Source organism: Pigmentiphaga sp. GD03639 (assembly GCF_029845405.1).
GTDB lineage: Bacteria > Pseudomonadota > Gammaproteobacteria > Burkholderiales > Burkholderiaceae_B > Pigmentiphaga > Pigmentiphaga daeguensis.
This window is the reverse complement of record NZ_JAOCLR010000026.1, coordinates 1-55,084: the sequence shown is the minus strand read 5'-3', so window position 1 is coordinate 55,084 and position 55,084 is coordinate 1. Positions and strand designations below refer to the sequence as shown.

The following is a 55,084-nucleotide window of genomic DNA, read 5'->3' as shown; positions in this document are numbered from 1 at the left end:
ATTACGCTCGCGGATCAACTGCAGGAAATGCCGCCAGAGCAGGCGCAGCAGGCCGCCATGCAAATGGGTTTGCAGCCCAATGATCCACGGCTCCAACAGGTGGTTGATGTCGAGAACGAGATCTCCGGCCTGAACGCCGATATCGTGATCGAGGAAGGCCCGGATCTCGCGACGCTGCAATCCGAGCAGTTCCAGATGCTCGTGGACCTGGCGCGCGCCGGCATGCCGATACCGCCGGACGTGATCATTCAAGCGTCGAGCCTGCGCAACAAGGATGCGCTGCTGGAGCGGATGGAGAAAGCCCAGCAGCAACAGGCGCAGGCACAGGAGCAGGCCGCCCAGGCGGCCGCTGAGAAGGCGCAGGCCGACGTGCGCAAGACCCATGCCGATGCCGCGAAATCCGAGGCCGGTGCAGCCAAGACCGTCGCCGAGACGGAGCGGACGGCGGTGGACACGCAATTGACCGTGCAGCAGGCGATGGCGCCCGTTGCCGCATACCTGTAGGTGACTCATGGCGGATGAATCTCTGGCGCTGCCGTTCCCTGGCGGCCGATTGAAGTTGGTGGACAACGGGGACGGTACCTATTCGCTGTCCGTAACCCCCTCCGGCGGAGGCGTTCCCGCAGGAGCTGCGACCGAGGCCAAGCAGGACGCGATCATTGCGCTGCTGACCACGGCCGTGGGGCTGCTGGAGGACATCAAGGCCAACACGACGCCAACGCCGCCGTAAGGCGACCGCAACCAAGTAACCGAGCCGCCATGTTTCACGACATGGCGGCTTTTTTATGCCGCCGCCGGGCTTCTCGGGCGTGATTTGCCGCCGCCGGGCAGTGATCGGGCGTATGGAGAGCAGCGTGGATCTGGAAAATGTTCTGAGCGGTAACGCCGATGGCTTTCTTGACGAACAGGCCGAGCAACACCAGCAGGAGCGCACCCCCCCCGCCGGGGATGGCGACCGGCAGGCCGAGCAACGCGATGGCAACGGGAAGGCAATCGGAGAACCGACGGGCGAGGAAGGCAAACCGGAAGCCAAGCCGGATGATGCCGCCAAGGATGCGCCGCCGGCATCCCAGGATGAACCCCATGTCCCGCGCAAGGCTCTCGAAGACGAGCGCCGCAAGCGCCAGCAGCTCGAACAGGAGCTGACTCATCTGCGCCAATCGCAACAAGCCGCGCCCCCGCAGGATGGCCAACAGCAGCAAGTGCCGCCCGAGATCATTCTGCAGCGACAGATCATCAACGAACGTCTGAATATGTCGGAAATGATGTTGCGACAGCAACATGACGACGTGGATGTGGTGATCCAACGGTTCGAGCAGGAGGTGCAGAAGAACCCAGCCCTGCAGGCCGAGGTATTCAGGCAGACCCACCCCTGGAAGTGGGCCTATGACTACGCCAAGCGCCTGTCGTTGATGGATGAGATCGGCAGCGATCCCGACGCGTACAAGACCCGCGTACGGGAACAACTGCTGAGCGAACTCCAGCAGCAGCAATCGCAGCAGCCGGAACACGCGTCGCCCGCGGCTGAAAAGCCGAACCTCCCCAAGTCACTGGCCGGCGCACGCTCGGCAGGCGCGCGGTCTGCGCCCGCCTGGACTGGCCCGACCCCCCTCGATTCGATCATCAAATGAGGTAAACCATGGCCGAGACTATCGCCACCCCCGGGTTGACTCCCCAGCAGTGGGACGACCAGTTTTTCCGCGAGTACGTGCGTTCCAACCGGTTCCGCCGGTACATGGGGACAACGGAAAACTCTATCATCCACGTCAAAGAAGATCTGACCCGCAAGAAAGGCGACAAGATCACTTTTGCCAACGTGCGCAAGCTGCGCGGGCCCGGCGTCACCGGTCGTACCGTGCTGGAGGGCAACGAAGAAGAGCTCGATACACGCTCGATGGTGGTGCAAGTCGATACGCTGCGCAATGCGGTGGTGGTGACCGATCACGACGAGCAGTTGTCCGCCATCGGCCTGCGCGATGCCGCCAAAGGTGCCCTGAAGGACTGGGCGCTGGACAAGATGCGCAACGACATCATCGCCGCCCTGCGCTCGATCAACGGCGTCAACTACGAGTCGGCATCCGAAGGCCAGAAGGACGCGTGGCTGGCCGACAATGCCGACCGCGTACTGTTTGGCAATGCCCGCAGCAACAACGCCGGCAACGACCATTCCGCGTCCCTGGCAAACATTGCCAGCCCGAGCGGCAAGATGACCGCCGCCACGGTGTCGCTGGCCAAGCGCATGGCGCAGACCGCCAACCCCGCCATTCGTCCCGTTCGGCTGAACGAGGATGAAGAATGGTTCGTGATGTTCGCCCAACCGCTGGCCTTCCGCGACCTATCCCAGGACTCGGCCATGCAGCAGGCCAATCGGGATGCTCGTCCGCGTGCGGTGATGGACAACCCGATCTTCACCGGTGGCTCGCTGGTGTGGGACGGCGTGATCATCCGCGAGATCCCGGAAATCCCGGTCATCCCCGGCGTCGGTGCCAGCAACATCGACATCGCCACCTCGTTCCTGTGCGGCGCGCAGGCCGTCGGTGTGGGCTGGGCTCGCCGCCTGCGCTCGACCACGGACGTGCGCGACTATGGATTCCGCCGCGGCGTGGGCGTGCAGGAGATGCGTGGTATCGAGAAACTGCTGTTCGGCAAGGGCGCCGACGACCTGGACGATCTCGTGCAACACGGCGTCGTCACGGTCTACACCGCCGGCGTTGCCGACGCCTGACGTGAAAAGGAGAGAATCAAATGGCTACGACGTATAAAGCAGCCCGCGCTCACGGGCCGGCTGTTCCGCCGGGCGTGGGCGACGGCCAAGCGCTCAAGGCGGCATCGGTGGTGTTCGATCTGGGCGCCGCCCTGGTCGTCAACGATGTCATCGAGGGACCCACGCTGCAACGCGGCTCCACGGTGCTCGATGTCATCCTGGTTGCCACGGATCTGGATACGGGCGGATCACCGGCCATCGCGCTGGATGTGGGCCCCACTTCCAATCCCGACGCATTCATCGACGGCAGCACAGTGGGGCAGGCGGGTGGCGTCGCCCGCGGCGCCTCGGCACCCGTGACGCTGACCGGCAACGAGCCGATCAATGTCACGGTGGCCACGGGACCCGCTACCGGTGCCACCACGGGCAAGATCAGTTTAACGGTGCTGTTCCTGCCGCCCAACAGCTAAGGGAGGACGGGGCGGCCGCGATGCCGCCTCGCTCATCAACATGGCACAAGAAATTCTTTTCACGGGCGATCCGGCATCGCCGAAGGACCGGCTATCTATTCGCATCGATGGTATCGAGTTTGCCCTGGGCGTGCCGACGCTGTGTTCGGACGCCCTGGCCGCTCGCCTGAGTGGGCATTCGCATTTCGAGGTGGCAAACAATGAAACTGCTGGAACTGAGCAATCGGGTGCTGGAGAAACTCGGAGTGCTGTCGCCCGGGGAGACGGCGTCGAGCGAGGACACGGAAAAAGCGAAGACAGCCCTGCGGGCGGCACACCAAAGCGTCGTGGTCGCAAGGCTCGCCCGCTGGACGTCGAATAGCCTTCCGTCGGCCTGCGAGGAGCCATACGTCACGCTGGCCGCGGCTCTGGTGGCGAGCGATTTCAATCGCGCCGCCGATCCGTCCTGGTGGAAGTGGGGCATGAACCAGATAGCGGCCGCAGCGGCAACGCCGGTATCTCAAGGCCCCGTCTGTGCCGAGTACTTCTGATGATCGAAATCACCATCGAGCCAGGGCAGTACCTACGGCGCGACCTCTGCGTATTCTCGGGGACAGACGACGGCCTAGCACTATCGCTATTCGTTGAAGCCGATGATGACACTGAATCGATCCCTGGAGATTTGAGCCTGATCATCTGGCGTGGCGCCTATGACCATCGTACGATCTCCGCGTCCGGCAACAACCCGGCCATATTTGCCATCGCAGCCGGAGATACGCGCAACCTAATCGGTCGGTGGTATTGGCGCATCGAGCAAACGATGGATGACAAGCTGGCCCGTTTGTGCGGCGGGGTGCTTGACATCCGCAATCCGGATGGGGGCCTGTAATGCCCCTCAAACCCATCCCCATCGTCGGCCCGGCCTACCGGACCCGCTCGCTCAACCAATCCGCCCAGCGCCTGGTGAACTGGCGCCTGGTCCTGACCGAGAAAGGCGGCAAGAGCCGCGGCGCGCTGTATCCGACCGCCGGCATGCGTCGGCTATCGACCGTCGGTGACGGCCCGATCCGCGGATTCAAGACGACCGGCGGCCGGCTGTATGTCGTCTCCGGCGCAGAGTTGTACGAACTCGATACGGCGTTCAACGCCAAACTGCTCGGCACGCTGGCGACCAGCACCGGCCGCGTCGGCATGGCCGCGAGCGAGTCGCAACTACTGATCGTCGACGGCACGGGCGGCTACCTGGTGGAGATCTCCACCGGCACATTCTCGGTCATCGACGACGAGGACTTCCCTCGCGGCGTCCAGCAGGCGGTTTACATGAACGGCCTGTTCATCGTCGGCGTGGACGGCACGACAGGGCGCATCTACTGGTCTGCCCTGCTGGATGGCTCGAGCTGGAACGGCCTCGATTTCGCCACGGCCGAAGGAGACCCCGACATCCTGGTTGCAATGATCGTCGACCACGGCGAACTCTGGCTGTATGGCACCGTCACGGCGGAGATCTGGATGTTCACCGGAGATTCTGACCAGCCGGTTGAGCGCCAGGGTAATGCTGCGCTGGAACAGGGCTGCGCGGCCACCTGGGCGGTCACCAAAGCGGACAACTCCACGTTCTGGATTGGACGCAACAACGAAGGGGAAGGCATGGCTTTCCGCGCCAATGGCTACCAGCCGGTGCGCATCTCCGACCACGGCGTGGAATATGCCTGGGCCCAGTACGAACGGCTGGACGATGCCCAGGCCTACGCCTACCAGCAGGAAGGGCACTCTTTCGTGGTGTTCATTTTCCCGTCGGCCGATGCAACCTGGGTCTACGACGTCGCGGCCAACGAGTGGTTCGAGTGGCTCTCGTTCGACGCCAAGACCGGCGAGTTCCATCGACATCGGTCGGCCTGCTATGCCCACTTCGCCCGCACCGAGATCGTCGGCGACTACGAGAACGGTCGCCTGTACGCGCTGGACCTGGGCGCCATGACCAACGATGGCAAAACGATCAAACGGGTGCGCGCCACGTTCTGCACCAACGATTCGCCCGTTCGCGCCTTCTATGGCCTCTTTCAGGTCGACGTCGAGGCCGGCGTGGGGCTGAATCTTGGCCAGGGCGCCGATCCGCAGATGATGATGCGGTTCTCCAACGACGGCGGCCACACCTGGAGCAACGTGCGCACGCGATCGCTGGGCAAGATGGGTGAGTATCGGCGCCGCGCGCGTTGGGAAAGGAATGGCTCGGCTTGGAACCGAGTCTGGGAGATCTCGATCACGGATCCCGTACCCGCCGTGGTGTTGGGCGCCTGGGTGGACCAATCATGAGCGACGACCAGCCCCTCATTCCTAACCCGCCGCGGGTCGCGTTCGTTGACTCACGGACCGGGATGATCACCCCCGAGTGGTACCGCTGGATTCTGCGCTTGACCATCCGCGTGGGTGGCGCGCACTCCCCTTCCCTCGACGAGCTCGCGCGACACCTGCAGGAGCTTGAGAACGAAGTTCGGGTAGCCCCCCCCGACGTTCCGCCCACGGCTGACGACGATGCATTGCTCGGCCCGGCAATGGCCGTCCCCGATCCCCGGGCTGCTGATGCCGCGCTGCTGGCTGTACTGGCCCCAGCAGCGTTCCTCCAGCTGTATTCAGAGCTGCTGCATGTGCGTGCCGAGATGGCCGAGATGCAGCGCCGCATGGATGACCTCATGAAAGGACCTTCGCCATGGCAGTAGCAGCCCGCGTCCTGGTTGACGCCAAATACGCCGAGAACGCCCTCACCACGCAGTACACTGCCGTGAATGTCACGGCGTTGATTGACAAATTCACAGGCACGAACGGCACGGGTGCGGCGGTCACGCTCGACGTGCATATCGTGCCAGCCGGCGGCACGGCCGACGCCACCAATCTGGTGGTCAAGGCCAAATCCATCGCTGCCGGCGATGCCTACACCTTCCCGGAGGTCGTGGGGCAGATTCTGAAGCCCGGCGATTCCATCGCGACATTGGCCAGCGCGGCCAGTGCGATCGTGCTGCGCGCTGCGGGACGGGAGTCGAGCTGATGGTGCACCGCACCTTCGACGCGGCCTTCGTCAACCGGGTCATGAACGATCCGGTGGTGCGGCCGTTCATCGGACCCGGCCCCGATATCCTGGAGATGGGTCCCTTTGTGGCGGACCGGCGCAATGTCGTGCTGGCCACCGAACACGGCTGCTTCCTGTTCCACTGGTACGCGCCAGGCGTCTACGAGGTGCACACGCAGTTCCTCCCTGCAGGCCGCGGCCGCCATGCGCTGGATGCAGCTGTCGCCGCGGCGCATTGGATGTTCGTGCGCACGGACTGCATGGAAATGCTCACCAAGGTGGCGCATTCGAACCGTTCCGCCGCGTGGCTGGCCGAGCGCGTCGGCTTCCGGCCTGCGTTCGAACGCGAATGCGAAGGTTACGGTCAGACGACCTATTACCACTTCCTCTACCAGGACTGGGCCGCTCGCGCGCCGGGTGTACATGAGCGCGGCGAGTGGTTCCATGACCGCCTGCAGGATCTGCGCGGCACGCCGGCCGATCATGGCCAGGATGCGGCCCACGATCGGTACGTCGGCATTGCAACCGAGATGATCCTGGCCGGCAACGTGGCCAAGGGAGTGGTGCTCTACAACCGATGGGCCCGCTTTGCGGGCTACCACCCTATCAGCGTGGCGCAGGAAAGCCCGCTGGTACTGGATATCGGCGACGGCCTCATCCGCGTCACCGACAACGATTTTTTGATTCAGGAGTAGATCATGCCAGGTGCAGCTCTCAGCGCTGGCGCGTCGATCGTCGGCGGCTTGATGGGGTCCGATGCTGCCGAGAGCGCCGCTGACACACAAGCCGCAGCCGCCGACCGTGCGTCGCAAGTCCAATGGGACATGTTCCAGCAGAACCGCGAGGACCTTGCGCCGTGGCGTCAGGCCGGAGGCGCTGCGGTCAACCGTCTGGCACAATTGCTCGGCATTGGCGGCAATGCCGCCGCCAGCGACTACGGCAACCTCCTGCGGTCCTTCACGATGGCGGACTATGAGGCCGACCCGGGTTACCAGTTTCGCCTGGACGAGGGGCGCCGCGGTCTGGAGATGTCGGCGGCCGCGCGAGGCGGTTTGCTGTCGGGCCGCGCCCTGAAGGACTTGACGGCATATGGTCAGGGCATGGCCTCTCAGGAATACCAGGGCGCCTACAACCGCTTCAATAACGACCAGTCGACCATCTTCAACCGGCTGTCTGCCCTGGCCGGTACCGGGCAGCAGGCCGGCAATACGCTGGCGCAGCTCGGGCAGAACACGGCCAATCAGGTGGGGAGCAACATCATCGGCGCCGGTAACGCAGCTGCGGCCGGTCAGGTTGGCTCCGCCAACGCCATCAACAACGCCATCGGCCAGGGCATGAGTTTCTACCAGAGCAATCGGCTGCTTGGGCTGCTGGGCGGCGGGGGCGGAGGTCAGGGTTATAGCTCGTTCGTCGGCAATGCATACCAGAATGGATTTGGGCCGGCATTCACTCAATCTGGAATCTACGGCTGATCATCATGGCAACTATCGATGCACGCATTCCCCTGGGCGTTCAGCCTGTCCAGATCGAGAACCCTCTCGCCCAATTCGCCCAGGCAGCGCAAATTCAGGGCATCCAGCAACGCAACCGGCTGTACGACCTGCAGATGCAGGAGGCCGAGCGCGAGGCGGCCTCCCGGAACGCGCTCAACGAAGCATGGCGGACCAATATCGGCCCGGATGGCTCGGTCAATCGCACGGGGCTGGTCGGAGCCTTGGCGCAGATCGGTCAAGGGGCGCAGATTCCCGGTCTGCAAAAGCAGTTCGCCGACATGGACGCATCCCAGCGGCAGGCAGCTAAGTCACAGCTTGAGCTCGCTGGACAAAAATTGGCGTTGGGCGCTCAATTGCTCGGCGGTGTCACGGATCAGGCTTCCTATGATGAGGCCAGACAAGTCGCGCAAGCCAGCGGACTGGACGTTAGCCAGTTTCCGCCTCAATACAGCCCGCAGATTATCCAGATGGCCCAGCAGCGGGCGTTGACCGCCCAGCAACGCCTCGAGCAGCAGTGGAAGGCATTAGGATTCGACCTCGAGCAGCAGCGGTTTGCCGAGGCGCAGCGGCACAATCGCACGCAGGAAGGGATCTCGGCTGGAACACTCGGTGTCGCGCAACAGCGTTTGGCTCTGGAGCAGGCCGCCCCGCGCGGACAGGTCGTCACGACGGCGGATGGTGGCGTAGTGTTGGTCGACCCGCGCACAGGTACGGCTCAGCCCGTCACCGGACAAGACGGTCAGCAAATACGAGGTCGGACACCTGGACAACTCACTGGAGCGCAACTCGAGAACGCCAGGGCCAAACTTCAGACTGTTGCAGTCCTTCGGCAGCAGATCGAGAACCTCAAGAGCCAGCGCGAAAACCTGGGTATCGCCAGCGAGGGGCTGGTGGCGGGCCGGAACCCGCTAAGCGAGGCGGGACGCAACTATGATGCAGCGCTTTCCGCGCTGCAAACTACCGTCCGGCAGCTCACCCGGACGCCCGGCGAAGGTGCCATGTCTGATTATGAATCGCGCCTCGCCATGGCGCAGCTGCCGAGCCGGGCCGACTTTGCCAGCGCCCGAGATCTCAAAATCCAGCAGCTCGAAGACCTGGCCGACACCATCGAGCGGGGGTACTCAGGGCTCGTCGGTTCGTCCGGCGGGAGTAGGGCGGCCGCGGCAGCGCCGGCACAGCCATCCAGGCAACCGCCGCTCGTGAGTTCGGACGCCGAGTACAACGCCCTGCCATCCGGCGCCGTCTTCATCGACCCGAACGGTCAGCAGCGGAGGAAGCCGTAATGGCTGCATGGGAGCAAGCGCCGCTTGTTGAGGCCACGGGAAGCGGCCGGCCAGCGTGGGAGGCTGCGCCACTGGTTGAGGCGCCGTCGGGCAGCAGCGAGATGCGCTCGCCAGACGGCACGCTAGTGCTCAGCATGGCGCAGCAGGATCCAGCTGAACCGACGCTAGCGCAGCAGGTGCAGGCCAGCCTGCCGGGGCGCATCGTGCAAGGCGTGCGCGATCCGCTGGATGCCGTCGCGCAGATGGCCGTCCGCGCAGTGCCGGCCGGCGTGCGCAACGCAGTGAACGACGCCGCGCAGTTCGTCAACGACCTTCCCGTCATCGGTCCCGCCACCCGCGCGCTGGGCATGACGCCGGCCACACCCGAACAACTCGACCAGCAGATCCGCCAAAACGAAGCGCAGTACCAAGGCGCACGCTCAGCGACCGACCACAGCGGCTTGGACATCGCGCGCCTGGGAGGGAACGTGCTGGCCACCTTGGCTCTTGGGCCCGCCAGTGCGCCGGCGGTTGGCGCTGGACTGGCTGCCAGGATGGGCCTTGGCGCGGCCTCTGGCGCGGCCTTTGGCGGTCTGCAGCCTGTCCTGCAGGGCGACTTTGCGGACGAAAAGTTGCAGCAGATGGGCGTCGGCGCGCTTACCGGCGGCGCCGGCGGCATGGTCGGCAATGCGCTGGCTCGCCTGGTCAGCCCACGTGCATCGACCAACCCTCAGGTGCAGACGCTACTTGCCGAAGGCGTCACGCCCACGCCAGGGCAAATGCTGGGCGGCACGGCTAGAACGGTCGAAGATAAGGCCATCAGCGTGCCGATCCTGGGCGACGCGATCCGCGGCGCACGGCAACGCGGCATTCAGGAATTGAACACGGCCGCCTTGAACCGCGTCACGGCCCCGCTTGGCCAGCGCGTGACGGCCACCGGCCGGGAAGGCATGCAGCAGGCCAATCGGATCGTCTCGGACGCCTACGACACCATCGTGCCGCGGCTCACATTCCGCGCTGACCAGCAGTTCGCTCAGGAGCTCGGACGCATCCAGCAGATGGCTCAGGCACTGCCGCCTGATCGCGTCACCCAGTTCCAGCGCATCCTCGACGACAAGGTGATCGGCAGGCTCACGCCGCAGGGAGCGGCGACTGGCCAGAATTTCCGTGAGATCGAGAGCGAGCTGGGGCGCCTTGCACGTAACTACGTCAGTAGTCCGGATGCAGATCAGCGCACTCTCGGTGCCGCGCTATTGGAGATCCAGACGTCGCTGCGCGATGCGCTGGCTCGAGCAAATCCACAGGCGGCCGGGGAACTGGGACGGATCAATGAAGCCTACGCCCTGCTCACCCGCGTGCAGCGTGCAGCGGCGTCTTCCGGAGCCGACAGTGGTCTGTTCACGCCGTCGCAACTCTCAGCCGCGGTGCGCGCGAGCGACTCGACCATTCGCAAGAATCGGTTCGCTCGCGGCGAGGCGTTGATGCAAGACCTTTCCGATGCGGGGCGAAGCGTACTGAACAGTACCATCCCGAATTCAGGCACAGCGGACCGGCTTTTCCTGAACGCCGGAGCCCTCGGGACGGGTCTGTATAGCCCGCTCATTCCAATGGGGTTGGGAGCGGCATCGATACCGTACTTGTCGCCTGTGAACCGCCTCGCAGCCCTAGCGATCGCGCGCCGTCCTGATGCGGCCCCACAAGTGGCCGAGCAAATAGGACGGATTGCACCTGCCCTCGGGATCCTGGCCAGTCCAGCGGCGTACCAGGGAGCGAGTAATTGACTTTGCGTACGGCAGAAAGCCGATCAGCACGCCGCCGATAACGACCCGCCACAACTGCTCTTCGTTCATCAGAACCACTCGTGTTTGATAACCGCCGCGACCAGGATAGCCACCCCATAGAAGATCCACCGAAGATTAACCTCGATGCTGCGAAGTGTCTCGTGCATGGCGTACAGCTTTTGCTCAATCCGCTCGGTTGTCGGCGTCGGCAGGTGATCATCATCGAACACGATCAATCCTTCTTGGCGCGGCCCCAACTCGCAAAATTCTGCGCCCGAAGCCTGAATAAATAGCCGCATAGCGGCACAGAGACGAAAGCCCCGCGCTGCGACCAACAGCCGGGGCTTTCTTGTTTCCACCCCCTTGCGCAGGAAGGGAGAAGAACCTTCGTGAATATTACCAAGGAAACGGTGAAAGCGATGGAGCTTTTTGTCAAGCACCGCGCGACCCGGATTGCCTACTACGCGGGCGTCGGCGCGGCATACATGTTCGCAGCAGCAGCCATTTTGAAGGCCATCCGCTGGTGGTAAGCGCCCTACATCTCGATTTCATCGGTTGCCCCGCCCAGTGCGGGGCTTTCTATTTTTGAGGCATTCATGGCCGCAGTCAACTTCACCGATGGCCTATTCCAGGCCCAGGACGACAACGGGCGCCCGCTGATCGGCGGCCGGCTGTACACGTACCAGAATGGCACAACCACACCGGCGGTCACGTACACCGATCAGGCCGGCACGCAGCCGAACACCAACCCGGTAATCCTGGATGCGCGTGGGGAGGCTACCGTTTTCCTCCTACCGGATCAGCTCTACACCTTCGTCCTGAAGGATCGAAACGATGCGCTGATCTGGTCGATGGATGGCGTGTCGGGGATTACCTCTTCGGTGGAGTTCGGCCAATTCAAAACCGATCTTGCCGGCCCGGATGGCGGCAACTTGGTAGGGCTCCAGCGGCCCGGCCCGGGATCCGTGACGCGGGACGCAAAATCCTATTTTCTGAGCCAGTCTCCTCAGCCGCAGGACAAAGGCGGCAAACCCGAGGCGGGATTCGACAATACCGCGGCGCTGGATGCCCTCTATGCGGGAATGCCTGACGCAGTGGACTATCCCGCAGGCACCTACGAGGTGACGGGAAATTTTCCCCGCTTGAACATTCCCCATACAGGCCCCGGCGCCTGGAAAATCATCGACGGCGTGGACAGCCAGACGGTGTATGTCGACTCGAACGAGACCCATGGTCCCGCGACGGTGTACGTCGACCCGGTCAATGGCAGCGACACCGATAATCACGGTCTGTCGCGCTCGTACCCGTTCAAGACGCTGCAGCGCGCGTTCGATAGCCTGCCGCTGAATATCAATCACCAGCAGACCATTGTGCAGATGGGAGGCGTCTGCAACACCTCGAGCCGCGCAGCCGCTTCAATGCCGCGACCGGCCATCCTCTATACGCAGGGCAAAAACATCTCACCGCGCACGGACTCGAGCGGCGGCAATGTCAGGGGGATGGTGGTGTTCAAGGGCGAATCCAGCGCCATTCTGGAAACCAACCCGGTCGCCGGCTATCCCTATGGCATCTACGGCGCCACCCGGGAAATCGGGGTGCAGGACTTGGAAATTCGGCCAGCGGCCAGCGGCATCACGCAGGCCCTGGTGACCGCTAACCGCAATGCCTATTTCTTCCTCCAGGGCGTCAATGTCAATTCGGCCGCGGGGGCGGCTGCGGCGCTGGGAGTTGTCTGCGAATCCGGCGGCTTTGCCGAGATCATCAACAGCACGCTGGCTGGCGCGACGGGCTATGACCTGGTGGTGTACGCCGGCAGCGGCGCCTCGGTTGCACGCCCGGGCGGTGTGGGTACGCTGGGTAAGGCGCTCGTCTCTGGCGACTGCGATATCGCCGTGGGAGGGCGCCTGACGGGCAATAGCCTGGTCGGCGCCGGCGGGCGCCTCAGTCTGACCGGCAAGACGTCGGCCCGGGTGCTGGTGTCGGGCGACATCAACGTCGACCCGGGCGGCGTCATCAGCGGTGTCTACGCCGATATCACCGGGAACATCGTGGGCCGCGGCACGGACATGCGCCTGTCGTCCTGCGGCTGGTCCAAAACCATCACTGCCCTGGGCGGCACTCTCCGGCTGGACGCATCGAAATCCTATGTCGCGCCGGCGACGATGTCCGAGGTCGCTTCGCCGCTGGTGGTGCGCGATGGCGCCGAGGTCGTGCCCGACCCGTCCACCGAGATTCGCAACAACGCGAACGTGCTGGTGAGCCAGGACTACGGCCGCCAGGTCGTAGCGCCCAATGCCAATGGCTACGTCATCCCGATCACGCTGGAGGAGAAGGTCACGACGATGACCCTCAATGCCGCGGGCGCGAACCGCACCGGCTGCACGCTGGGCGCCGTCCAGGGCATTTTCCCCGGCTCGCGCGCTCCCGACGGCGCCGTGCTCATTGTCGGCTGCGCCGCGGGCGGTTCGTTCTCAACCCAGATCATCGAGGGATCCACGGCCATCATCCCCGGCGGCGGCATCACGATCGGCGTGTCGTCCACCAACTACTCGGGCGCGACATTCCAGTACGCCAGCGACGTCGACCGCTGGCGCCTGGTGGGTGTCGGCCTGCAATTCCCGTGAGGACGCGATGGAACAGATAGAACAGCAGGACGTCGAGCGCCGTATCGAGGGCCATCCCGAAGTGGTGCAGAAGACCATCGCATGCAGCATGGTCGGCCACAGCCGCATCAAGCTCCCCCTGCCTGGACGACTGGCCTGCGCACGATGCGAGTTCGAGTCGGCCTCTTCACCCGGAGACGTCATCGTCGGCGACTACAGCGTTGAGAACATGCAGCGCGCCGAGGCGCTGACGTGGCAGGACACGATGCTGACGCCCAATCCGCTGCCGGCACTCTGACTCGCGGGATATAGCGAAAATGGATAAGACAGAAGTTTCGTGGCCGGTGGCTAAGGCCATCAGCCTGTGGGCCGCCATCGGCGTCACGTCCTGGGCCGAAGCTGCGTCGTTCGCAGCATTCGTCTACTCGATGATCCTGATCGGGGAATGGGCCTGGAAGAAGTTCAAGGCGGCGCGCCAGCGTGAGGCATCATGACGCCGGCCCAGACTCGTGCCGCAGCGGCCGCCCTGGCAGTCGCTATCGCCGCCCCCGCCGAGGGCCTGCGTAATTGGGCCTACCGCGATCCGGTGGGTATCCCGACCATCTGCTTCGGCTACACGCGTGGCGTGCAGATGGGCGACTACAAGGGCACGGCCGAATGCCGGGGGCTGCTGACGTCGGAGATGCTGGCGGCGGTGGACCAGGTGGAGCGATGCGTGCCCGGCCTGCCGGTCGAGGTCCTGGCCGCGTTCTCCGATGCGGTCTACAACCTCGGGCCCACCATCGCGTGCAACCCAGGACAGTCCACCGCGGCGCGCATGCTCCGGGCCGGCGACCTGGCCGCTGCCTGCAATCAGCTCCCGCGCTGGAACAAGGCGCGGGTGGCTGGCGTGCTCGTGCCGCTGCCGGGGCTGACGAATCGGCGGGCGGACGAGAGGGTGCTATGCCTCCAGGGCGTCGCATGATCCCCGCCTGGCTGCGATACGGGACCGCTACGGCCCTCGGCGGCGTGCTGGTGTGGTTCGCCGTGGCCCAGCCGCAGATTGCAGCCCTGGAGCGGGATCTGGCGCGGCAGCAAGCCGACGTATCTCGGCAGCAGGCCAAGGAATCCGCCGCCGCCCTGAGCGACCTGGAAACCATGATCCGAAACATCCGGGCCGCCGCCGACGGCTACCAGGCCCAGCAGGCCATTCTCGCGCCGCGCATCGATGCGCTGGCCAGGGAGATCAAGAATGCCCCGAAACCTCTGCCTGTTGATTGCCGCCCTGATGATTTCCGGGTGCGCAACCTCCGAGCCGCCGTTGATGCTGCCAACGAGGCCGGCAGCGCGCCCGCCGCTGGACAGCCGTCTGGCCGAGCCGTGCCCGCCGGTCCCGTACCCTGACGCCGACGACTACGACGCCTGGCAGGCCTGGGCGGTAGGACTGGTGGGACTGTATGCGGACTGCCGGGCGAGGCACGTCGCGACGGTTCGGGCCTACGACTCGCTGGCGCCCTGATCTAGTCAAAAAATCCCCCACCACCCCAACAAAAAAGGCCGCCGAAGCGACCTTTCAGGAATGACGTAAGTCATTGATTTGACTGGCGGAGAGGGTGGGATTCGAACCCACGGTACGGGGTTACCGTACGCCTGATTTCGAGTCAGGTACATTCGACCACTCTGCCACCTCTCCGTGCACCTTTCAGTGCTTGCCTGGCCCGTGGCCGGGAACCAGACAACAGCCCGCAAATATAGCACAGAAATTCGCGCTGTGTCTTGCCGCCGCTAATCCGTGATTTTCTTGTACACCGTGAGCCCCAGCACCAGGAAGATCACGAACAGGATCAGGAACAGGAAGAACAGGAACTTGGCGATGGCGGCCGCGCCGGCGGCGATGCCGGTGAATCCGAACAGCGCGGCGATGATCGAGACCACGAAAAAGATCAGTGCCCACTTCAACATGGCTGGCTCCTCCGGGATGTAGGTTTTTCAACCCTAACGCACCCCGGAGGAGAAAGCGGGCAAGGAATGTTACGGAGTGAGTCGCTCCACCCCGCCCATGTAGGGCCGCAGGGCCTCGGGCACGACGATGCTGCCGTCGGCCTGCTGGTAGTTCTCCAAAACCGCGACCAGCGCCCGTCCCACGGCCAGTCCGGAACCGTTGAGCGTATGCAGCAGTTCGGGCTTGCCCTGGGCGTTGCGGAAGCGCGCCTGCAGGCGGCGGGCCTGGAACGCTTCACAGTTGGACACGGAAGAAATCTCGCGATACGCGCCCTGGGCCGGCAGCCAGACTTCCAGGTCGTAGGTCTTGGCGGCGCCGAAGCCCATGTCGCCGGTGCAGAGCAGGACGACGCGGTACGGCAGGCCGAGCTTGCGCAGCACGGCTTCGGCGTGGCCGACCATATCCTCGAGCGCGTCGTAGGAGCGTTCGGGATGGACGATCTGCACCATCTCGACCTTGTCGAACTGGTGCTGGCGGATCATGCCGCGGGTGTCGCGGCCGGCGCTGCCCGCCTCGGAGCGGAAGCACGGGGTGTGGGCGGTCAGCTTGATGGGCAGCGATTCGGCGTTGACGATCTCGCCGCGCACGGTGTTGGTCAGGGTGATCTCGGAGGTGGAGATCAGGTAGAGGTCTTCGCGCGGCACGGCGTTGCCGTTCTCGTCGACCGATTCGCCGCCCTTGGTGACCCAGAACATGTCGTCCTTGAACTTGGGCAGCTGGCCGGTGCCGATCAGGGTGGCGGTGTTGACGATGTAGGGCGTGTAGCACTCGGTGTAGCCGTGCTCGCCGGTCTGGACGTCCAGCATGAACTGCGCCAGGGCGCGGTGCAGGCGGGCGATGGGGCCGCGCATCAGGGTGAAGCGCGAGCCGGACAGTTTGACGGCGGTCTCGAAGTCCAGGCCCAGCGGTTCGCCCAGGGCGACGTGGTCCCTGGCCTCGAAGGGCAGCGGCGCGGGGTCGTTGCCGTCGCGGCTCCAGCGGCGCACCTCGACGTTGTCGTCGCTGGAGGCGCCGTTGGGGACGCTGGCGTGCGGCAGGTTGGGCACGGCCAGCAGCATGTCCTGCAGGTCGCGCTGGATGCCGGCCAGGTCTTCCTCGAGCGCCTTCAGGCGGGCCGGGATGGCCTGGGATTCGGCCAGCACGGCGGAGGCATCCTCGCCCTTGGCCTTGAGCATGCCGATCTGCTTGGCCAGCGCGTTGCGGCGGGCCTGCAGGGTTTCGGTCTCCGTCTGCACCGACTTGCGCCGCGACTCGAGCGAGTTGAAGCCGTCGAGGTCTAGCGTGTAGCCCCGGTCCTTGAGCCGGGCGGCCACCGCCTGGGTGTCTTTGCGCAGCAGAGCGATATCGAGCATGGGAAAAAGCCGTGTTGGGAGGAGGAAAAAAGGTCGCCCCGGCGGGCGGCGCGCGAGGCGGCCCGGCCGGGGTATTCCGATTTTAGCCTCCCCGGCCGGCCTTCACCCCACGGGGGCCTCTTGTCCGGGCAGGCTTGCTGCCGCCCGGGTGTCCGGCTCCAGGGTCAGCAGGCGCCGGAGGGTGTCGCGCAGCGCCGGCCCGGCGGCGCCCCCGGCCTGCGCCGGCAGGCGGCGCGCGACGAATCCGTCGGGCCGCACCAGCACGGCGCCGCCGTCCGCCACCGGATACAGCCGGCCGAACTTGGGTTCGTCGGCCCGGTAGTGGCCCTCGGGGCCGATATGCACGACGCGCAGGGCCACGCCCAATTCCCGGCCCACGGCGCGGGCGGCCTGGGTCCAGGCCTGGACATCGCGCTGCACGACCAGCGAGAAGGCGGTGCCCCACAGGTCGACGGTGGACAGCCGCCGGCCGGCGGAGTCGTACAGCCAGACGTGGGGGGCGCGCACGCCGGGCACGGTGCTTTCCTCGTAGTGCTCCAGGGTGGCGCGCGGCGGCTGGTCGCCGTCGCGGATCACGGCGGCGGAATCGTAGACCGTGCCGAGCTGGAAGCCGGTATGCAGCACGCTGTTGTCGCCGTGCGGCGCGACGCATTCGCGCAGGAAGGCGACGGCTTGCGGGCTGAAGGTCCCGTGCAGGCTGACGCCGGGCTCGCCCACGGCGATGGCCGCCGCGATGGCCTGGAAGTTGAGCGAGTTGTAGGTGGCCGCCTTGACGGTAAGCAGGGCCTTGCCCTTGCGCTCGACCTCGTAGGTGTCGAGCAGCGTGTCGGGCGCGGCGCCGCGCAGCACCAGGCCCAGCTTCCAGGCAAGGTTGTTGGCGTCCTGCACGCCGGTGTTGGCGCCGAAGCCGCCCCAGGGCGAATGCCAATGGGCCGCGTCGCCCGCGAACAGGACATTGCCTTCGCGCCACTTGCGCAGCAGGCCCGTGGTGTAGTCGAAGCGGTAGACGCGGACGATCTCGACGGGCAGCTCGGGCATGCCCAGCGCGCCGCGTATCCGTTCGAGCAGGGCTTCTGTATCGGGCAGCGGATCCTCGTCGTGGCGAAAGCTGTAGCGCCACAGCCCGGTATCCGGGTGCTTGCTGCCGAACCAGCCGGCATAGCGCGGATCCAGCACGAAGGAATGGAAGTAGCCGTCGCGCCCCAGGGTATCGTCCAGGTCGGCGCGAAACTCGGCCAGCACCTGGTTGCCGAAGGTGGGCCCATGGTCCTCGCCCCGGCCGATGCGGTTGCGCACGAAGCTGCGGGCGCCGTCGCAGGCCACGAGATAGCGCGCGCCGACCTCGCGCAGCAGGCCCGATTCGAGTTCCTTCACCGACAGCCGCACGCCGCGGCCCAGGTCCTCGACGTCCACCACCTGGGTGCCGAAGTGCAGCGCGACGCTTTGCCAGGCGGCCGCCTGGTGGCGCAGCGCGGCCTCGTAGTCGGAGGCCGGGACCTTGCGCGGATAGACGGGCGCGAGCTGCGCCCACTTGTGTTCGTATTCCGCGTCGGTGCCCAGCGAGGAGCGGACGTCGGCCACCGGGCCCTGGGCGATGCGCACGTAGAAGCCCTGGCCGTTGGAGCGGGGAATGGACCACCCCTTGCCTTCCAGCAGTTCCCAGACGCCCCATTGCCGGTAGAGCTCGGCGGTGGAGGCATGGACGTACTGGCCCTTGGGCAGCACGGTGGTGCTGGGGCGTTTCTCGAACAGCGCGACGCGCAGCCCTTCCCGGCCCAGCAGATAGGCCAGCGCGAGGCCGACGGGGCCGCCGCCGCAGATGGCGACGTCGACCTGGACCGTTGCCCCGTTCATGCCCGCTCTCCCACCGCGCTGCGGCGCATGCGTTCCGGGTCCTTGTTCCACTCGGACCACGATCCGACGTACAGCCGGGGCCGGATGCCGGCGTCGGCCATGGCCATGGCGACCAGGGCGGACAGGACGCCGCCGCCGCAGTACACCACGGCCTCGTCGCCGGGCTCGAGGCCGGCCTGCGCCAGCAGGCGGGCCCGTTCGCCGGCGGGCCGCAGCCGGCCCGATGGGGTCCAGAACTCGGAGGCGGCCAGATGCCGGGCGCCGGGAATATGCCCGGCCAGGTAGGATGCCTCGTCCCGCGCATCGACCAGCACGGCGCCGTCCGGCAGCCGCTCGACCTCGTCCACCTCGATCTGCGGCAGATGTCCTCCGGCCAGGGACAGGACTTCGGGCAACCGGCGCCGATGGGGTTCGTCGCCGCGCGCCAGCGCGCCGCCGGCGGCGATCCAGGCCTTCAGTCCGCCATCGAGCAGGAACACCCTGGCGAGTCCGGCCCAGCGCAGTACCCACCAGCCGCGGGCGGCCAGCGCCGGGGTCGGGCCGTAGACGACGATCTCGGTGTCCCGGCCGACGCCCCAGTTCCTCAGGGTGTCGGCCAGTTGCCCAAGGCCGGGCAGCGGCAGGTTGCCGCTTGCCGGGGTGGGTTCCGCCGCGAATGCATCGCGGATCTGGCCATGGACGGCACCGAAGATGTGGCCGTCGCGGTACGCGCGGTATTCGATCTCCGGGTCGCCCAGGCGGACATCGACGAACAGCCTGTCGTCGTTCGGGCGGGCCAGCAGGTCCTCGGCCTGCACGAAGGCCGGCTCGAATGCGTGTCCGCCGCGAACCGATACGTGAGTCATATCCATAGTTGGAAAAGTCATTGGCATGTTGTTGGAAACGGCCCGAGCATTGTTGGCGAGCGCCCGGCCCGGGGCGTTACCGCCCGCTGAACAGCGGGACCGGACACGAATGGGGGTAAATGCTGCCCACCTGTTCAGTCCAGGGTAAGCCCGCCGCGGCGGCCGCTCCTAGAATGAAACCGCCCCATACGGCCCCCGCCCGACCAATCTCCAGGAGACAACGACAAGTGGTGCCGCTCCGCCTTCTCCAGACCCGCCCTCACGCCTGGGTGGCCGCCGCCCTGCTTGCGCTATGGCTGCCCCAGCCGGCCACCGCCCAGCCCTACCCCAACCGCCCCATCAAGGTGGTGATGGCCTGGAGCGACGGCTTTCCCGCCAACTCCACGCGCCTGTTCGCCAAGGAGTTGTCGGAACGCTTGAAACAGCCCGTCGTGGTCGAGATCCAGCAGGGCGCGGGCGGCGAAGTGGCGGCCCGGCACGTGAAGAACGCCGCCCACGACGGCTACACGCTGCTGGCCACGGGCACCTCGGTCACGACCTCGTGGGCGCTGCGCCCGGGCAACGTCGATCCGGGAGTCGACCTGCAGCCCATCGCGCAACTGGTCGCCACGCCGTACGTCATCGTCTCGCGCGCGGGCGCCTACGCCGATTTCGACAAGTTCCTGGAAAGCGCCCGCAACAGCCGGAAGAAACTCAACTACGCGTCGCCCGGCGTGGGCTCGGGCATGCACTTCCTGGGCGAGATGATCAAGACCTCGGCCGGCATCGACATGGTCCACATTCCCTACGCCTCGGGCGCGCGCCAGTTGCAGGCCCTGCTGGCGGGCGACGTGGACATCGCCATCATTTCGCTGGTGACGGCGCTGCCGCAGATCAAGATCGGCAAGCTGGACGCGCTGGCGGTCAGCACCGCGGCGCGCAGCCCGGAGCTGCCGGCGGTACCGACGCTGACCGAGAAGAAGCTGCGCGGCGTGCCCGCCATCTCTTCCTGGATCGCGCTGTTCGGCCCGGCCGGCCTGCCCGCCGATATACTGGATGCGCTGTCCTCGCAGATCACCGCCGCGGCGGGCAACGACGACGTGCGCAAGCTCGTCGCCTCGTGGGGCGCCGAAGTCCCGGACACGCGGCGGACCAGCCTCGAACACGTCGTGCAGACCGAGAAGGCCCTGTGGTCGAAGGTGGCGAAGGAGAAGAATATTGTCGATCCCAACTGACGCCCACGAGTCGCCCCACCTTTGCTATTGCGGCGGGGACTACGGCCGGGTCTCGGTCATGGCGTCGGGCGTCGAGCTGGCGGACCACGCCCGCGACTGCGTGCAGGTATTGGTGAACATGCACCAGGAACCGCTGCCGGTCCGCCTGAACGGCGGCCTGCACCGCCTGGACCAGTTCCGCGCGCTGGTCATCCATCCCCGGCAGACCTATGCCATCCCGCCCGCGCCGGGACGCGCGCGGCATCCGGGACAGGTCGGATCCATCCTGATCAAGGCCTCGCCGCTGTTGAACGACAGCGCCGGGCCCGTCGGCCATGCCGGGGACGACGATCCGGTCGACATGATCACCCTGCCCGGCCCGCTGCGCGCCGACGCCATGCAACTGGTGGCGGAACTGTTCCGCGCCGGCCCGGACCCCCGGGCGGTGTCGCAGGGCGTCCGAACCCTGTACCAGGCGGCCGTGGTCCGTTCGCTGGAAAACCGGACGCCCCACCCCGCCCCCGACACGTCAGCCCAGGCCAACAGCCTGGAGGAACGCGTGGGCCGCGATGCCCGCGCCGGCCAGTTGCGCGACCTGGAAGATTTCGCCGCGTTCCGGCGCGGCGCGGGCGCCTATGGCGTGTCCGAGCGCTACTTCTACACCCTGTTCCGGCGGGCGACGCGGATGACGCCCCGGGCCTACTACAACATGCGGCGCCTGGACGCCGCCTTCGCGCTGCTGGCCGGCGAAGCGAAGAGCATCTTCGAGATCACCTACGATCTGGGCTTCAGCGCCCCGCCCCACTTCACGCGCTTCATGAAAAGCAACACGGGCTGGACGCCGTCGGAGTACCGGCGCCGGGTGCGGGGGATGCCGCCATCGCTACGGCCGCATTTCGCCTGCGGCGGCGCGGCCGCCTAACCCTTCTTCGCTTCCTTGTCGAGCTCGCGCAGGAAGGCGAGCTTCTGGCCGATCTTGGCTTCCAGCCCGCGGTCGGTGGGCTGGTAGAACTTCGCGCGCAGGCCGTCCGGGAAGTAATCGACGCCGGCCGCGTAGGCGTGCGGTTCGTCGTGCGCGTAGCGGTACTGCTTGCCGTGCCCCAGTTGCTTGAGCAGCTTGGTGGGCGCGTTGCGCAGGTGCATGGGCACGGGCGCGCTGCCGTTGTCGGCGGCGAAGCGCCTGGCCATGTTGTAGGCGTTGTAGACGGCGTTGGACTTGGCGGCGCAGGCCAGGTAGACCACGGCCTGGGCCAGCGCCAGTTCGCCCTCGGGCGACCCCAGGCGTTCGTACACGTCGGCGCCCGCCGTGGCGATGTCCAGCGCGCGCGGGTCGGCCAGGCCGATGTCCTCGACCGCCATGCGGATGATGCGGCGCGAGAGATAGCGCGGATCCGCGCCCCCATCCAGCATGCGGCAGAACCAGTACAAGGACGCATCCGGATCCGAGCCGCGCACGGCCTTGTGCAGGGCGCTGATCTGGTCGTAGAAGGCGTCGCCGCCCTTGTCGAAGCGGCGCAGGTTCTGCGACAGCGCGGTCTCCAGCCATTCGGCGTCGACCTGCGTGCGCCCCGCCCCGCGCGCCGAATCGGCCACCACCTCGACCGCGTTGATGACGCGGCGGGCATCGCCGTCGGCCCAGGCCGCCAGTTGCTCCTGCGAGGCCTCGTCGAACTCGATGTCGCCCAGCATGGCGATGGCCTTGGCGATCAGTTGCCGCAGTTCGTCGGCGCTGAGCGATTGCAGCACGTAGACCCGCGCCCGCGACAACAGGGCCGAGTTGACCTCGAAGGACGGGTTCTCGGTGGTGGCGCCGATGAAGGTGAACAGGCCGCTTTCCACATAGGGCAGGAAGGCGTCCTGCTGGGCCTTGTTGAAGCGGTGCACTTCATCGACGAAGAGGATGGTGCGGCGCCCCTTCAATTGCGCCGCCTGGGCGGCCACCACCGCGTCGCGGATGTCCTTGACCCCGCCCAGCACGGCCGAGATGGCGATGAACTGGGCATCGAAGGAGTTGGCCATCAGGCGCGCCAGCGTGGTCTTGCCCACGCCCGGCGGCCCCCAGAAGATCATCGAATGCGGCCGCCCCGACTGGAAGGCTACGCGCAGCGGCTTGCCCGGGCCCAGCAGATGGCTCTGCCCGACGACCTCGTCCAGCGTGCGCGGCCGCAGCCGCTCGGCCAGCGGCGCGGCGGCGTCGGGCACCTTGGCGGCCGCGGGCGTGTCGTCGGGAAACAGATCGGACATGGGTGGAAAGACGTGGATCAGCGGCCGCCGGCCGGCGCCTGTCCGCCCATGCGCACGACGTCCACGCCGGCGGGCGCCGTGAAGCGGAAGCTGTCCTGCGGCAGCTGCGGATTGCGGGCGATGCCGCTGAAGGTGATGGCCGTGGTCTGGCCGAAGGCGTCCAGCAGTTCCAGGCGGGCCGGCAGGCCGTCCTTGAAGGCGATGTCCACGCGCGAGAAACCGGCGTCCGGCGTCTTGGGCGTGGCCCGCAGCCACTGCAGGCCGTCGCGCTCGGGCTGCTCGGCCACGTTGAAGGATTGCTCCAGCGATCCCGATCCGAACAGGATCTGCGCCGGCGAGGACCCGATGGCCTGCCCCACGTCCCGCACGGTGACCTGGCTCAGGTCGGGGTCGTACTGATACAACTGCTTGCCATCCGAGACAATCAGTTGTTCGTAGGGCTTGGCCACTTCCCAGCGAAAGCGCCCGGGGCGCTGGAACGAGAAGCTGCCGGACTGAGCCGGCGCCGCCTGCCCCGACGCCCCGCGCGTGACTTGCGAGAAACTGCCGCGCGCGGACTGGGTGTTGCTGGCGAAGGCGTGCAACTGGTCGATGGCGCCCGCCAGCGCGGCGCCCGGCAGGGCCAGGGCCGCGGCCAGCCCGGCGCCGGCGGCGGCGCGGGCCAGGAAGGCGGTGGTCTTGGAAACGAACGTCATAGGGGACTCTCCGTAGCGCAGCGCGGCAGGACCGGTCATTCGTCCTGGCTGGCGGGGGCGAGGATTTCCCGGTTGCCGTTGGACTGCATGGCGGAAACCATACCCGAACGCTCCATCTGTTCGAGTAAGCGGGCGGCACGGTTGTAACCGATGCGCAGGTGGCGCTGCACCAGCGATATCGAGGCGCGGCGGTGCTTGAGCACCACTTCCACGGCCTGGTCGTACATGGGGTCGGACTCCGCGTCGCCCATGCCGGTCACGCTGCTCAAGCCATCGCCGGTCTCGCCCTCGATGGAGCCTTCCAGGATGCCTTCCTCGTAGTTGGGCTCGCCCTGCGCCTTCAACTGCTCGACCACCCGATGCACTTCGTCGTCGGTGACGAAGGCGCCGTGGACGCGGGTGGGCAGGCCCGAGCCCGGCGGCATGTACAGCATGTCGCCCTGGCCCAGCAGGGCTTCCGCGCCCATCTGGTCGAGGATGGTGCGCGAATCGACCTTGGACGAGACCTGGAACGAGATCCGGGTCGGGATGTTGGCCTTGATCAGGCCGGTGATCACGTCCACGCTGGGCCGCTGGGTGGCCAGGATCAGGTGGATGCCGGCGGCGCGGGCCTTCTGCGCCAGGCGGGCGATCAGTTCCTCGATCTTCTTGCCCACCACCATCATCAGGTCGGCCAGCTCGTCGATCACCACCACCACCATGGGCAGCGGCTGGAGCGGCTCGGGCGAATCGGGCGTGAGCGAGAACGGGTTGGGGATGGGTTCCTCGCGCTTGATGGCGTCGTGGATCTTGGTGTTGTAGCCGGCCAGGTTGCGCACGCCCATCTTGCTCATCAGCCGGTAGCGCTTGTCCATCTCGGCCACGCACCAGTTCAGCGCGTTGGCGGCCTGGCGCATGTCGGTCACGACCGGCGCCAGAAGGTGCGGGATGCCCTCGTAGACGCTCATTTCGAGCATCTTCGGATCGATCAGGATCAGGCGCACCTGGCTGGGATCGGCCTTGTACAGCAACGACAGGATCATGGCGTTGATCCCCACCGACTTGCCCGACCCGGTCGTGCCCGCCACCAGCAGGTGGGGCATCTTGGCCAGGTCGGCCACCACCGGCTTGCCGGCGATGTCCTTGCCCAGCGCCATGGTCAGCACCGACGAGCTGCCGTGGTAGGTCTGCGAGCCCAGGATCTCGGACAGCTTGACGGTCTGGCGCCGCAGGTTGGGCAGCTCCAGGCCCATCAGGTTCTTGCCGGGTATGGTCTCGACCACCCGGATGCTGACCAGGCTCAGCGCCCGCGCCAGGTCCTTGGCCAGGTTGACGATCTGGCTGCCCTTGACGCCCACCGCGGGCTCGATCTCGTAGCGGGTGATGACCGGCCCGGGCTGGGCGGTGACCACGGAGACCTGGACGCCGAAATCGGCCAGCTTCTTCTCGATCAGGCGCGAGGTGAACTCCAGGGTCTCGGTGGAGACGGTTTCCTGGGTCGGCGGCGGCGGATCGAGCAGGCTGAGGGGCGGCAACTGGCTGTCGGTGATCTCGGCGAACAAGGCCTGCTGCTTTTCCTTCTCGACCCGCTCGGACTTGGGGACGACCGTAACCGCCGGCTCGATGCGCACGGGTTGCTCGTGGACCAGCTTTTCCTGCTTGGCCACCACGACCTCGGCGCGGGCCTGCACGGCCACCTCGCCCACCTTGCGGTCCTCGCGGGCCTGCCAGGAATTCCTGGCCCCGCGCAGCCCCAGCTCCAGCCAGGAACCGATCTTCTCGGCCACCACCAGCCACGAAAAACCGAAGAACAGGCTGGCGCCGATGGCGAACAGGACCAGCAGCAGCAGGGTCGCGCCGGTGTAGCCGAACGAGGACGAGGCGTACTTGGCGATGCTCTCGCCTATCATGCCGCCGCTGCCGTGCGGCAGGGATTCGCCGAAGGACCGCAGGCGCAGCGCCTCGAGGCCGACCGAACCGATCATCAGGGCGCAAAAGCCCAGGCCCTGCTCCCAGCGCACCCGCTGGGGCACGTCGGCGTCGGAGCCGCCGCGCAGGAACTGGTGGGCCAGGCGCAGGTAGCTGGCGTAGACGCGCTGCAACAACAGCACCACGAACCACCAGGCCGAGGCGCCGATCAGGAACAGGATGAGGTCCGCCAGCCAGGCGCCGAAACGGCCCCCGCTGTTGTGGACGTGGTCGATCTGCACGGCATGCGACCACCCCGGGTCGCCCGAGTTGTAGGTGGCCAGCACCAGGGTCAGATAGACGGCCAGGGCGGCGAACAGGATCCAGCGCGCCTCGCGGAACAGGCGGGACAGGCGGCCGGGCAAGGCACCGGACGAATTGCCGGTGTTCTGCGAATTGCGGGTATTTCCCGCGGTAGCGGTACGTGCCATGGGCTGATTATAAGTGGGCGGCGCCCGGTCAAGCTCCCCCGGGGCTATCGCAGCCATAGAAATATACAATTCCGTTCTCCCGCCCCCCGGCAGGCTCCAGGGTTGAAAACGCGACGGGGCGGGATCACCTATGATGACGGTTGCAAATCGGGCGCACGACGCCAGGAAATTGTTGAGATCATGAGCCAAGACAAACACGCCAAAGTCCTCGTCCTCGGGTCGGGGCCGGCCGGGTATACCGCCGCCGTCTACGCCGCCCGGGCCAACCTGTCGCCCATGCTGATCACCGGCGTCGAGCAGGGCGGCCAGTTGATGACGACGACCGAGGTGGACAACTGGCCCGCCGACGTCAACGGCGTGCAGGGACCGGAGCTGATGCAGCGCTTCCAGCAGCATGCCGAGCGTTTCAATACCGACATCGTCTTCGACCACATCCATACCGCGCACCTGGACCAGCGGCCGTTCAAGCTGGTCGGAGACTCGGGCACCTACACCTGCGACGCGCTGATCATCGCCACTGGCGCCTCGGCCAAGTACCTGGGCCTGCCATCGGAAGAAAACTACAAGGGCCGCGGCGTCTCGGGCTGCGCGACCTGCGACGGGTTCTTCTACAAGAACCAGGACGTCGCCGTGGTCGGCGGCGGCAACACGGCCGTGGAAGAAGCGCTGTACCTGGCCAACATCTGCCGCACCGTCACCCTGATCCATCGCCGCGACAAGTTCCGCGCCGAACCCATCATGGTGGACAAGCTCAACGAGAAGGTCCAGGAAGGACGCGTGATCCTGAAACTCTTCAACGAGCTGCAGGAAGTGCTGGGCGACGACTCGGGCGTAACCGGGGCGCGGCTGCGCAACAACCAGACCGGCCAGACCGAGGACATCGCCGTCACCGGGGTCTTCATCGCCATCGGCCACCAGCCCAATACCGGCATCTTCAAGGGCCAGGTGGAGATGAAGGACGACTACATCATCACGCGCAGCGGCCTGAACGGGCTGGCCACGATGACCTCGGTCCCCGGCGTGTTCGCCGCCGGCGACGTGCAGGACCACGTGTATCGCCAGGCCATCACCAGCGCCGGCACGGGCTGCATGGCGGCGCTGGACGCCCAGCGCTGGCTGGACGGCGAAATGGTGTAGCCCCAAGAGAAGCCCACCCCCTACGCCCTTTGGGCGCCCCCTCAAGGGGGCGGCACTGGCGGACCGGCAAAGCCGGATCCGCGGCGCCCTGGATCAAGGCAGACAAGTGGTGTCTCGTACCAAGAAGATCGACACAGACCCAGGATGCGGTGGATCCGGCTCCGCCGGTCCACCCGCATCGCCCCCTGGGGGGCGCGCGAAGCGCGTAGGGGGGGGCCTGTCCAGTCTAAAGGTGTTGCAACGGGAGTTGCAGGAGCAGCGGCTGGCGGCAGAAGCGGCTGAGCGGGAAGCGCGGCAGCGGGCGGAGGAAGCCCGGCGGGCGGCGGTCGAGTTTCGGGCGCTGGTGGGCGGGGTGGTGCCGCTGAAGGACACGGGCAGGATCGATCCCTCGCCGGTCGCGCCTGCTCCCCTGCCCTACAAGCGCTGGGAAGACGAATCCGAGGTGCTGCGGGAATCCATTTCCGACGACTATGGCGCCGACTGGCTGATCGATACCGACGACACGCTGTCCTACCGTCGCACCGGCCTGGGACAGGACATCGTGCGCAAGCTGCGGCGCGGCCAGTGGACGGTGCAGGCCCAGCTCGACCTGCACGGCCACCGGGTGGAAGAGGCCCGCGAGGCGCTGGGGGAATTCCTGCGCGCCTGCGTGCGGCAGGAGATGCGCTGCGTGCGCATCATCCACGGCAAGGGACTGGGATCGAAGAACCGCACGCCTATCCTGAAGGAAAAGGTGCGGCGCTGGCTCGTGCAGAAGGAAGAAGTGCTGGCCTTCGTCGAGGCCCGGGCCAACGACGGCGGCTCGGGCGTGGTGCTGGTGCTGCTGCGAGGGCCGGACCGGCCGGCCTGACCCGGACGGTTTTCAGCGCTTGGTCATCGCCTCGGGCGAGAAATGCGCCGGCGTGTCGTCGCGCCGCTTCTGGCGCCACTCCATGATGGTCTTGAGCAGCAGCGTCAGCATGGCCATGCAGGCCAGCAGCGCCGCGGCCGTGAAGGCGGCGGCGGTCTTGTAGTCGTTGTTGAGCTGTTCGACCAGCAAAGGCAGCGTCAGGGTCTGGTTCATGATGGTGCCGGACACCACCGACACCGCGCCGAACTCGCCCACCGCCCGGGCATTGGTAATGACGATGCCGTAGAGCAGCGCCCACTTGATGTTGGGCAAGGTCACGCGCCGGAAGATCTGCCAGCCGGAGGCGCCCAGCGACAGCGCCGCGATTTCCTCGTCGGCGCCCTGGGCCTGCATCAGCGGGATCAGGATGCGGGCCACGTAGGGCGAGGTCACGAACACCGTCACCATGATGATGCCGGGCCAGGCGAACATCAGCTGGATGTCATGGCTGTACAGCCACTTGCCCAGCGTGCTTTCCAGCCCGTAGACGACCAGATAGCACAGGCCCGCCACCACGGGCGAGGTCGCGTAGGGGATGTCGACCAGGGTGGTCAGCAGCCGCCGGCCGAAGAAATCGTAGTGGGTCACGCACCAGGCCAGCAGGATGCCGAACACCAGGTTGATCGGCACCGTCGCCAGCGTGGTCAGCACGGTCAGGCCGATCGCGTGCTTCATGAAGTCTTCATCCAGGTTCTGGGCCAGCAGGCTCCAGCCGCCCGACAGCGCCTGCGAGAAGATCAGCGCCAGCGGCACGACCAGGATCAGCACCGTCAGCACGATGCCCAGCGCGATTAGCAACCATTGATGGACGAGAGTGGGCCGTTTGTTGGTCATGGGCAGTCGTGTCAGTTATCCATAAGGCCAGAAGGCCCCGCCCGACCCAGGACGCCGCGGATCCGGCTCCGCCGGTCCGCCAGCGTCGCCCCCTTGAGGGGGCGCGCGAAGCGCGTAGGGGGTGGGCTCATCATCGGCGTAGCAGTCGTCCCTGGACGACTTGCAGCAGGAACAGCAGCAGCAGCGAGGCGATCAGCACTACCGAGGCGATGGCGGCGGCGGCGGGATAGTCGAACTCCTGCAGGCGCACGAAGATCATCAGCGACGTGATCTCGGTCTGGAACGGGATGTTGCCGGCGATCATGATGACCGCGCCGAATTCGCCCAGGCTGCGGATGAAGGCCTGCGAAGCGCCGGAGATCAGCGCCGGCACCAGGCTGGGCAGCAGCACGCGCCAGAAGGTCTGCCAGCGCGTGGCGCCCAGCGTGGACGCGGCCTCCTCGAATTCGGGCTCGAGGTCTTCCAGCACGGGCTGGAGCGAGCGCACGATGAACGGCAGGCTGGTGAAGATCATGGCCACCACCAGCCCGGGGTAGGCGTACGAGATCTTGATGCCCAGGGGCTCGAACCAGCGCCCGAGCCAGCCGGTGGGCACGAACAGGGCCGACAGCGTGATGCCGGCCACCGCCGTGGGCAGCGCGAACGGCAGGTCGACCAGCGCATCGATCAGCCGCCGGCCGGGAAAATCGTAGCGGGACACGATCCAGGCCAGCACGAAGCCCACGCCGGTGACGATGACGGTCGAGTAGAACGCCCCCGACACCGTGATCTTGTAGCTCTGCACCACGCGGGGATCGGAGATCGCCCGCCAGTACTGCGCCCAGGTCATGTCGCCGACGTACAGCAGCAGGGCCGACAAGGGCACCAGGATGACCAGGCTGAGGAACAGCACCGAAAAGCCGAAGCTCGGTACGAAACCGGGCAGGACCGGCGGACGACGGAAGAAACGGAAGGACGGATTCACGGCGTAGGCGGCGGGATCGGGGCGGAAGCGAAGAAGCGCGGCCCACCTGCGGGGTGGCCGCGCCTTGCCGGGAAGGATTGTACGGCACCGGCACCGGCCCCGGGACCGGCGCCGCCACGATCAGCGCTTGGCCAGCAACTGGTCCAACACGCCGTTGGAACCGAAGTGATTCTTGGTGATGTCATCCCAGGAACCCAGCACCTTGGTCGGGTCGATCAGGCGCACCTTGGGATAACGGTCGGCCACGACCTTGGCGACGTCGGGATGGTTGACCCGGTAGTTGAAGGTGGTCAGCAGCAGCTGGATCTCGCGGGTGTACTGGTAGTTCAGGTATTCGGTGGCGAGCTGGCGGGTGCCCTTCTCGTCCACGACCTTGTCGACCACGGCCACGGGGAACTCGGCCAGTACGGACACCGGCGGCACCACGACCTCATAGCCGCCCGCCTTGAATTCCTCGCCCTTGGCGATGTTGATCACTTCCGACTCGAAGGTCAGCAGCACGTCGCCCTGCCCGTTCTGCGCGAACGCCACGGTCGCGCCGCGCCCGCCGGTGGGGAAGTTGACGACGTTGTGCAGGACCTTGCCGACGAACTGCTTGATTTTCTCCTGGTCGCCGCCGAACTTCTCGTTGGCGTACAGCCACGCGCCCAGGTAGGTATAGCGCGCGTTGCCCGAGGTCTTGGGGTTCGGGAACACCAGCTTGACGTCGTCGCGCGCCAGGTCGTCCCAGTTCTTGACGTTCTTGGGGTTGCCCTTGCGCACCAGGAAGGCGATGGTGCTGTAGTACGGCGAACTGTTGTTCGGGAAGGCCTTCTGCCAGTCCTTGCGCAGCAATCCGCGCTGGGCCAGGATGTCGACGTCGGGCACCTGGTTGAAGGTCACGACGTCGACCTTCTTGCCCTGGATGATGTCCTGCGCCTGGCGCGAAGTGCCGGCGAACGACTGGTCGATCTTGATGTCGTGGCCGGTCTTGGTCTTCCAGTACGCCTGGAACTTGGGATTGACCGCGGCGAACACCTCGCGCGCAACGTCGTACGAGGCGTTCAGCAGCGGCTTGTCCTGGGCTTGCGCCGTCCCCGTCACTGCCGTGAGCAGCGCGGCCGACGTGGCCGCGAGCACGATGATCTTCTTGAACATGAAACGGCGTCCTTCTTCTGACTATGTGGATGCGAGAGACGTAAACGTAACAAATCCACATATGTCATCAAACCATATATTCATCATTTCTTTATTCTTGTGAGAAATATATGGCGGACGCCGGGGGCGGCAATGGCCGCCCGGACGTCAGACCGCGGCTTCGCCGGTCTCGCCGGTGCGGATGCGGATGACCTGCTCGACGGGCGTCACGAAGATCTTGCCGTCGCCGATCTTGCCCGTGCGCGCCACGCGGATGATGGCCTCCACGGCCTGGTCGACCAGTTCGTCGGCGATCACCAGCTCGATGCGGATCTTGGGCAGGAAGTCGACCACGTATTCGGCGCCGCGATAGAGCTCGGTATGTCCCTTCTGGCGGCCGAAGCCCTTGACCTCCGTCACGGTCAGACCATTGACGCCGACCTGGGCCAGTGCTTCGCGGACCTCGTCGAGCTTGAACGGTTTGATGATGGCGGTGACTTGCTTCATGGCTGGACCTTTGTCGAGATGCTGGCGGGAATGGCGAAGATGCGATGACTGGGATTGTAGCCGGCCGGGCGCCGGCCTTCAGGCGTCCGGCGGAGTATCGGGAACGTTCGCAAGGTCGGCCTTCCAGACGATCTCTTCGGAATCGCTGGGGGCGCGCCAGTCGCCGCGCGGCGACAGCGAACCGCCCGAGCCGACCTTGGGCGCGTTGGGCACGCACGAACGCTTGAACTGGCTGGTCTTGAAGAACCGGTGCACGAAGATGCCCAGGTTGCGCTTGATGGCGGCCAGTTCGTACTGGTTGCGCGGCACGTGCGCTTCCTCGGGCCAGTCGCCGCGCTCGCGGTCGTGCCAGGCGGCCAGCGCCAGGAAGGCGACCTTCGACGGCGCGAAGCCATAGCGCAGGATGTAGTACAGGTTGAAGTCCTGCAGCTCGTAGGGCCCGATGAACTGTTCGGTCCGCTGCGCGGGCGCGCCGTCGGTCTTGCCCGGCACCAGCTCGGGACTGATCTCGGTGCCCAGGATGTCCAGCAGCACCTGGCTGCCGTCACCCACCTTGCCCGTCTCGGCCACCCACCGCACCAGGTGGGTGATCAGGGTCTTGGGCACGCTGGCGTTGACGTTGTAGTGCGACATGTGGTCGCCCACGCCATAGGTGCACCAGCCCAGCGCCAGTTCGCTCAGGTCGCCGGTGCCGATGACGATGGCGTTGTGGAAATTGGCCAGCCGGAACAGGTGGCTGGTGCGCTCGCCGGCCTGCACGTTCTCGAAGGTGATGTCGTAGAGTTCCTGGCCCGAGGCGTACGGATGCCCGATGTCCTTGAGCATCTGCGCGCAGCTGGGCCGGATGTCGATCTCCATGGCCGTGCAGCCGACCACGCGCATCAGCGCGCGCGCCTGCTGCAGGGTGCGCCCGCTGGTGGCGAAGCCCGGCATGGTCACGCCGATGATGTTGGCGCGCGGCAGGTTCAGGCGATCCATGGCCTTGGCGCAGACCAACAGCGCGTGGGTCGAGTCCAGTCCCCCGGACACGCCGATCACCACCTTGTCCATGCCGATGGCGGACAGCCGCTGCACCAGCGCCTGGACCTGGATGTTGTAGACCTCGTCGCAGCGCTCGTCGCGGCGCCGGCGGTCGGCCGGCACGTAGGGAAAGCGCTCGACCTTGCGCCGCAGCGCCAGGGGCTGGTCCACGGCCAGGCCGATCTCGAAGGCAGTCGTCCGGAAACGCTCGGTCTCGGCCTTGTGGCGCAGCACCGACTGGCCGAACGTGGTCTGCCGCATGCGCTCGTGCGACAGGCGCTCGAGATCGACATCGGCCAGGATGAGATGCGAGTCGTCCAGGAAGCGGCCGGACTCGGCCAGCAGCTCGCCGTTCTCGTAGATGATGGACTGGCCGTCCCAGGCGAGGTCGGTGGACGATTCGCCCCGCCCTGCCGAGGTGTACAGGTAGGCCGCCAGGCAGCGCGCCGACTGCTGGCTGACGAGCTGGTGCCGGTATCCCGACTTGCCCACCACGATGTTCGACGCCGACAGGTTCACCAGCACGCTGGCCCCCGCCAGTGCCGCGAAGGACGACGGCGGAATCGGCACCCACACGTCCTCGCAGATCTCGATGTGGAAGCGCAGCCCCGGCACGTCGGCCACCTCGAACAGCTGGTCCGGCCCGAAGGGCGCCCGTTGTCCGGCCAGCTCGACGTGGGTGGCCACCGTGGCATCGCCGGCGGTGAACTGGCGGGCCTCGTAGAACTCGCCGTAGTTGGGCAGGTAGGTCTTGGGCACGACGCCCAGGATGCGTCCGCGCGCCACCACCACGGCGCAATTGAACAGGGAATGGTTCACCCTTAGCGGCAGCCCCACGATGAGCGCGGCCGGCAGCCCGGCGGACTCGGCCACGATGTCGCCCAGCGCCCGTTCGCAGGCCTCCAGCAGCGCGGCCTGGTGGAACAGGTCGTCGCAGGTGTAGGCGGAAAGCCCCAGTTCGGGGAAGGCCACCAGCGCCGCTCCCTGCGCGGCCGCCTGCCGCGCCAGGTCCAGCGTCTGTGCCGCGTTGAACGCGGGGTCGGCCACCCGGCAGCGGGGCACGCCCACGGCCACCCGCGCGAACCGGTGCGCGTAGAGGTTGAAGAAATTGCCTTTCATCGTGTAAGTCAGCGCCAAGGAGTAGCTCACATCATAAGGCCGATGGCCCGCCGACGTCCCGGCAGCCACCCTGCCCGGTCAATCGGCCGGGGCCTTGAAGGGCGAGTGCGACTCCAGTTCGTCCAGGTACCGGTTCATGCCACGGGTTTCGCGGTCCAGGAAATCGGCGATGGCGGCGGCGAAACGTTCGTCCGCCACCCAGTGCGCCGACCAGGTCGGCACCGGCAGCAGGCCGCGCGAGATCTTGTGCACGCCCTGGGCGCCCCCTTCGAAATGGGCGATGCCGTGGGCGATGCAATAGGCGATGGCCTGCAGGTAGCAGGTCTCGAAGTGCAGGCCCGATACGAAATCCACGCAGCCCCAGTAGCGGCCGTACAGGGTGTCGCCGGCGGCCACGTTCAACGCGCAGGCGACCGGCTCGCCGTGCCGCTCGGCCATGACCAGCAGCAGCGCCTCGGGCATGGCGGCGTGCAGCGCCTGGAAGAAGGCCGGTTTCAGGTAGGGCGAGGACCAGTGGTTGGCATAGGTGGAGGCGTAGCAGCGATAGAAGAACGCCAGGTCGTCGGCGGAGATGGCCGCGCCGCGCAGGTGCCGAAAGCGTATGCCCGCCTGCTCGACCTTCTTGCGGTCCTGGCGGATCTTCTTGCGCTTGTCGTGGTTCATCGCGGCCAGGAAGGCGTCGAAACTGTCATAGCCGTCGTTGCGCCAATGGAACTGGACCCCTTCGCGCAGCATGTACCCCGCCTCGCGCAGCGCCCGCAGGTCGTCGTCGCGGGGAAACAGCACGTGCAGCGACGAGACGCCCGCCTGCCGCGCGACCTCGATCGCGGCGCGGGCCAGCAGCACCCGGTCCTCGTGGGCCGCCGCCAGCAGGCGCGGGCCGCCCACGGGCGTAAACGGCACGGCGCACAACAGTTTCGGGTAGTACGGCAGGCCATGGCGCTCGAAGGCTTCCGCCCAGGCCTGGTCGAACACGTATTCGCCCCGGGAATGGGACTTCACGTACAGCGGCATGGCACCCACGAGCTTGCCCGCCCGCCGCAGCACCAGGCAGGTGGGCTGCCAGCCCGTGCGCCGGACGGCGCAGCCGGTGGCGTGCAGGCCGTGCAGATAGGCGTGCGCGACGAAAGGGTTGCCGGCGGCCAGGGCATCCCAGGCGGCCGGATCGAGGGTGCCCAGGTCGTCGATCAATTCGACGGCGGTATCGGTCAAATCGCCTCCGGGGAAAGGGACTGGGCCGCACGGCCTTGCGGCAGGCAGCGCCGCACCAGCGGCCAGCGCCGGCGCGCCACCGCGATGCGGTCGGGCACGCCATGCAGCAGCAGTTCCCAATAGGGATCGGCATCGCCCCCGGTAAGTTCCGGGGTGACCAGGCGCGCGCCGGCGATGGCCGAGCGGGCCACCAGCGCGTTGCGATGGGCCTGGATGAAACGTTCGGGGAAAGCGCGCGACAGGTCGGCCAGCGCGCGATCGGTCAGGAATTCGCCCTGGCGGGTGCGCAGGCTGACGTACTTGCCGTCGGCGCGCAGGTAGAGCACTTCTTCCACCGGCACCGCGACCGTGCCGTCTCGCCCGTGGGCCATCAGGGCGTCCGGCGATGGGCTGGTGCCCAGCGCTTGCCGCAGCGCCTGCTCCAGGCGGTCGATGCGTATCGGCGGCACCAGCAGGTCGCTCGCGCGCAGTTGCTCGGCCTGGGGCAGGCTGTCGAGCGAGGGCAGGAGCAGCACCAGCCGGGGCCCCGACCGTTCCCAGGCCCGGGCCAGCGCGTAGCCCTGGGCGTCGGGCAGGCCCAGGTCGAGCAGCGCCACGCCGGGAGCCGGATCCGCCCGCCGCGCCTGGTCGGCGCCCACGGCGGGCGGCAGCAGATGCAACGGCAGGCGCCTGGCCAGCGTCCTGAGCTGCGCCGACAGGCGGCGGCAGAACGCCGCGTCCCGCCCTACCACCAGTACCCCGGGCGAGCCCGTTCCCGATACAGTAACCGCCATAACCCGCTTTATAATCCGCGCCATGTCCAAATCGACCGACCCCCGCCCCCAAGACCAGTTCGCCAAGAAGGCCGAAGCCTGGTCAGCCCGGTTCTCCGAACCGGTGTCCGACCTCGTCAAACGGTACACCGCTTCGGTGGACTTCGACAAACGCCTGGCCAAGTTCGACATCCAGGGTTCGCTGGCGCATGCCGACATGCTGCATGCCGTCGGCATCCTGACCCAGCAGGACCTTGCCGACATCCGCCGCGGCATGGCCGCCATCGAAACCGAGATCGACGCCGGCCGCTTCGAATGGCTGCTCGACCTGGAAGACGTCCACCTGAACATCGAGCGCCGCCTGACCGAACTGGTGGGCGACGCCGGCAAGCGCCTGCACACGGGCCGGTCGCGCAACGATCAGGTCGCCACCGACATCCGACTGTGGCTGCGCGCCGAGATCGACACGCTGACCGACCTGCTGCGCCAGTTGCGCCACGCGCTGGCCACGCTCGCGCTGCAACACGCCGACACCATCCTGCCCGGCTTCACCCACCTGCAGGTCGCCCAGCCCGTCACCTTCGGCCACCACCTGCTGGCCTATGCCGAAATGTTCGGCCGCGACGCCGAGCGCCTGGCCGACTGCCGCAAGCGGGTCAACCGCCTGCCGCTGGGCGCCGCCGCGCTGGCCGGCACCTCCTATCCCATCGACCGCGAGCGCGTGGCCCGCACGCTGGGCTTCGACGGCGTGTGCCGCAATTCGCTGGACGCGGTGTCCGACCGCGACTTCGCGATCGAATTCTGCGCCGCCGGCGCGCTGGTCATGACGCACATCTCGCGCCTGTCGGAAGAGCTGGTGCTGTGGATGAGCCCGCGCGTGGGCTTCATCGACCTGGCCGACCGCTTCTGCACCGGCAGCTCCATCATGCCGCAGAAGAAGAACCCCGACGTGCCCGAGCTGGCGCGCGGCAAGACCGGCCGGGTGAACGGCCACCTGGTGGCGCTGCTGACCCTGATGAAGGGCCAGCCGCTGGCCTACAACAAGGACAACCAGGAAGACAAGGAAGGCCTGTTCGACACCGCCGACACCGTGCGCGACACCCTGCGCATCTTCGTCGACATGGCCGGCGGCATCCAGGTCAAGCCCGAGGCCATGCGCGCCGCCGCGCTGCAAGGCTTCTCCACCGCCACCGACCTGGCCGACTACCTGGTCAAGAAGGGCGTGCCCTTCCGCGACGCGCACGAAGCGGTCGCGCTGGCCGTGCGTGCCTGCGTGGAACGCGGCTGCGACCTGGCCGACCTGTCGGTGGACGAGCTGCGCGCCTTCCATCCGCTGGTGGGCGAGGACATCCACGCGGTGTTGACGCTGGAAGGCTCGGTGGCGTCGCGCTCGCACATCGGCGGCACCGCCCCGGCCCGCGTGCGCGAGGAAGCGCAGCGCGTGCTGGACGAGACGCGCGGCTGACGTCCGCGGGAAGAGTGAGCCGGCGCCGCACCCGCCTCATGGGCCGGACCGCATCGGCGTCGATGCGCGGCGCCGGCTCACTCTTATCCCCTGCCTCCATCCCAGCCTCGCGGCTTCTCCGGCCGCCAGTTCGAGCACGCCCCACGCGCGCCAGCAACAGGCCGCCCGGCCCGGGCGCAATGCCGGCACGATGCGCAGCACCCTGCCCCGCCGGTCCACGAAGACGACATCGATGGGCCAGGACATGCCCACGGTGTGAACCGCCCGGCAGGGCACAATCCACAGGCCATCGCCCGGCGCCGGCGGGACTTGCCCCAACCATCCGCGCAGGCGGCCCAGGCAGCTGGTCGCGCGATGCCAGGCCATGCCCCTACCAACCCGTATCCATGAGCTTGACCGCGATCGGAAAGCCGATCACGACGAAAGAACACGGAAAGATGCAGGCGATCAGGGGCAGCAGCATCTTGACCGGCGCCTCCAGCGCCAGGCGCTCGGCGCGCAGGAAGCGTTCGGCCCGACGCTGGTCGGACTGTGCGCGCAGGATGGGAGCGAGGTTCATGCCCAGCGCGTCGGCCTGGGCCAGCGTGCCGGTCCAGGCCCGTATCTCGGGAATCTCCAGGCGTTCGGCCATGTCCTTGAGCGCGCGCGTGCGCGGCACGCCGGTGCGCACGTCGCCCAGCACGCGGCGCAGTTCATCGCGCAGCGGCCCGGGCGGCCCTTTCTGGACCGCCTGCTGCAGAGCCGCGCCCACGTGCAGGCCGGCCTCGACGCACAGGGTGGTCATGTCCAGCACGAATGGCAGGGCCCGCAGGATGTCCCGCCGCCTGCGGCGCACCCGGTCGCGCAGCCAGAGACGCGGATAGGTTCCGCCCGCCGCCGCGCCCGCCGCGGCCCAGGCCGCCAGGGCGGGAAGCCCGGACCACGACGACGCCAGCAGCGCGGCGGCCAATCCACCGGCGCAGGCGCACAGCACCTGCGCCCCCAGGATGTGCACCGGTGCCAGGCCATGGCGCAGGCCGGACCGGACCAGTTGGGACTCGATGCGGCGCCGGCCCTGCCACGAAAGCCAGGGCCGGCCATAGTGGGCGGCCGCCGAGACCAGGGGCCAGGCCAGCCGGAAGGCGCGCGGCGGCGCCTCGGCCGTCCGGTCCGGCAAGGGGGGCGGGTCGATGACCAGCAGGCAGGCCAGGACCGCCAGCGCCGCCACGGCCAGGCCGATCAGCAGCGCGGTCATGTCCATGCCGGCCTCGTCGCGTGAGCGCCGCCTTCCCCATGAAGTCCGCCTTCGGTTGTCATATGTCGATCCGGACGATGCGGGCGATCATCCACAGCCCGAGGATGTCCAGCGCCGCGACCAGGGCCAGCACGGCCCATCCCCCGGGAGTGGTCCACAGACGCTGCATCGCCTCGGGCTCCAGGCGATGCAGCGCGGCCAGCAGCAGCCACGGCAGGATTCCCACCACCCTGGCCTGCAAGCGGCCCTGGGCCGTAAGCGCGCGTACCCGTCCTTCCATGTGCAGCCGTGCACGCACGGTCCCGCCTATCCGCTCCAGGGTCTCGGCCAGGTTGCCGCCGGTATCGGCGGCGATCCGCAGCGCCGAAGCGACCAGGCTGGCCGCTTCGGTGGGTACGCGCGCATGCAGGTTCGCCAGCGACTGGTCCATGCTCACGCCAAAGCGCTGCTCGCGCATCAGCAGCGCGAACTCCTGGGCCAGCGGCGCCTCGCTTTCTGTCGCTATCTGGCGCAGCCCCGCCTGCAGGCTGGCGCCGGCGCGCAAGGCGCTGGCCAGGGCCAGCAGCGCGTCGGGCAACTGCGCATCGAACCTGCGCATGCGGCGCGTGCGCAGGTGGCGGGCGACCTGGCGCGGCAGCCACGCCCCGGCCGCCGCGCCGGCGGCGGCGAAGACCCAGCTCTGCGCGAACCACCCGCCGACGGCCGCCAGCAGGCCGACCACCGCAACGTGCGCCACCCACAGCTGGTTCACGTCCACGAACAGGAAGAACTCGCTCATGCGGACGCGGGCGGTCTCGGTGAACACCTCCCGGTACCGGACAAGGCTGTCGCGCACCCACCCGCAGGCGATCCAGACCAGCAGCGATACGCAGACCAGCACCGCGCAGGCGATGAGCGCGTCGATGGCGCGTGCGCTCATGCAAGGCTCCGGGGCCCGTCCGGCGCCGGCGTGCGCTCGCAGAACCATTGCGGCGAAATGACGGCGCCGGCGGCCCGCCACTCATCGAGGAAACTGGGCATGAGCTCGCAGCCCTGAAAGTATCCGGCGTCGCCGGGCACCGCACCATCCGGCCGCTCGAAACGGAACAGCTCCTGCAGCTGGATACGGCCGCTCTCGATGCCGCTGACCTCGACGATGGCGGTCACCCGCCGCTGCCCGGCCGCGCTGCGGCCCTGCTGGACCACGATGTCGATCGCCGAGGCGATCTGCTCGCGTATGGCTCCCAGCGGCAGGTCCATGCCCGCCATCAGCACCAGGGTCTCGAGCCGCGACATCGCGTCGCGTGGCGTATTGGCGTGGAGCGTCGTCAACGAGCCCTCGTGGCCAGTGTTCATCGCCTGCAACATGTCCAGCGCCTCGGCGCCCCGGCACTCGCCCACCACGATGCGGTCCGGCCGCATGCGCAGCGCGTTGCGCACCAGGTCCCGGATGGAGACCGCGCCCCGGCCTTCCAGGTTGGCCGGCCGCGCCTCCAGCGAGACCAGGTGCTCGTGCGCCAGGCGCAATTCGGCGGCGTCCTCGATGGTGATGACACGCTCGGCCGGCGGGATGAAGTTCGACAGGATGTTGAGCAGCGTCGTCTTGCCCGAGCCGGTCCCGCCGGAGACGACGATGTTCTTGCGCCGCTCCACGCACAAGCGCAGGAACGCCGCCATGTGCGCATCCAGCGATCCGCCCTCCACCAGGTCCTCCATCCGCAAGCGGCGGGCGGGGAACTTGCGTATGGTCAGGGCCGGCCCCTTCAGCGCCAACGGCGCGATGATCGCATTCACCCGCGAGCCGTCGCGCAGCCTGGCATCGACCATGGGCGAGCTTTCGTCGATGCGGCGGCCCAGCGGCGAGACGATGCGCTCGATCACTCCCAGGACCGACTGATCGCTGCTGAATACCGCCGGATACCGGCACAGGACGCCGCCGCGCTCTACATACAGCTCATCGTGCCGGTTGACCATGATCTCGGAGATGTCCGGGTCGGCGAGCAAGGACTCCAGCGGGCCCAGCCCGACCGCCTCGTCCACGACCTGCCGGCGGAGCGCATCGCGGTCCAGGTCAGCGGGAATCTCGGCATCGGCATCCAGCACCAGCGCTTCCAGCAGGCGGTCGGCCTCCTGCCGCAAGGCCGCATCGCTCATGGCGGACACGTCGCGCCGGCGCAGGTCCAGGGCCTCCAGCAGGCGCGCATGCAGCCGGCGCCGCCATTCGACCATCGCCGCTTCTTGCGTGTGGCCCGCGGCGGACCGGGCAACCGGCGCGGCCGCCCCGTCCGCCGACGGGGGCGCGCCGCCTGGCGACGACGCCTCGCCGGCCAGCGCGGCAACCGCTCGTACACGCAACATCACGGCGCCGACGACGATCTCGTCCTCGGGCAACAAGGGTCCGTATTGGAGGATGCGGCGGCCGTTGACCAAGGTCCCGCCCAGCGATCCCAGGTCTTCCACGAACACGCCTTCGGTCCGCTCCTCCAGCCGGGCGTGCCGGCGGGCGACCCGCCAGTGGCGCAGGCGGATCTCGCAGCCATCCCCGCGTCCGATCACCGCCGGCGACGCCACGCTCAACGAGGCCGCATGGTCCTCGTCGGTCAGGATCTCGATGTCCAGCATCATCGCTCCAGGAAAGGGGCATCGGGCCGCACGGGGACGTTCAGCCGTTCCGGCCCGAAGGTCTCGTCCAGCACTCGCTGCCCGCGGTCGATGCGCTCTCGCAGGTCGGGATTGCGCTGGGTGACGACGGTCGGGGTGACGAAGATGGCCAGTTCGGTCTCGCGCCGCTGGAACCTGCGCGACCCGAACAAGGGCCCCAGGATGGGCAGGCTGGACAGGCCGGGCAACCCATCCAGGTCCTGGGACTGCTCGCGCGACAGGAAGCCGCTCAGGACCAGCGTCTCGCCCGAGCGCACGTTGAACTCCGTGGCGGTCCTGCGCACCTTGAGCGCGGGGCCGCCCGTGGCCGTCACCGAAGGATCCACGGCGCTGACCTCGACGTCGATGACGGACCGCACCGTGCCGCCCGCATCGACCCGCGGCGCGATCTGCAAGGTGACGCCATAGGGCTTGAAGGTCGTGTTCGACGCGCCGTTCCTGTCCACCGTCGCATAGGGCACTTCCCCGCCCGCAAGAAAGCGCGCGGTGGAGCCGCTGCGCGCCGACAGTTGCGGCTGGGCCAGGATGACCGCCTCGCCGCTCTGGGCCATGGCCTGGATGCGCGCGGACAACAGGGCATTCATGCCCAGATACCCCGCCGGGGACGTGGCCGGGAACGGCAACTCGATGGGGCCGCCTCCGGGACGTTGCGCGGCGTCGCCGGCTGCCGCCCGCAGGGGCCGCCCCACCGCGGCGTCCCAGGCCAGCCCCGCGTTCAGGCCGCCGGTGCTCGCGCCATCCCAGCGCACGCCCAGTTCGCGCAGCCTCGAACGCGGCATCTCGACCACCTTGACGTCCATCATCACCATGCGCTCCCAGCCGAGCTGCCCGGTGAAATCGACCACCTGCGGATAGCGGCGCGCCAGTAGCGCGATGCGGGCCTGGTCCGCGTCGCTCAGGTCGTCGCCTTCGACGATGATCTTGTCGCCGACGAGCCGGCTGCGCACCGATGGGATGGTGGCGAGAAAGGCCTCGATCTCCCGCTGCACGCGCGAGGACTGGCCTGGCACGACGGTGATGCGCATGCGCCGCATGGCGCCGTCCCCGTCCCAGATGACCAGCGACGACGTGCCGGCCGCGTTGGCGAACACCACGACCTCCCTGTCGTCGGCCGTGGCCGCGTTGATGACCCGGCCATTGCCCACGGCCACCCGCGCCACGCCCGGCGCCGGGAACACCTGGGTCTCGCCGACGTACATCTCGACGTCCGGAAGGTCCTGGCCGGACTGGGCCGCAGGTGCCGCCGCGGGCACCTCTTCCTGCTCGAGCCATGCAGGCCACGGGGCGGACGACGGCTCGGCTGCCTGCGCCGCGCAGGCCAGGATGGCGAACACGATACCGGGACCGCCGCGCAGGGCTCGCCCCATGATGGCGGCGCTCATGGCAGGCCTCCCTGCCCTTCGCCGGCCTCGCCCAGGCCGGGAATACGGCGGGGAGCGCGGTCGCCATAGATGATGGTCGCGCCCGCCCGCCGGCGCGGCTCGGGCGGCTCCGCATCGCCCAGCCCCAGCAGGGAAGCGAGCCCGCCCGACACCCGGCCAGGCGCCGGGCTGCCGTCCCCCGGGCGGCGCAGCATGGCGGTAAGGATTCCGCCATCGCGCGCGATGATGAGCTTGACCGCCTCGTCCGGCGTCGCATCCAGCGTCACGGTGGAGAACGCGCCGCGCGGCGCCTCGCCTCCGGCCCCCTGCGTCTCGGTCTGGTGTCCCGTGGCCAGCACGCGCATCCGTTGCAGCAGCGGCATGGTCGTCCGTTTGCCGCGATGGTCGAAGGACACGTACAGGTCGATGAGGTCCCCAGGCTGCACCAAGCCCGATACCGAACTGATCTCGTCCACCGGTATGGTCACCGCCCGGCGCCCCTCGCCCAGTCGCTCGGCCAGCGGAGCCGGGCGCCCGGCCTCCAGGTGCAGCGGCAGGAGAGGTTCGCCGGCCCGTACCGGGTGGGCCAGCACAGCGCCGTCGAGATCGCCGAACCTGCCGGGGTCGACGGCGCCGGACGGCGCCCACTCGGCCGGGATCTCGCGCACCGCCGCCAGGTCCGCCGACAGGCGCTGGCCGGCCTCCAGGTCGGACGCGGCAACGACCACGGCGATGCGCGCGGCGCGCGCATCGGCCTCGATGGCGTCGATGCGGCCCTGGATCTGGCGCTGCCCAAGCCATGCGGCCAGGCTTCCGGCCCCCAGCGCCACGGCCAGCACCCACCACTTCCGGTCCACGCGAAGACGGGGCAGGCGCGGCATCATAGCGGCAAGGCCAGCGAGCCGGCGAAACGCAGATGAAAACCGCGCAAGGCCTCGAGCAGCCATGCCAGCAATCCGCCCCCCTCGCCAAACCATCCTGCGCCGGCCACGCCGGCCAGCAACATGGCCACGACGAGATACTCCGCGGCGGATTGCCCCCGCAGCCATCGCGCGCCCCGCCTCCTGCCCGCCACGATCATGCTCGTTCGCTCCTTCATTCGCCCGTCTCGATCTCCACGGCAAGCAAGCCGCTTCCTTGCTCCCGCGCCACCACCACCAGCTGCAGCACCCGCCGCGCGCGATGCCATTCCATCAGTCCTCCATCCGATGCCGCACGCCATCCAAGCGCCGTCAGCCTGGCTTGCAGCAACCGGGAAAATGTCGCGGTGTCGGCATCGTGGACGTAAAGCCGATGGGCCACCCGACCCCGCTCGTCTTGGGTTTGCAGGTCCAGCAGCAGCGTTGCCCCCGCTGGCGTCCACGCGGCGGGCAAGGCGCGCTCATTCGCCTTCGCATCGAGGCCGACGGCCAGCAGTCCCTGCGTCGCGCCGGATCGAGACCGGCGAAGCTGCATCAACCAGGGGCGCTCGTCTCGAATGCCGCTCAGCATCACGCCATCGGGCAAAGGCAGCAGCCAGGGATCCAGCCCCGGCTGCCTGGCCACGCCGTCGGCGACCTCGAGCGGCGGTTGCCGGACCTCGAACAGGCGCACGTCCATGCGCACGCCGTTCACGCGCACGCGGCCTCCCCAGCCCCGGTCCACCGCGCCGGGTGGCACGCTGGGCTGGGCCGCTGCCGCGTGGCTCCATAGCAGCCCCATCACGAGCATGAAGCCACCTCGCACCGGCTGGCGGCACCGGGCGGCGATCATCGCGAGCCTCCCGCAAGGTCCGAAGGCAGCAGGCCTTGCCACGCCGTGAGCCAATCGAATTGCGGCGGCGGGCGGTCCCAGGGCCGATCGACGCGCGACAATGCCGACACGGCGCGGCCGGCCCGCTCCGTACGCCGCGCGGCGTCGCTCCACGCCCTGGGAGCGCCGGCGATGCGCGCCTGGACATCGCCATCGTCCCGGGCGTGGCCGGCATTCACCAGGATCGCGAACCGGCTGGACAGCGGGGCCCTGGTTCCCCACCCGCCCAGCCTGGCAGCCGGCGCGACGTCGGGTTGCACCGACACCCGCCCGGCCACCAGCCCCGGATACGCCGGCAACAACTCCCCTCTGATCATGCGCGCCGGCTCGGCATTCCCCCCGGGCTGCGCCCGGTCTGGCAGCAGCCCGGCCGCCTGCCGGAGGTCCATGGAAAATCGTCCGGCCCGATCGGGCAGCAATGCGGATCCATCATGGTTGAGCCAGCGATGGCGATCAGGATGAAAGAAGTAGGCCTGTGCGCGCTCGCGTATTTCCCGCGGCGCCTCCTGCGCGACGATGAAGGCAAGATGGCGTCCGGCGAACTCGGTCTGTAGCGCGAGATCCTGCAGCCGCCCCAGTGCCGAGCCCAACACCCACAATGTTCCGAGCACGCCCAGCGCGAGCAGGGCCTCGGCCATGGCCTGGCCACACTGGCGCTCCATGGGCCCGTTCATCGCGTCGCCCCCTGCCTGCGCCATGCCTGCTCGCGCTCCGCCGCCGCGACGGGACTCAGGCCGGCCTGCCAGTACGGCATGAACAGACTGGGTCGCTCCGAGCCCCCGTCGGCACGCCCGACGGGTCGTCGATAGTAGGTCGACGCGGCGCTGACCGCGGCCAGTCCGCCCGCCCCCAGCCCCGCTCCGGACGCCAGGCGGCCCGCTCCGCCTCGTGGCCCGGCGGCGTCCGTCGTCCTCATGGCCGCCGCATCGCGGGTGGCCCTTGCGGCAAAGCGAAGAATCGGTTCTCCGGCCTGCTTGCCGGCTAATCCGGCGAACGACGGCAGTCCTCGGCCCTGCCACAGCACGCCTTGCGACAACGCGAACGAATTGGCGAGCGGATTGGCCGCCCCATCCAGCAGGTTCCAATCGGTATGCCCGCTCACCCAGCGCCAGAAATCCTGGTCGGAGAAATCCTCGGGAGGTTCATCGACATGGGGCAGATCGTCGTCCGCCAACGAAGCATCGCTCTTGGCGCTGCCCCAGCCCATGGGGTATTCACGGTAGTAGCAGCCTATCCAGCGATTGGACCGCAGCGCATGGAAGGACAGCGTGTCGACCGACCGCCAGGCATCCAGCCCCATCAGCGAGGTCGCGCCCCGGCGCCGCAGCTCGTGCCGCAGCCAGGGGCATCGCCACTCCGTTGGCAACAAACTGCGACGGTCGTGATCGCGCGGCGACAGAAAGCCGTAGTGCGCGTTGGCCTCTTCCACCATGCCCCTGAGCCGGTTCCGCGCCGCGCCGCCATGCCGGACCAGGAAACCCGGCAGCGTATCGGCCAGCAGGGATGCGTCCAGATGCGTGGCGCCATCGTCATAGTGGGCGGCCAGCACGGCGCGCATGGTCCGCATGCGGGTGTCGGCCAACGATTGCTGGACGGCCGCCTGCGCCCGCACCAGGACATCGTGCACGACGCGATCGTGTTCGGCGAAGGCGCGGGCCAGCGCGCCGTCTCCCCAGTCGGCGGCGCTGCCTGCTCCGGCGGCGCCCGCGGCGCTCCGGTAGGCCCGGCCATGCGCGGCGCCGAACAGGCCGCCGATCAGGCTGGCGGGCGGATTGGAAGACGCCAGCCGGCGCGCCTGCGTATCGCCGAATCTGGCCCACGAGGCCAGCGTGATGGCATGCGCCATGCCCACCTGGTGGGCCACCAGCGCGCGATTGGCATAGGCAAGGAAATTCAGGCTCCGGGCCTGTGCCAGCGCGCCGCTATAGGCCGCCGCATCCAGCGCGCGCGTCAACCGGACCTTCTCGCGCAGCAGTTGCCCGCCGTTGAAGAGCTGCACCAACCCGGCGGCCGCCGCGGCGAGCAGCGCCACCGCCAGCACCAACGCCTGTCCGGCCTGCGAGCGATCCACGGCGCGCATCTAGTTCGCGCCCGCCTGCGCGGCGTTGCCGGTGAAGGACTTGAGCGAACGGGCGGAGGTCTGGGACCGGGCACCCTTGGCCGCGGTCTGCGCCGCCCGCGATTCGGTCGAGCCGTCCTCGCCCGCGAGTTCGCGGGCCATCGCGGCCGTCTGGGAACGGACCACCTGCCCGAACAGCTGGTAGACGGCGATCGCGGCCACGGCCACGAGCGCGACGATGATGACGTACTCCACCATGGACTGGCCGCGCTGCCGACGCCGCCGGGCGGAGATAACAGGAAGAGACATGGGCGGGACTCCACCCCCGCGCGCCGGGCGCCGTGCCCAACCGTCCGCGGAGGTGCCGCCAGTTTCCGGGGACCGCCCCGCACCGGCAATGCGAGGATCCCGCGACGGACAGGAAGGTCATCCCCATCCGCCGGCGGCCGGTCCCGCTACAGATTGAGCTTGGAGATCTTGGTGCCTTCCACCGTCAGGCCGGCCATCAGGCCGGCGTTGGTCAGCGCGAAGGCCACGACCGGAGCCCGGGCGGTATTGGTGTCGACCGCGGCGTTGACGCCCGCCTTGACCACCGCCACCGATCCGTCCACGCCGGCGGTCCAGCCGTTGCTGGACTTGAAGCGGTCGAGTTCGGCCTGGTTCATGAACATGAACACCAGCGCCTTGGACTGCGCCCCGGCCTGGAAGCCGAACGAGCCGCTGGCGGTGCTGTAGTAGCCGGTGGTGCGTCCGCCTTCGCGCAGCGCGCCTTCACCGTACTCGCCGCCGACGATGAAGCCGGCATTGATCACGCTGGGGAAGACCAGGATGCCGCGCGCCTTGTTGCCCAGTTCGCGGGAACCGTCGACCGTGGAATACAGGCGGTTCAGCGTTTCGTTGACCCCGGAATCGATCCGGCTGCGCTTGGCGGCGGGCGAGCTGTCGCCGCCCTTGTTGGGGTCGGTCGTGGTGCAACCCGCGGCGACCAGCAGGCCGGCGGTAGCGGTGGCGTAGAGGAACTGACGACGTTTCATGCTCTCTCTCCTTGAGTGAGCTTGCCCGCAAGCAGCTTCCGGAGGAAGGGTCGAGGCCCGCCGCGGCAAGCACAGCCATTCTGCCGGATATACGTCAAAACGGCGAATGCAAACGTAACCCGGCTGTTGCATCCGGCCGTCGCCCCGCATGCGCGCCGCGAAAAGCACGGAAAGCCGCCAAGTGTGCGAAGATCGGGGCGTATCGACCAAAACAGGACGTCCGCCTCCAAGCGAGCCCGCCCATGTCCGGATTCGACATTCAAGACCTGGAGTTCCCCGCCTTCGACGGCCAGGCCCTGCCGGGGCGGCTGTACCGGCCCCGCTGCGATGCCGCCGTCCCCCTGCTGGTCGACGTGCACGGAGGCGCCTGGATCCGGGGCAACCGGCTGAACAATGCCTCCATGCACGAGGCGCTGGCGGACGAGGGCATTGCCACGTTCGCACTGGATTTCCGCATGCCGCCGCAAGCCGAAGCGGCCACCACCTTCGCCGACGTCCACGCCGGCCTGGCCTGGGCCCGCCGGCACGCGAACCGGCTGGGCAGCCGTCCCGAATGGGTGGGCGGCCTGGGTACGTCCAGCGGCGGCCACCTGCTGATGCTGAACGCCTTGCTGGGGGGCGCCCCCGGCGCGGCGGCGGATCCGGCGCCGCTGGTCCGCTTTGCGGTGGCCTGCTGGCCGATCCTGGATCCGCTGGCACGCTACCGGATGGCCCGCGAACGCCGGCTCGCGCCATTGCTGGACGCGCACCACGCCTTCTGGCAGGACGAGGCCGCCATGGAACGGGACAACCCCCAGTTGATCGTGGAACGCGGGGAAGCCCGCCACCTGCCGCCCGTGCTGCTGATACAGGGCACGGACGATGCCAACGTCGACCACTTCCGCGCCGATGCCTTCGGCGAGCAATACCGGCGGGCCGGCGGCGCGATCGACGTGCTGAAGTACGACGACGAGGCCCATATGTTCATCACCGTCGAACCTGGCTCGCCCGCCTCGCTGCACGCGATGGACCGCATCCGGCAGTTCGTGCGCAACCAGTGCCGCGCCGCCGGCTGAGCGCCGCGGCAAGAATGCAAACCATCCTCAAAACGTACAAAATGTTGCGATTCCCGGTCATATGGAAGGGCTAACATCAGCCTGCTAAAGCGTCGCGAATACGTAACGGCGCTTTTGCCCAGTCCACTCCAGGAGGTCAACATGAAAACCAACACCCTCTCCAAAATTGCCCTGGTCGCGGCGCTTGGCGTCTTCGTCGCCGGTTGCGCCAACCAGCAGCAGACCAACACGGCCATCGGCGCCGGCGGCGGAGCCGCCCTGGGAGCCGGGCTGGGCGCTCTGCTGGGCAACTCCAAGGGCGCGGCCATCGGCGCCGGCCTGGGGGCCGTGGCGGGCGGGCTGGTCGGCTATAACTGGAAAACCGTCAAGCAGGACGTCGAGAAGTCCGGCTCCAAGGACCTGGGCATCGACATGACCGAACAGAACGATGGTTCGCTGAAGGTCAACGTGCCCAGCAGCGTCTCGTTCGACACCGGCAGCTACGCGCTCAAGCCGGCGCTGCTGCCCGTGCTGGACAGCGTCGCCAAGACACTGAACGAGCATCCCGAACTGCGCGCCAAGGCCGTCGGCCATACCGACAACACCGGCCAGATGTCGCTCAACCAGACCCTGTCGCAGAACCGCGCGCAGGCGGTGGTCAACTACCTGACCAGCAAGGGCGTCTCGCCCGCGCGCCTGACCACCGAAGGCCGCGGCCCCAACGACCCGATCGCCAGCAACGATACGGTGGAAGGCCGCGCCGCCAACCGCCGCACCGAGATCTACCTGTACGCCACCAAGAACTGACCGGCGACTTCGCCGCCCTCCGATGGGGGGCGGCGGCGTTCTTGGGTAAAGTAATGGCTTGCGCCCGGCCGCGGCCGGGCTCCAGGAACGTTCATCGTCATGTCCAGCACCTCCGCACTCCTGTCCCCCTCGCCCACGCTCGTCATCCGCGACGCCTGCGACGCCGACCTGGTCGCCATCCAGGCCATCTACGCCTTCCATGTCCTGAACGGCATCGCCAGCTTCGAGGAAGTTCCGCCCACCGTGGAAGACATGCGCGCCCGCCGCGCCGCCGTGCTCGGGCTTGGCCTGCCCTATCTGGTGGCCGAGCAGGACGGCACGATCGTCGGCTACAGCTATGCCGGCAGCTACCGCGCGCGGCCGGCCTACCGCCACACCATAGAAAACTCCGTCTACGTCGCCGACGGCACGGGCGGGCGCGGAATCGGCGTGGCCTTGATGCGGGCCCTGATCGCGCGCTGCCAGGAAGGGCCTTGGCGCCAGATGGTGGCCGTCATCGGCGACAGCGGCAACGCGGCCTCCATCGCTCTGCACCGCAAGGTCGGGTTCGAACACGCCGGCGTGCTGCGCAGCGTGGGCTTCAAGCACGGCCGCTGGGTCGATACCGTCATGATGCAGTTGCCGCTGGGCCAGGGTGACCGCAGCCTTCCCGGCGGTCCATGACACCATGGGCGACATGCGCGTGGGCATCTCCGGCTGGCGCTACCCTCCCTGGCGAGGGGTGTTCTATCCGGACGACCTGCCGCAGCGGCTGGAACTGGCCTACGCGTCGCGCGAATTCTCGACCATAGAACTGAACGGTTCGTTCTATTCGCTGCAGACGCCCGAGCGCTACGCCCGCTGGCATGCCGACACGCCCAAGGGCTTCCTTTTCAGCGTGAAGGGACCGCGCTACATGACCCACATCCTGCGGCTTCGCGAAATCGATCGGCCGCTGGCCAACTTCCTGGCGTCGGGGCTTTTCGAACTCAAGGACAAGCTGGGCCCCATCCTGTGGCAGTTCCCGCCCAGCCTGCGGTTCGACCCGGCGTTGTTCGAAACCTTCTTCAAGGCCCTGCCGCACGATACCGATCACGCCCGCGCGCTGGCGGCCCGGCACGAGACGCGCATGCAGGGCCGCGCCAGCCTGGCTGCCCAGCCCGGCCTGCCCTTGCGTCACGCGATCGAGATCCGGCACGACAGTTTCGTCGATCCGGCGTTCACCGACATGCTGCGGCATTACGGCATGGCCCTGGTGGTGGCTGACACCGCCGGCAAATGGCCCTACTACGAAGACGTCACCGCCGATTTCGTCTACATCCGCCTGCACGGCGACCAGGAGCTGTACGTCAGCGGCTACACCGACGCGGCGCTGGATGGCTGGGCCCGGCGCATCCGGGCCTGGGCACGCGGCAGCGAACCACGCGACGCCCGCCGCATGGGCGGCAAGGCGCCGCGCCGCGCCGCCGGGCGCCATGTGTTCTGCTACTTCGACAATGACGCGAAGGTGGAAGCGCCTCGCAATGCCAAGACGCTGATGAGCAACCTGGGGCTGCCCATGCGGGCGTCCTAAGTTTTCCGCGAGACGCCGACGTGAACATCGACAGCAGACGCAACCGCAGCGACCAGTTGCGCATCAAGCACCTGCGCCTGCTGGAGCTGGTGGCCGAGCACCATTCGCTGGCCGCGGTAGCGCAGGCCCTGCACCTGAGCCAGCCCACCGTGACCAGCATGGTGCAGACGCTGGAGGAGGTCTTCGGCACCACGCTGATCGAACGCAACGCACGCGGGGGCAGCCTGACCGACGCCGGCAATCTCGCGCTGAGGCAGTTGCGCATCGCGCTGGCATCGTTCGACACGGCGCTGGAAAGCGTGGTGCGGGGCAGCACGCCGCTGGTGCGCGTCGGCGTCCTGCCGCTGCTCGACGCCTGGCTGCTGCCGCAGGCCATGGCCCGGATGGAATCCACCGGCACCCTGCCCCGCATCGCCATCACGCATGGCGGCATCAACGTGCTGTACGGCGGCCTGGACCGGAGCGAGATCGATTGCGCGATCTGCCACCTGGACGAGTTGCCCGTGCAGGGCGGCCACCTGACCGACCTGCACATCGAACCGCTGCACGAGGAAAGCCGCCTGTTCGCCTGCGCGACGGACCATCCGCTCGCGCGGCATGCCTCGCTGCGGCTGGGCGATCTCGCGAACCAGGAATGGATCGTCCCGCCCAAGGCGTCCCAGGCCCGACGGGTGCTCGAGCGCGTGTTCCTGGGCGCCGGCCTGGTCCCGCCGGAACCTCGCATCGAGTCCTTCCCGTATCACACGAACCTAGAGGTCGTGGCGGCCACCCGCATGCTGACTTTCGCGCCATCGTCGCCGGTCCGCCACTATGCCGGGATGGGCCGCGTGCACATACTGCCCGTCGCCGACGACATCCCGGTCAGCCGGCTGGCGTTCCTGGCGCGCCAACCCGTGATGCAGCTACCCGGGGTCGAACCGCTGCGGCAGGCCGTGGTCTGGGCGGCCCGGCAGATGGCCGCCGCGCGGGCGGCCTGACCCGGCTCAGGCCCAGGCGCGAAAGCCCAGTCCCGGCACCACCGCGCTGTCCTCGCCATCCTTGAGCACCACCGGCTCCAGCGCACCGCTGGCGACGGCGTCGGCCGCGAACTCCGCCACCGACCGGACCTTGGACGCCGGCACGCCGGCCTGGGCCAGCCGCTGTTCGAGCTGCGCCGCCTCCCATTCTTCCATCCGCTCCCGCAGCCGCGCCTTGAGCAACACGGGGTCCTTCGCCCTCAGGAAAGACACCTGCTCGCCCGGCCCGGACGACACGTCGAACAAGGCCGGATCGGTGGCCAGCTCTTGCAGCCCCAGCACCTCCAGCAGGCGGGCGAACTGCGCGGGCGTATTGGCCCCCAGCGCGATCCAGCCGTCGCGCGTGCGGAAGAAGTCGGCGGCGGGGCTGCCCGAATAGCCCTGGTTGCCGACACGGCGGGGCGACACGCCCTTGGTCAGGGCCTCGACGGCATAGCTGTACATCAGTTGCATGGACGCCGCCGCCATGGACACATCGAGCAGGATGCTGCGGCCGTCGCGGTTGCGCTGGTGCAGGGCGCTCACGATGGCCAGCGCACCCAGCATGCCCGTGGCCGCGTCGACCACCGGGAAACCGGTCTTGATCGGGTCGTCGCCTTCCATGCCTCCCATCATCGCCATGCCGGTCATCGCCTGCACGACGTGGTCGTAGGCCGGCCGGTCGGCCCAGGGCCCGGTCCGGCCGAACCCGGAGATCGAGCAATAGACGACGCGCGGGTTGACCGCCCGGATCGCTTCGTAGCCCAATCCGTGCCGCTCCAGCGATCCGGGGCGGAAGTTGTCCACGAACACGTCGGTCTCGCGCGCCATCTCCAGGACCTGGGCGCGTCCTTGCTCGGTGCGGAAATCCAGCGATACACAGCGCTTGCCGCCATTGAGCGACAGGAAGGCCGACGGCCCCCGCTCGGACCGGCGCAGCACGTCGCCGCCGGCGGGTTTCTCGATCTTGACGACGTCGGCGCCCATCCGGGCAAGGTAGAAGGTCGCCAGGGGGCCGGCGATGACGTGCGAGAAATCCAGCACGCGCACGCCCGCCAGCGGCAGGAAATCTTGGTTCATAGAATGGCCATGCGCCTAGAATTGAACGATCTTGGAAGCGCGCACGATGCGCGAGAACTTGGCGGTTTCCTTCGCCAGGAAGTCGGCGAAATCGTCCGCGGTCGGCGACAGCTCCACCGGCGATCCGTTCTTGTCGAAGAACGCGTTCAGGTCGCCGCGCTTGAAGGTCTCGTGGATCGCGCGGTTCAACTTGGCCACGATGTCCGCGGGCATGCCCGCCGGCCCCCAGACGCCGTTCCACGATTCGATCACCGTGTCGTCGTTGCCCAGCGCCTCCTTCAGCGTCGGCACCTCGGGAAGAATGGGCAGGCGCCTGGCCGAGGTCACGCCCAGCACCCGCACGGCGCCCGATTCGACCTGCGACAGCGCCGCCGTCACGACCGGAAAGCAGAACTGCGTCTGGCCGCCCAGCAGCGAAGGCACGAGATCCACCGAGCCGCGATAAGGCACGTGGACCACGTCGATGCCGGTGGCCGTGGCCAGCGCGGCGCCCGCCAGGTGCGAGCCCGTGCCCACGCCGCCCGAGGCGAAGTTCAGCTTGCCCGGGGACTGGCGGGCGGCCGCCAGGATGTCCTGGATCGATCGATAGGGCGACGTCCCCGCCACCGCCAGCACGAAGGGATTCATGTTGATCAGCGACACGGGCGCCAGGTTCTTCAGCACGTCCACGCCCACGGCGGGATTGATCAGCTTGTTGGTGATCATGGGCGAGCCGCCGAACAGCAGCGTGTAGCCGTCCGCCTTGGCCTGCGAGACCGACACCGCGCCCAGCGTGCCGCCCGCGCCCACCTTGTTCTCGACGAATACGCTCTGCCCCACCTGGCTGCCCAGCGCCTCGGCGAATTTCCGCGCCAGCAGGTCGACGCCGCCGCCGGCGGCATAGGGCACCACGAGGCGGATCGGGCGGTCGGGGTAGGTATCGGCCGGGGCGGCCTGGCTTGCTGCCGGCACGAGGCAGCAAGCCAGTGCCGCGGCAAGAATGCGTGCGCGCATGGCGGGTCTCCTGTCATGGGTATGGGCATGAATGCCGAGTGACCGCGATTGTGGCCGCGCCCGCCCCCCGCAACAATTCGAAAATCGGGAACCCGTCTTCGGCTTTTTCTATGGGCCGCGGCGCGCGGCGCTCAGCGCCGCGGGAAGGGCTTGCTCAGGAAGCGCGAACCGGCCATCCCGAAACGCCACGGCACGTCCAGCGCCTTCGAGATACCGATGCGCGGACCGGTGACGATGTCCGGCTCGCCCTCGCGCGCCACAAGTTCGAAGGGCGGGCGATCGAGCCGCATGCCGTCGAAGCTGCGATCGATGCCCAGGGCCTGGCCCACGCGCCCCGGTCCCGAGCACAGCAGCCGCGGATCGTCCACCCCGCGTCTTGCGCGCATGATGTCCAGGCCATGGGTCGGCTCCAGCGCGCGGATCAGCACCCCGGCGCCGTGGCCGGATTCGCGGCAGACCAGGTTCAGGCACCAGTGGATGCCGTAAGACCGGTAGACGTAGGCCCTGCCGGGTTCGCCGAACATCGAGGCATTGCGCGGCGTGGGCCCCGAGTAGCTGTGCGAGGCGGGGTCCTCCCTGTCGTAGGCCTCGGCCTCCACGATGCGTCCGCCCACGCCGTCCACCAGCAGGGTCACGCCGATCAGCAGCGGACCGACTTCGGCCGACGGAGCATGGAAATCGATATGGGCAAGGTGAGGCATGGGGACATCCGTTCTCGCAGCGAGAACAGAGTGTATCCGCTGGGACGATTGCCGCCCGCCGCCGATCTCCCGATACTTTTGCCAACACCCGCGCGGCCCGGCACGAAGCGGGTCCACCTCCCCTTCCCGAAAGGATACGCACTCATGGATAGACGCCAGGCCCTACTGACGATGGCCGGCGCGGCGGGCTGCGCGCTGCTGCCCGCGGTGCCCGCCCACGCCCAGTCCTACCCCGCCCGCCCGGTGCGTTGGCTGGTGCCCTTCCCGCCTGGCGGCACCATGGACCAGGTCGTGCGCGCCGTCGCGCAGGGCATGCAGGGCCGGTTCGGCCAACCCCTGATCATCGAGAACAAGCCGGGGGCGGGCACGGTCATCGCCGTCGACCAGGTGGCGAAATCCGCTGCCGACGGCTACACCCTGGTCACGGTGGCCAACAGCTTCACCATCAACCCCTCGCTCTACGCCAAGCTGCCCTACGACACCGAACACGGCTTCGCACCGGTCGCCCTGCTGGGCGCCACCGCGAACATCCTGGTGGGCCGGCCCGGACTCGAGCCCAAGACCCTGCCGCAATTGATCGCCTACGCCAGGCAACATCCGGGCAAGTTGTCCTACGCCTCGTTCGGCACGGGCACCTCCGCCCACCTGGCGGGCGAGATGCTCAAGCAGATGGCCGGCGTGGACATCCTGCACGTGCCCTACAAGGGCGGCGTGCCGGCCTTGACCGACATCCTGGGCGGACAGGTGGACCTGATGTTCAACAACCTGCCCGACATGCTGCCCTACCTGGCCAACGGCAAGCTGCGCGGCTACGGCGTCACGTCCAAGGCCCGCTCCGCGCTGGCCCCCGACCTGCCCACCATCGCCGAACAGGGCTACCCGGATTTCGA

The 55,084-nt window shown here is 67.9% G+C and carries 61 protein-coding genes and 1 tRNA gene (1 of these 62 cut by a window edge); 31 read left to right on the top strand and 31 right to left on the bottom strand.

The genetic code is table 11. The annotated features are described in order from the left end of the window. The 14 genes from N5K27_RS22450 to N5K27_RS22385 form a co-directional block, all read left to right on the top strand. Positions 1-504 carry the 3' end of a hypothetical protein gene (locus tag N5K27_RS22450; RefSeq protein WP_279819006.1) on the top strand. It extends 1,356 nt beyond the left edge of the window, so only the last 504 of its 1,860 coding nucleotides appear in the window; the start codon falls outside the window, past its left edge; it ends in the stop codon at positions 502-504. A gap of 7 nt (positions 505-511) precedes the next feature. Beyond that, the gene (locus tag N5K27_RS22445; RefSeq protein WP_279819003.1) at positions 512-730 is read left to right on the top strand and encodes a hypothetical protein; all 219 of its coding nucleotides are present in this window, start codon (positions 512-514) and stop codon (positions 728-730) included. Between the two features lie 124 nt (positions 731-854). Then, a complete protein-coding gene (locus N5K27_RS22440; protein WP_279819000.1) occupies positions 855-1,631 on the top strand; it encodes a hypothetical protein in 777 nt (258 codons plus the stop codon). A gap of 8 nt (positions 1,632-1,639) precedes the next feature. Then, positions 1,640-2,725: a DUF4043 family protein gene (locus N5K27_RS22435; RefSeq protein WP_279818997.1), complete on the top strand. Its 1,086-nt coding sequence runs from the start codon at positions 1,640-1,642 to the stop codon at positions 2,723-2,725. A gap of 20 nt (positions 2,726-2,745) precedes the next feature. Then, the gene (locus tag N5K27_RS22430) at positions 2,746-3,174 is read left to right on the top strand and encodes a hypothetical protein (RefSeq protein WP_279818995.1); all 429 of its coding nucleotides are present in this window, start codon (positions 2,746-2,748) and stop codon (positions 3,172-3,174) included. Positions 3,175-3,374: 200 nt separating this feature from the next. Continuing rightward, positions 3,375-3,704, top strand: coding sequence for a hypothetical protein (locus N5K27_RS22425; RefSeq protein ID WP_279818992.1), 330 nt, complete (start codon positions 3,375-3,377; stop codon positions 3,702-3,704). Then, positions 3,704-4,042, top strand: a complete 339-nt coding sequence (locus tag N5K27_RS22420) for a hypothetical protein (RefSeq protein WP_279818989.1) — start codon at positions 3,704-3,706, stop codon at positions 4,040-4,042. Before N5K27_RS22425 ends, N5K27_RS22420 begins: the two co-directional genes overlap by 1 nt. Continuing rightward, positions 4,042-5,466, top strand: coding sequence for a hypothetical protein (locus tag N5K27_RS22415; RefSeq protein WP_279818986.1), 1,425 nt, complete (start codon positions 4,042-4,044; stop codon positions 5,464-5,466). Before N5K27_RS22420 ends, N5K27_RS22415 begins: the two co-directional genes overlap by 1 nt. Beyond that, complete coding sequence (locus N5K27_RS22410) at positions 5,463-5,870, top strand: hypothetical protein (RefSeq protein WP_279818983.1); 408 nt, start codon at positions 5,463-5,465, stop codon at positions 5,868-5,870. The genes N5K27_RS22415 and N5K27_RS22410 overlap by 4 nt, the downstream gene beginning before the upstream one ends. After that, a complete protein-coding gene (locus tag N5K27_RS22405; protein ID WP_279818980.1) occupies positions 5,861-6,196 on the top strand; it encodes a hypothetical protein in 336 nt (111 codons plus the stop codon). The genes N5K27_RS22410 and N5K27_RS22405 overlap by 10 nt, the downstream gene beginning before the upstream one ends. After that, entirely contained in the window at positions 6,196-6,912 is a 717-nt protein-coding gene (locus N5K27_RS22400) for a hypothetical protein (RefSeq protein WP_279818978.1), read from the top strand. The genes N5K27_RS22405 and N5K27_RS22400 overlap by 1 nt, the downstream gene beginning before the upstream one ends. A 3-nt stretch (positions 6,913-6,915) precedes the next feature. After that, positions 6,916-7,689, top strand: a complete 774-nt coding sequence (locus N5K27_RS22395; protein ID WP_279818976.1) for a hypothetical protein — start codon at positions 6,916-6,918, stop codon at positions 7,687-7,689. Positions 7,690-7,694: 5 nt separating this feature from the next. Further along, positions 7,695-8,993 carry a hypothetical protein gene (locus N5K27_RS22390; RefSeq protein ID WP_279818974.1) on the top strand — a complete coding sequence of 433 codons (1,299 nt, stop codon included), beginning with the start codon at positions 7,695-7,697 and terminating at the stop codon, positions 8,991-8,993. After that, positions 8,993-10,753 (top strand): hypothetical protein, encoded by a 1,761-nt coding sequence (locus N5K27_RS22385; RefSeq protein WP_279818972.1) that lies wholly within the window; start codon positions 8,993-8,995, stop codon positions 10,751-10,753. The genes N5K27_RS22390 and N5K27_RS22385 overlap by 1 nt, the downstream gene beginning before the upstream one ends. 68 nt (positions 10,754-10,821) lie before the next feature. Here N5K27_RS22385 and N5K27_RS22380 read toward each other — a convergent pair whose 3' ends face one another. Further along, positions 10,822-10,983, bottom strand: coding sequence for a hypothetical protein (locus N5K27_RS22380; protein WP_279818969.1), 162 nt, complete (start codon positions 10,981-10,983; stop codon positions 10,822-10,824). A gap of 159 nt (positions 10,984-11,142) precedes the next feature. On the opposite strand from N5K27_RS22380, the gene N5K27_RS22375 reads away from it, so the two are divergent. The 6 genes from N5K27_RS22375 to N5K27_RS22350 all read left to right on the top strand — a co-directional run bounded on the left by N5K27_RS22375 (position 11,143) and on the right by N5K27_RS22350 (position 14,739). Continuing rightward, positions 11,143-11,283 (top strand): hypothetical protein, encoded by a 141-nt coding sequence (locus N5K27_RS22375; protein ID WP_279818966.1) that lies wholly within the window; start codon positions 11,143-11,145, stop codon positions 11,281-11,283. Between the two features lie 66 nt (positions 11,284-11,349). After that, the gene (locus N5K27_RS22370) at positions 11,350-13,377 is read left to right on the top strand and encodes a hypothetical protein (RefSeq protein ID WP_279818964.1); all 2,028 of its coding nucleotides are present in this window, start codon (positions 11,350-11,352) and stop codon (positions 13,375-13,377) included. Positions 13,378-13,384: 7 nt separating this feature from the next. Continuing rightward, positions 13,385-13,654, top strand: a complete 270-nt coding sequence (locus N5K27_RS22365; protein WP_279818961.1) for a hypothetical protein — start codon at positions 13,385-13,387, stop codon at positions 13,652-13,654. Positions 13,655-13,673: 19 nt separating this feature from the next. After that, positions 13,674-13,850 carry a hypothetical protein gene (locus N5K27_RS22360; protein ID WP_279818958.1) on the top strand — a complete coding sequence of 59 codons (177 nt, stop codon included), beginning with the start codon at positions 13,674-13,676 and terminating at the stop codon, positions 13,848-13,850. Between the two features lie 92 nt (positions 13,851-13,942). After that, a complete protein-coding gene (locus tag N5K27_RS22355) occupies positions 13,943-14,320 on the top strand; it encodes a glycoside hydrolase family protein (RefSeq protein ID WP_279818955.1) in 378 nt (125 codons plus the stop codon). Next, the gene (locus N5K27_RS22350; protein ID WP_279818952.1) at positions 14,317-14,739 is read left to right on the top strand and encodes a hypothetical protein; all 423 of its coding nucleotides are present in this window, start codon (positions 14,317-14,319) and stop codon (positions 14,737-14,739) included. The genes N5K27_RS22355 and N5K27_RS22350 overlap by 4 nt, the downstream gene beginning before the upstream one ends. 198 nt (positions 14,740-14,937) lie before the next feature. On the opposite strand, the gene N5K27_RS22345 is transcribed toward N5K27_RS22350, so the two are convergent. The 5 genes from N5K27_RS22345 to N5K27_RS22325 all read right to left on the bottom strand — a co-directional run bounded on the left by N5K27_RS22345 (position 14,938) and on the right by N5K27_RS22325 (position 19,394). Next, positions 14,938-15,028, bottom strand: a tRNA-Ser gene (locus N5K27_RS22345). Positions 15,029-15,120: 92 nt separating this feature from the next. Continuing rightward, positions 15,121-15,297 (bottom strand): DUF1328 family protein, encoded by a 177-nt coding sequence (locus tag N5K27_RS22340; protein ID WP_124688512.1) that lies wholly within the window; start codon positions 15,295-15,297, stop codon positions 15,121-15,123. A gap of 69 nt (positions 15,298-15,366) precedes the next feature. Beyond that, on the bottom strand, positions 15,367-16,689 hold the full coding sequence (gene serS, locus N5K27_RS22335; RefSeq protein WP_279818948.1) for a serine--tRNA ligase: 1,323 nt from the start codon (positions 16,687-16,689) through the stop codon (positions 15,367-15,369). Between the two features lie 102 nt (positions 16,690-16,791). Beyond that, positions 16,792-18,543, bottom strand: coding sequence for an FAD-dependent oxidoreductase (locus N5K27_RS22330; RefSeq protein ID WP_279818945.1), 1,752 nt, complete (start codon positions 18,541-18,543; stop codon positions 16,792-16,794). Beyond that, entirely contained in the window at positions 18,540-19,394 is an 855-nt protein-coding gene (locus tag N5K27_RS22325) for a rhodanese-like domain-containing protein (RefSeq protein ID WP_176400781.1), read from the bottom strand. The genes N5K27_RS22330 and N5K27_RS22325 overlap by 4 nt, the downstream gene beginning before the upstream one ends. Before the next feature lie 224 nt (positions 19,395-19,618). Here N5K27_RS22325 and N5K27_RS22320 point away from each other — a divergent pair, with 224 nt between their 5' ends. Beyond that, a complete protein-coding gene (locus N5K27_RS22320) occupies positions 19,619-20,602 on the top strand; it encodes a tripartite tricarboxylate transporter substrate binding protein (protein WP_165963065.1) in 984 nt (327 codons plus the stop codon). After that, positions 20,586-21,503 (top strand): helix-turn-helix transcriptional regulator, encoded by a 918-nt coding sequence (locus tag N5K27_RS22315; protein ID WP_279818941.1) that lies wholly within the window; start codon positions 20,586-20,588, stop codon positions 21,501-21,503. The genes N5K27_RS22320 and N5K27_RS22315 overlap by 17 nt, the downstream gene beginning before the upstream one ends. Here N5K27_RS22315 and N5K27_RS22310 read toward each other — a convergent pair. From N5K27_RS22310 to N5K27_RS22300, 3 genes are read right to left on the bottom strand one after another with little or no spacing between them, the layout of a single operon-like run. Beyond that, positions 21,500-22,825, bottom strand: coding sequence for a replication-associated recombination protein A (locus N5K27_RS22310; protein WP_087839841.1), 1,326 nt, complete (start codon positions 22,823-22,825; stop codon positions 21,500-21,502). The genes N5K27_RS22315 and N5K27_RS22310 overlap by 4 nt on opposite strands. A 17-nt stretch (positions 22,826-22,842) precedes the next feature. After that, complete coding sequence (lolA, locus tag N5K27_RS22305; RefSeq protein WP_087839842.1) at positions 22,843-23,520, bottom strand: outer membrane lipoprotein chaperone LolA; 678 nt, start codon at positions 23,518-23,520, stop codon at positions 22,843-22,845. A 35-nt stretch (positions 23,521-23,555) separates the two neighbouring features. Further along, positions 23,556-25,898, bottom strand: a complete 2,343-nt coding sequence (locus N5K27_RS22300; RefSeq protein WP_087839843.1) for a DNA translocase FtsK — start codon at positions 25,896-25,898, stop codon at positions 23,556-23,558. Between the two features lie 180 nt (positions 25,899-26,078). Between N5K27_RS22300 and trxB the strand changes: the two genes are divergently transcribed. Together trxB and N5K27_RS22290 are read left to right on the top strand one after the other, a co-directional pair. Then, the gene (gene trxB / locus N5K27_RS22295) at positions 26,079-27,035 is read left to right on the top strand and encodes a thioredoxin-disulfide reductase (protein WP_279818934.1); all 957 of its coding nucleotides are present in this window, start codon (positions 26,079-26,081) and stop codon (positions 27,033-27,035) included. A 232-nt stretch (positions 27,036-27,267) separates the two neighbouring features. Next, positions 27,268-27,885: a Smr/MutS family protein gene (locus N5K27_RS22290; RefSeq protein ID WP_279818932.1), complete on the top strand. Its 618-nt coding sequence runs from the start codon at positions 27,268-27,270 to the stop codon at positions 27,883-27,885. Between the two features lie 12 nt (positions 27,886-27,897). On the opposite strand, the gene cysW is transcribed toward N5K27_RS22290, so the two are convergent. The 7 genes from cysW to N5K27_RS22255 all read right to left on the bottom strand — a co-directional run bounded on the left by cysW (position 27,898) and on the right by N5K27_RS22255 (position 35,469). Further along, positions 27,898-28,758, bottom strand: a complete 861-nt coding sequence (gene cysW, locus N5K27_RS22285; RefSeq protein ID WP_087839845.1) for a sulfate ABC transporter permease subunit CysW — start codon at positions 28,756-28,758, stop codon at positions 27,898-27,900. A gap of 130 nt (positions 28,759-28,888) precedes the next feature. Further along, a complete protein-coding gene (cysT, locus tag N5K27_RS22280) occupies positions 28,889-29,722 on the bottom strand; it encodes a sulfate ABC transporter permease subunit CysT (RefSeq protein WP_087839846.1) in 834 nt (277 codons plus the stop codon). A gap of 120 nt (positions 29,723-29,842) precedes the next feature. Further along, positions 29,843-30,859 carry a thiosulfate ABC transporter substrate-binding protein CysP gene (gene cysP / locus N5K27_RS22275; RefSeq protein ID WP_087839847.1) on the bottom strand — a complete coding sequence of 339 codons (1,017 nt, stop codon included), beginning with the start codon at positions 30,857-30,859 and terminating at the stop codon, positions 29,843-29,845. Between the two features lie 147 nt (positions 30,860-31,006). After that, positions 31,007-31,345, bottom strand: coding sequence for a P-II family nitrogen regulator (locus N5K27_RS22270; protein ID WP_124688498.1), 339 nt, complete (start codon positions 31,343-31,345; stop codon positions 31,007-31,009). A gap of 78 nt (positions 31,346-31,423) precedes the next feature. Next, positions 31,424-33,484, bottom strand: a complete 2,061-nt coding sequence (locus N5K27_RS22265; protein ID WP_279819119.1) for an NAD(+) synthase — start codon at positions 33,482-33,484, stop codon at positions 31,424-31,426. Positions 33,485-33,562: 78 nt separating this feature from the next. Further along, positions 33,563-34,696 (bottom strand): GNAT family N-acetyltransferase, encoded by a 1,134-nt coding sequence (locus tag N5K27_RS22260; protein WP_279818923.1) that lies wholly within the window; start codon positions 34,694-34,696, stop codon positions 33,563-33,565. Continuing rightward, positions 34,693-35,469, bottom strand: a complete 777-nt coding sequence (locus tag N5K27_RS22255) for a LytTR family DNA-binding domain-containing protein (protein ID WP_279818920.1) — start codon at positions 35,467-35,469, stop codon at positions 34,693-34,695. Before N5K27_RS22255 ends, N5K27_RS22260 begins: the two co-directional genes overlap by 4 nt. 22 nt (positions 35,470-35,491) lie before the next feature. On the opposite strand from N5K27_RS22255, the gene argH reads away from it, so the two are divergent. Next, positions 35,492-36,913 carry an argininosuccinate lyase gene (argH, locus tag N5K27_RS22250; RefSeq protein WP_279818917.1) on the top strand — a complete coding sequence of 474 codons (1,422 nt, stop codon included), beginning with the start codon at positions 35,492-35,494 and terminating at the stop codon, positions 36,911-36,913. Between the two features lie 36 nt (positions 36,914-36,949). Here the strand turns inward: argH and N5K27_RS22245 are convergent, their stop codons facing one another. The 12 genes from N5K27_RS22245 to N5K27_RS22190 form a co-directional block, all read right to left on the bottom strand. Then, positions 36,950-37,279, bottom strand: coding sequence for a DUF192 domain-containing protein (locus tag N5K27_RS22245; protein WP_279818914.1), 330 nt, complete (start codon positions 37,277-37,279; stop codon positions 36,950-36,952). 4 nt (positions 37,280-37,283) lie between these two features. Beyond that, positions 37,284-38,153: a type II secretion system F family protein gene (locus N5K27_RS22240; protein ID WP_279818911.1), complete on the bottom strand. Its 870-nt coding sequence runs from the start codon at positions 38,151-38,153 to the stop codon at positions 37,284-37,286. A gap of 52 nt (positions 38,154-38,205) precedes the next feature. Beyond that, complete coding sequence (locus N5K27_RS22235) at positions 38,206-39,066, bottom strand: type II secretion system F family protein (protein WP_279818909.1); 861 nt, start codon at positions 39,064-39,066, stop codon at positions 38,206-38,208. Then, positions 39,063-40,748, bottom strand: a complete 1,686-nt coding sequence (locus N5K27_RS22230) for an ATPase, T2SS/T4P/T4SS family (RefSeq protein WP_087839855.1) — start codon at positions 40,746-40,748, stop codon at positions 39,063-39,065. Before N5K27_RS22230 ends, N5K27_RS22235 begins: the two co-directional genes overlap by 4 nt. Then, positions 40,748-42,169, bottom strand: a complete 1,422-nt coding sequence (locus tag N5K27_RS22225; RefSeq protein WP_243724416.1) for a pilus assembly protein N-terminal domain-containing protein — start codon at positions 42,167-42,169, stop codon at positions 40,748-40,750. The genes N5K27_RS22230 and N5K27_RS22225 overlap by 1 nt, the downstream gene beginning before the upstream one ends. After that, positions 42,166-43,032: a Flp pilus assembly protein CpaB gene (cpaB, locus tag N5K27_RS22220; protein ID WP_176400783.1), complete on the bottom strand. Its 867-nt coding sequence runs from the start codon at positions 43,030-43,032 to the stop codon at positions 42,166-42,168. Before cpaB ends, N5K27_RS22225 begins: the two co-directional genes overlap by 4 nt. After that, positions 43,029-43,247, bottom strand: a complete 219-nt coding sequence (locus N5K27_RS22215; RefSeq protein WP_176400784.1) for a hypothetical protein — start codon at positions 43,245-43,247, stop codon at positions 43,029-43,031. Before N5K27_RS22215 ends, cpaB begins: the two co-directional genes overlap by 4 nt. Then, positions 43,244-43,852: a hypothetical protein gene (locus tag N5K27_RS22210; protein ID WP_279818904.1), complete on the bottom strand. Its 609-nt coding sequence runs from the start codon at positions 43,850-43,852 to the stop codon at positions 43,244-43,246. Before N5K27_RS22210 ends, N5K27_RS22215 begins: the two co-directional genes overlap by 4 nt. Before the next feature lie 44 nt (positions 43,853-43,896). Next, the gene (locus N5K27_RS22205) at positions 43,897-44,577 is read right to left on the bottom strand and encodes a hypothetical protein (protein ID WP_132979273.1); all 681 of its coding nucleotides are present in this window, start codon (positions 44,575-44,577) and stop codon (positions 43,897-43,899) included. 32 nt (positions 44,578-44,609) lie between these two features. After that, positions 44,610-46,019: a hypothetical protein gene (locus N5K27_RS22200; protein WP_132979272.1), complete on the bottom strand. Its 1,410-nt coding sequence runs from the start codon at positions 46,017-46,019 to the stop codon at positions 44,610-44,612. Then, positions 46,020-46,307: a hypothetical protein gene (locus tag N5K27_RS22195; protein ID WP_279818900.1), complete on the bottom strand. Its 288-nt coding sequence runs from the start codon at positions 46,305-46,307 to the stop codon at positions 46,020-46,022. It lies immediately after the preceding gene. A 146-nt stretch (positions 46,308-46,453) separates the two neighbouring features. Further along, the gene (locus tag N5K27_RS22190; RefSeq protein WP_087839861.1) at positions 46,454-47,032 is read right to left on the bottom strand and encodes a YSC84-related protein; all 579 of its coding nucleotides are present in this window, start codon (positions 47,030-47,032) and stop codon (positions 46,454-46,456) included. 242 nt (positions 47,033-47,274) lie between these two features. Between N5K27_RS22190 and N5K27_RS22185 the strand changes: the two genes are divergently transcribed. The 5 genes from N5K27_RS22185 (at position 47,275) to N5K27_RS22165 (ending at position 51,402) form a co-directional block, all read left to right on the top strand. Continuing rightward, a complete protein-coding gene (locus tag N5K27_RS22185; RefSeq protein WP_087839862.1) occupies positions 47,275-48,087 on the top strand; it encodes an alpha/beta hydrolase in 813 nt (270 codons plus the stop codon). A 141-nt stretch (positions 48,088-48,228) separates the two neighbouring features. Beyond that, entirely contained in the window at positions 48,229-48,873 is a 645-nt protein-coding gene (locus N5K27_RS22180) for an OmpA family protein (protein ID WP_087839863.1), read from the top strand. 99 nt (positions 48,874-48,972) lie between these two features. Then, complete coding sequence (locus N5K27_RS22175; protein WP_279818895.1) at positions 48,973-49,536, top strand: GNAT family N-acetyltransferase; 564 nt, start codon at positions 48,973-48,975, stop codon at positions 49,534-49,536. A gap of 4 nt (positions 49,537-49,540) precedes the next feature. After that, entirely contained in the window at positions 49,541-50,425 is an 885-nt protein-coding gene (locus tag N5K27_RS22170) for a DUF72 domain-containing protein (RefSeq protein WP_279819115.1), read from the top strand. 20 nt (positions 50,426-50,445) lie between these two features. Then, a complete protein-coding gene (locus N5K27_RS22165) occupies positions 50,446-51,402 on the top strand; it encodes a LysR family transcriptional regulator (RefSeq protein WP_279818893.1) in 957 nt (318 codons plus the stop codon). A gap of 6 nt (positions 51,403-51,408) precedes the next feature. Here the strand turns inward: N5K27_RS22165 and N5K27_RS22160 are convergent, their stop codons facing one another. From N5K27_RS22160 to N5K27_RS22150, 3 genes are all read right to left on the bottom strand, one after another. Continuing rightward, positions 51,409-52,500 (bottom strand): CoA transferase, encoded by a 1,092-nt coding sequence (locus N5K27_RS22160; protein ID WP_279818890.1) that lies wholly within the window; start codon positions 52,498-52,500, stop codon positions 51,409-51,411. A gap of 15 nt (positions 52,501-52,515) precedes the next feature. Further along, a complete protein-coding gene (locus tag N5K27_RS22155) occupies positions 52,516-53,493 on the bottom strand; it encodes a tripartite tricarboxylate transporter substrate binding protein (protein ID WP_132979267.1) in 978 nt (325 codons plus the stop codon). A gap of 131 nt (positions 53,494-53,624) precedes the next feature. Next, entirely contained in the window at positions 53,625-54,194 is a 570-nt protein-coding gene (locus tag N5K27_RS22150; protein WP_279818887.1) for a DNA-3-methyladenine glycosylase, read from the bottom strand. 144 nt (positions 54,195-54,338) lie between these two features. Between N5K27_RS22150 and N5K27_RS22145 the strand changes: the two genes are divergently transcribed. Continuing rightward, on the top strand, positions 54,339-55,084 hold a 746-nt coding region (locus tag N5K27_RS22145), incomplete at its 3' end, for a tripartite tricarboxylate transporter substrate-binding protein (RefSeq protein WP_279818885.1).

Excerpts from the sequence above, each read along its gene's own strand:
- N5K27_RS22445 (WP_279819003.1), top strand. The coding sequence starts at position 512 with ATGGCGGATGAATCTCTGGCGCTGCCGTTCCCTGGCGGCCGATTGAAG.
- N5K27_RS22435 (WP_279818997.1), top strand. The coding sequence starts at position 1,640 with ATGGCCGAGACTATCGCCACCCCCGGGTTGACTCCCCAGCAGTGGGAC.
- N5K27_RS22430 (WP_279818995.1), top strand. The coding sequence starts at position 2,746 with ATGGCTACGACGTATAAAGCAGCCCGCGCTCACGGGCCGGCTGTTCCG.
- N5K27_RS22425 (WP_279818992.1), top strand. The coding sequence starts at position 3,375 with ATGAAACTGCTGGAACTGAGCAATCGGGTGCTGGAGAAACTCGGAGTG.
- N5K27_RS22420 (WP_279818989.1), top strand. The coding sequence starts at position 3,704 with ATGATCGAAATCACCATCGAGCCAGGGCAGTACCTACGGCGCGACCTC.
- N5K27_RS22415 (WP_279818986.1), top strand. The coding sequence starts at position 4,042 with ATGCCCCTCAAACCCATCCCCATCGTCGGCCCGGCCTACCGGACCCGC.
- N5K27_RS22410 (WP_279818983.1), top strand. The coding sequence starts at position 5,463 with ATGAGCGACGACCAGCCCCTCATTCCTAACCCGCCGCGGGTCGCGTTC.
- N5K27_RS22405 (WP_279818980.1), top strand. The coding sequence starts at position 5,861 with ATGGCAGTAGCAGCCCGCGTCCTGGTTGACGCCAAATACGCCGAGAAC.
- N5K27_RS22400 (WP_279818978.1), top strand. The coding sequence starts at position 6,196 with ATGGTGCACCGCACCTTCGACGCGGCCTTCGTCAACCGGGTCATGAAC.
- N5K27_RS22395 (WP_279818976.1), top strand. The coding sequence starts at position 6,916 with ATGCCAGGTGCAGCTCTCAGCGCTGGCGCGTCGATCGTCGGCGGCTTG.
- N5K27_RS22390 (WP_279818974.1), top strand. The coding sequence starts at position 7,695 with ATGGCAACTATCGATGCACGCATTCCCCTGGGCGTTCAGCCTGTCCAG.
- N5K27_RS22385 (WP_279818972.1), top strand. The coding sequence starts at position 8,993 with ATGGCTGCATGGGAGCAAGCGCCGCTTGTTGAGGCCACGGGAAGCGGC.
- N5K27_RS22370 (WP_279818964.1), top strand. The coding sequence starts at position 11,350 with ATGGCCGCAGTCAACTTCACCGATGGCCTATTCCAGGCCCAGGACGAC.
- N5K27_RS22365 (WP_279818961.1), top strand. The coding sequence starts at position 13,385 with ATGGAACAGATAGAACAGCAGGACGTCGAGCGCCGTATCGAGGGCCAT.
- N5K27_RS22360 (WP_279818958.1), top strand. The coding sequence starts at position 13,674 with ATGGATAAGACAGAAGTTTCGTGGCCGGTGGCTAAGGCCATCAGCCTG.
- N5K27_RS22350 (WP_279818952.1), top strand. The coding sequence starts at position 14,317 with ATGATCCCCGCCTGGCTGCGATACGGGACCGCTACGGCCCTCGGCGGC.
- N5K27_RS22340 (WP_124688512.1), bottom strand. The coding sequence starts at position 15,297 with ATGTTGAAGTGGGCACTGATCTTTTTCGTGGTCTCGATCATCGCCGCG.
- serS (WP_279818948.1), bottom strand. The coding sequence starts at position 16,689 with ATGCTCGATATCGCTCTGCTGCGCAAAGACACCCAGGCGGTGGCCGCC.
- N5K27_RS22330 (WP_279818945.1), bottom strand. The coding sequence starts at position 18,543 with ATGAACGGGGCAACGGTCCAGGTCGACGTCGCCATCTGCGGCGGCGGC.
- N5K27_RS22325 (WP_176400781.1), bottom strand. The coding sequence starts at position 19,394 with ATGGATATGACTCACGTATCGGTTCGCGGCGGACACGCATTCGAGCCG.
- N5K27_RS22310 (WP_087839841.1), bottom strand. The coding sequence starts at position 22,825 with ATGTCCGATCTGTTTCCCGACGACACGCCCGCGGCCGCCAAGGTGCCC.
- lolA (WP_087839842.1), bottom strand. The coding sequence starts at position 23,520 with ATGACGTTCGTTTCCAAGACCACCGCCTTCCTGGCCCGCGCCGCCGCC.
- N5K27_RS22300 (WP_087839843.1), bottom strand. The coding sequence starts at position 25,898 with ATGGCACGTACCGCTACCGCGGGAAATACCCGCAATTCGCAGAACACC.
- trxB (WP_279818934.1), top strand. The coding sequence starts at position 26,079 with ATGAGCCAAGACAAACACGCCAAAGTCCTCGTCCTCGGGTCGGGGCCG.
- cysW (WP_087839845.1), bottom strand. The coding sequence starts at position 28,758 with ATGACCAACAAACGGCCCACTCTCGTCCATCAATGGTTGCTAATCGCG.
- cysP (WP_087839847.1), bottom strand. The coding sequence starts at position 30,859 with ATGTTCAAGAAGATCATCGTGCTCGCGGCCACGTCGGCCGCGCTGCTC.
- N5K27_RS22270 (WP_124688498.1), bottom strand. The coding sequence starts at position 31,345 with ATGAAGCAAGTCACCGCCATCATCAAACCGTTCAAGCTCGACGAGGTC.
- N5K27_RS22265 (WP_279819119.1), bottom strand. The coding sequence starts at position 33,484 with ATGAAAGGCAATTTCTTCAACCTCTACGCGCACCGGTTCGCGCGGGTG.
- N5K27_RS22255 (WP_279818920.1), bottom strand. The coding sequence starts at position 35,469 with ATGGCGGTTACTGTATCGGGAACGGGCTCGCCCGGGGTACTGGTGGTA.
- argH (WP_279818917.1), top strand. The coding sequence starts at position 35,492 with ATGTCCAAATCGACCGACCCCCGCCCCCAAGACCAGTTCGCCAAGAAG.
- N5K27_RS22245 (WP_279818914.1), bottom strand. The coding sequence starts at position 37,279 with ATGGCCTGGCATCGCGCGACCAGCTGCCTGGGCCGCCTGCGCGGATGG.
- N5K27_RS22240 (WP_279818911.1), bottom strand. The coding sequence starts at position 38,153 with ATGGACATGACCGCGCTGCTGATCGGCCTGGCCGTGGCGGCGCTGGCG.
- N5K27_RS22235 (WP_279818909.1), bottom strand. The coding sequence starts at position 39,066 with ATGAGCGCACGCGCCATCGACGCGCTCATCGCCTGCGCGGTGCTGGTC.
- N5K27_RS22230 (WP_087839855.1), bottom strand. The coding sequence starts at position 40,748 with ATGCTGGACATCGAGATCCTGACCGACGAGGACCATGCGGCCTCGTTG.
- N5K27_RS22225 (WP_243724416.1), bottom strand. The coding sequence starts at position 42,169 with ATGAGCGCCGCCATCATGGGGCGAGCCCTGCGCGGCGGTCCCGGTATC.
- cpaB (WP_176400783.1), bottom strand. The coding sequence starts at position 43,032 with ATGATGCCGCGCCTGCCCCGTCTTCGCGTGGACCGGAAGTGGTGGGTG.
- N5K27_RS22215 (WP_176400784.1), bottom strand. The coding sequence starts at position 43,247 with ATGAAGGAGCGAACGAGCATGATCGTGGCGGGCAGGAGGCGGGGCGCG.
- N5K27_RS22205 (WP_132979273.1), bottom strand. The coding sequence starts at position 44,577 with ATGGCCGAGGCCCTGCTCGCGCTGGGCGTGCTCGGAACATTGTGGGTG.
- N5K27_RS22200 (WP_132979272.1), bottom strand. The coding sequence starts at position 46,019 with ATGCGCGCCGTGGATCGCTCGCAGGCCGGACAGGCGTTGGTGCTGGCG.
- N5K27_RS22195 (WP_279818900.1), bottom strand. The coding sequence starts at position 46,307 with ATGTCTCTTCCTGTTATCTCCGCCCGGCGGCGTCGGCAGCGCGGCCAG.
- N5K27_RS22190 (WP_087839861.1), bottom strand. The coding sequence starts at position 47,032 with ATGAAACGTCGTCAGTTCCTCTACGCCACCGCTACCGCCGGCCTGCTG.
- N5K27_RS22185 (WP_087839862.1), top strand. The coding sequence starts at position 47,275 with ATGTCCGGATTCGACATTCAAGACCTGGAGTTCCCCGCCTTCGACGGC.
- N5K27_RS22180 (WP_087839863.1), top strand. The coding sequence starts at position 48,229 with ATGAAAACCAACACCCTCTCCAAAATTGCCCTGGTCGCGGCGCTTGGC.
- N5K27_RS22175 (WP_279818895.1), top strand. The coding sequence starts at position 48,973 with ATGTCCAGCACCTCCGCACTCCTGTCCCCCTCGCCCACGCTCGTCATC.
- N5K27_RS22170 (WP_279819115.1), top strand. The coding sequence starts at position 49,541 with ATGGGCGACATGCGCGTGGGCATCTCCGGCTGGCGCTACCCTCCCTGG.
- N5K27_RS22160 (WP_279818890.1), bottom strand. The coding sequence starts at position 52,500 with ATGAACCAAGATTTCCTGCCGCTGGCGGGCGTGCGCGTGCTGGATTTC.
- N5K27_RS22155 (WP_132979267.1), bottom strand. The coding sequence starts at position 53,493 with ATGCGCGCACGCATTCTTGCCGCGGCACTGGCTTGCTGCCTCGTGCCG.
- N5K27_RS22150 (WP_279818887.1), bottom strand. The coding sequence starts at position 54,194 with ATGCCTCACCTTGCCCATATCGATTTCCATGCTCCGTCGGCCGAAGTC.